Here is a 54,339-nt window from a genome sequence, read left to right as displayed (position 1 = left end):
GCTGAGCTGGGGTTCCGGCCCGCCCTCGGCGGCGGCCTGGTACTACACACCGATACCCAGCGGCCAGCCCAGAGCAGGTGACTCCTGCAGGACAGGCCAAGCCAACGGTTACGGTGCGCTACTGACCCACGGTGTCGCAAGCACCGTCAGAACTCTGTCGCTCAACACACCTCGCCTCCGGACCACTCCCCGCCCGGGCTTTGGCCGCGGGCATTCAACAGTTGGGCCTCCCGAGCCGTCTATCCCCTGACGGAACGAGGAAAGGCAGAGGTCTTTGGAGGACGAGCCCCGCTTCGAGGAATTCGTGGCGGAACGCGCCGACGCCCTGCTGCGCTACGGCTACCTGCTCAGCGGCAACCCGCACGACGCGGCCGACCTCACGCAGGAGGCGCTGGTCCGGCTGCACATCAGCACGTGGCGGTTACGCAGGCGCGAGCGGCCGGACTGGGCGCTGCACGAGACGGCTCGGTTCGACACGCCGCCCTCCGACAGCGACGAGGGCCTGTGGCAAGCGCTCGCCACGCTGCCACGCAAGCAGCGGGCCGTACTGGTGCTGCGCTACTACGAGGACCTGTCCGACACGGACATCGCCGACGTGCTCGGCATCTCCCGGGGGACCGTGCGCAGCCACGCCTCTCTCGGCCTGGCCAAGCTCCGTTCCGTTCTGCCCAGCACCTCAGAGATCAACGGGAGCCCCGCATGATGGACCCATTGGAATCCCGTCTGCGCGCGAAACTGGGGCACGCCGCCACGCGCGCGCCACAGGCCCCGCAGGGCTTCCCCGCCGAGGTGGTGTCCCGGTCGCGGCGGCGCAGGATGCGCAGGAACGCGCTGGTGGCAGGCGTCTGCGTCGTCGCGGTCGCCGCGCCGATCACGATGATGATCACGCGCGGCACCGACGATCGCGGCGATGCCGCCACCGTCGCCACCGTCGCCACCGTCGCCCCGGACCCCTCGCTCGGGAACCCGGTCTGGGACACGCCCCCCATCGGCAAGCGCCTGACGATCGACAACCCCTCAGAGAAGCGCCCCATCTCGTTCTGGTACGCCAGGACGAAGAGCGGCACCACCGTCTTCTGCCAGGAATACAAGTCCAGGTCCGGGGGGCGGACGAAATCCTGCAGCGACAGGCCGATCGACGGCGAGCAGGCCACGGACCAGGGCTCCACCCAGTCGTTCCCGCTCCCCGCCACGGGGAAGGTGCTGCACTACGGCACCGCCAACGCCGAGGTCGCTCAGGTCGCGGCCGTACTCAAGGAAGGCGGGCGGGTCACCGGCACGCTCCAGACACCGCAGGGCGCTCCTCGGGCCGTCTGGACCGTGACCGTTCCTGCGGACAAGACGGTGACGGCGCTCGAGTTCGCGGGCAGCGATGGCGAGACGATCAAGCGGGTCGAGTCGCGGCCCATGGTGGTGCCCGAGGCAGACATGAAGCCGGTCGGCCGCACCGTGGAGATGCCCGGCAAGCTCGACGCGGGTCTCTACGTGACGCCCGACAAGAATCTGATCTGGAAACTGGCTGGGCAGGCCGTGGGAGTGAACGGCCTCTCACCCGGCCTGGCGGTGATCGAGAGAGGCGGCCCCGACCGGGCGCTGATCGACATGGACGGCAAACCCATGAAGGTGGAGCTGCTAGAACATCAGAAGCACTGGTTCGGCATCACCAGCACCAAGACCAGGCGCGTCGCACTGATCTTCAGGGACGGCACGTCAGTGAGCGCCGACACCAGGCCCGACCCGTGGAAGATCGGCGGCTTCCGGATGTTCGCCGGGACGCAGCAGCGTACCGACGACCTGTACGCCGAAGGCTTCAAGATCGTCGGCTACGGCGAGGACGGCATGGAACTCTGGCATGAGGATCATGAACCGACCCGTTAGGAACGGGGCTGACGCTGGGAGGAGGTCTCGGGCGAAGAATGATCGCGTGCCCGTCCCCGGTGCTGCGGCTGACTTCCTGCGGATGGTTCACCCAGAGGTCGCCCGGTGGGTCTCACGGTCTTTCGTCGCACATGCCGATGAGCACGTGCGAAGTCTGACGACGGCTGTGCCGCGTCCCCGGGGTCAACGCCAGGGCATGTGCTGGAGGCACCAGGTATTGCCGTCGGGGTCGGCGAAGTACGCGTAGAACACTCCGCCGAGGTCCTCGACCTCGCTGACCTCGACGCCGCGTTCGACGAGTTGAGCGCGGGACGCCTTGATGTCGGCGACCACCAGGTGCAGACCGCGCAGTGTTCCCGGAGGCATGTCGAGGGTGGGGAGACCTTCGGCGAGGGTGATCGAGCATGCCGAACCGGGTGGGGTGAGTTGGACGATGCGGATGCCGGGCTTCGGGTTGACGTCGACGTCGAGGCGGAACCCGAGCCGGTCCTGGTAGAAGGCTTTGGCCCGGTCGACATCGGTGACCGGTACCGGCACCAGCTCCAGCAACAGCATGCCGGGCGGCACGGGTGGGTTGCCGGAATCCTTGGGGATCTCGTTGGCGGGGGTGGGCGTGCCGGTCATGGATGGCGCCTTTCGTGGATGAGGCTGGCGAGCAGGGCGGCAAGACGGTCGTATCCTTCGCCGGCGCCGCGTTCCATCGGGCTGCGCACGACAGCGTCGCGGATCTCGGACGAGGAATATCGCGCGGTGACGGTCATGGCGGTGCGTCCGTCTGTCTCGTCCAGAACGGTGATGACCAGTGCCTCACCGTCGGGCCAGTCACGGTGGATCTCGGTCTGTACGAGACGCACCGGCGGCACGACCTCGCGGAACAGCCCATAGAGTGCCATCTCGGCATCGGCCGGGCCGGTGGAGACGAACCGCCAGGCACCGCCGGGACGCAGGTCGACCTCACAGACGGTGAGCCGCCAGCCGCGCGCGCCGTGCCAGCGGCGGAGCAGTTCCGGTTGGGTGAGCGCGGCGAAGACCAGCGGCGCGGGAGCGGCGAATGTGCGCGTGAGGACGAGGTCGGTGGTTCCGGACGCGACGACCCGCAGCCCGAGGCCGGGGTGTGGAGATGTCACGTTTCGCCGTCCTGCAGGTCCTCCAGCAGGGCATCCAGTCGCTGGTAGCTCGCTTCCCAGTAGTCGCGGTAGTCGGCAAGCCAGTCCATGGCCGTCCTGAGCGGTTCGGCCACCAGCCGGCGCGGCCGGCGTTGCGCGTCGCGGCCGCGACTGACCAGGCCGGCTCGTTCGAGCACCCGCAGGTGTTTGGAGACGGCTGGCTGGCTCATCGCGAACGGCGCGGCCAGCTCGGTGACCGTGGCTTCACCGGTCGCGAGCCGGGCCAGGATGGCCCGCCGGGTGGGGTCGGCCAGTGCCGCGAAGGTCGCGTCCAGCGTGTCGCTTGCAACCATGTCGATAACCCTCCGGTTCGATAACCTGTTGGTTTTATATGTGCTACAGTCCGGCTTTGTCAAGATCGCGAACGCTCTGGAGGCACCATGGGAAAGGTCTTCACGCAGGCGTCGGTCTCGCTGGACGGGTACATCTCCGGGCCTGGCCAGACAGGGTTCGACCGGCTGTTCGCATGGTGCACGGCCGGCACCGTCGCTACCCCCACGGCCGATCCGGATCGGCTGACCTACCTCACCTCCGAGGCGACCGCCCGGTACCTGCGTGAACTCCAGGAGCGGATCGGGGCCTGTGTCGTCGGCCGCAACCTGTTCGACCTCACCGCGGGTTGGAATGGGCGGCACCCGAGCGGCGTGCCGGTGTTCGTCGTCACCCACCGTCCACCGCCGGTCGGCTGGGAGGCCACTGCGACGCCGTTCACGTTCGTCAGTGACGGCGTGGAGAACGCGATCGCGCGGGCCCGTGAGGTGGCAGGGGATCGCGACGTCGGTGTCGGCCCCGGTGGCACCGTGGCCGACGCGCTGAGCGCCGGCCTGCTCGACGAGCTGCGGATGGACATCGTGCCGGTGGTTCTCGGCGCCGGTACACCCATGCTGACCGGGCTTGGCGACACAGCGCCGATCGACTTCGACCTGGCGGAGATCATCGAGGGGATCGGCGTGACGCACCTGATCTATCGCCGCCCGACGCAGAACCTGACCGGTAGCTCGGCCTGATGAACGGACCTCAGCCGCATCGCACGTTGACACGGGATCGGTGAGTTCGGCCTCCAGGTCGGCGACGCGGCGGTGGAAGCGCAGGTCCGAGCGGGCGGTCGCGAGACGACGTGTTCATGCGCAGGCTTCTCCGGAGCCCTCGACGGTGGTGCCGTCCTCGTTGCCCGCCGCGTCGACGGCCCGGCGGTGGGCTCGAACGGGGCGCCCCCGGCGCCGGCGGAGAGGGTCCGCATGGGATTCCCGCCGGGGACCGTCACGCACGAAGACCCCGGCTCCACGGCTCGTCCCAAGCCGTGACCATCGCGTGCGTGGCCTTGTCCACCGTGGCGATTAGGGCCGGGCTCCTAGATGCCTCTGCCGGAACCGTCTCAAGGTAGGAAGAAACCGGCTATCCGCGCCAGCAAGCTGGAATCATGATCACGACACGCGCACGGAATCTGATCAAGCGCCACGGCGGCGTACGTGGTGGGAGCAGGTGGCCGGTCCTCGCCGTAGCCGCAGCGATGCTGATCGGGATGGCCCCGGCGGCGTCCGCTGCCCGGATTGACGGACCGCTGAGATGGCAGGAATGCGACAGCGAGGGCGCGCCCGCGGGCATGCAGTGCGCCGCGATCGAGGTCCCCGCGGACTGGGCGAAGCCGCAGGGGCAGAAGATCACGCTGGAGCTGGCACGGCTGCCGGCCACCGAGCCGCCACGCCGGCTCGGCAGCGTCCTGGGCATCTCCAGCGGTTACGGGATCCAGGGCTTGACCCGCTCCGCGGCGGACCTCTCCGAGCTGCGGCGCAGGTTCGATCTGGTCGGCTACGACACGCGTACCACCACGTGGATCGCCCGCATGCCCCAGGCGTGCACCCAGCCAGGGGCATCCCTGCACGACCCGCGCGGCACGAAGGAGTTCGCGATGCTGGCCGCGGCGATGAACGACGCGTTCAAGGAGTGTCAGAAGGCGGACACCACGGGGCTGTTCGCGCACCTGGACGCTCTGTCGATCGCCAGGGACACCGAGGCGATCCGCCAGGCTCTGGGTGAAGATCGGATGAGCTTCATGGCGAGCGGCGTCGGCGGGGCGGCGGCCGCCGCGTACGCCCGGCTGTTCCCGCAGCGCATCCGGGCCATGTACCTCGACGGAGTGAACAACCAGACCCGGGGCTGGCCCTCGCAGCGGCTGCTGGCCCTGCCTGTTCTGCAGCGGATGTTCACCAGGTTCGCCGAGTGGTGCGCGAAGGCTTCCGCCTGCGCGCTGCACGGTGAGGACGCCGAGAGGGTATGGCGCAGGCTCCTCCGGGATGCCGATCGCCATCCGATTCCAGTCACCTCGTCGCAGTATGGCGACGGGAAGCTGACCGGATGGCTGCTGACCTCCACCCTCCCCCTCGATCCAGGGCCGCAGAACGCCAACTGGCTGACCTTCGCGGACGCGGTGGACAAGGCGCGGCGCGGGGACGGGTCGGGCTTCGCCGATCAGGCGCTCTTCAACGCGCGGTACGCGGCAACGCCCGGAGCGCAGGTGATGAGCTGCGGGGACGACCGCGGATACGCCGGCTATGCCCAGCTTGAGGACTTCCGCAGGAAGGCGCGGAAGATCGCACCTGAGTACGCGGGAGCGGCGATCGACGCGCTGGGGTGCACGGGCTGGCCGCTCCCGGTGGCCAATCCGTCCCGGCCGCTGCCAACGCACGGTCTGCCGCCCTTTCTGGGGGTCGGCACCACGTGGTTCGACCATACGTCGACCAGCAGCTTCACCAGCATGATCCCGGGATCGGTAACCGTCGCCTACGACGGGCCCGGTCACGTCATGTACCTGTCAGGCAAGAAGTGCCCGATCCGGCACGCCACCAGGTACCTGATCAACCTGACCCTCCCGGAGCCGGGCACGGTCTGCCACGCGGAATGATCACCGCTCGGAGCCGGGTCAGGGTGACGTCGGTGTCCTCGGCTCATGACGCCAGTGGTTCAGCGCTGGGGTTTGTAGCCCCTGTGCAGGGCGACGATGCCCAGGTCGAGGTTCCGCCACGCGACCCGCTCCCAGCCGGCCCTCTGGATGATCCTGGCCAGGGCCGGCTGGTCGTGCCAGTCTCTGATGGACTCGGCGAGATACGCGTAGGAGTCGTCGTTGGAGCCGAAGAGCTTGCCCACCTTGGGCAGCATCTTCATCAGATACTCGCGGTAGACCAGGTCGAACGACTTGATCGTCACGTGGGAGGATTCGAAGATCACCAGCCTGCCGCCCGGCTTGGTGACGCGCAGCATCTCGCGCAGGGCCTGCTCGGTGTCGTGCACGTTGCGCAGCGCCGCGGAGATCGTGACGGCGTCGAAGGCGTCGTCGGCGAACGGCAGGTTCAGCGCGTCACCCGCGATGAACGGCAGGCCGGCGCCGGTGAGCGCGTTGCGCCCCCTGCGCCTGACTCCCGTGCTCAACATGCCGATGGAGAAGTCGGAGGCGATCGCGCGAGCACCCAGCCGTGTGAAGGCGTCGGTGGAGGTGCCCGTGCCCGCCCCCAGGTCGAGGACGATCTCGCCGGGGCCCGCGTCGACGGCGTCGGCGACGGCCTTGCGCCACAGCCGCATCTGACCGAGCGAGATGAGGTCGTTCACGAAGTCGTATCGCCGTGCCGTGCGGTCGAACATCGCGGCGACCTCGTGCGGCTGCTTGTCCAACTGCGCGCGGGTCATGGCCGCAGCCTAGCCCGCGACCTCCGCGGCGAATCCAGCGGCTCCGACCGCCGGGTACGGGGCGAAGCGGGTGATGGACGAAGGCCACGGGCGCGGGCCGCGATCCGCTGTGCCGTCACCGGTTCGGCCGGCGACCGGCCCGATCGATGGCCGTGCGCAACAACTCGGCCATCGATCGGCCGGCCACCCGCAGCGGCTCCGGATCTCGGGCGGCCCGGGAGAGTACGAACGCGCCCTCCAGGATCATGATCATCGAATAGGCGAGTGACCGCGCCGCGTCCTGGTCGGACACCCAGCGAGCGAACCACTGCTCACCGGCGCCGACCCACCCGGCGAAGACCTCGGCCGTCGCGACCCGTAGGACTTCATCGGTGCCGGCGACCTCCAGTGCCACCGTCGCGATCGGGCACGCGTCGGCATAGTCGGTCGCGGTGAGGTGGTCCGCGGCCGCCTGGAAGGCATGCACGACGGACTCGACCGGGTCCGGAACGCTGTCCAGCAACGCCAGCACCATCTGGCCGTACTCGGCTCCGGACGTGCGGATCACCTCCTCGGCCAGCTGCTGCTTGCCGCCGGGGAAGAAGTGGTAGATCGAGCCGAAGGGCGCCTCGGCTTCCGTCGCGATCCGCTTCAGGCCGGTGCCCGAGTAGCCGTTGCGGCGGAACAACACCGTGGCCGCACCCTGGATCTTGAGCCGCGTATCCGGCCGTGCCTGTCCCATCTCTTTCGCCCTTCCGTCCGGGGTCCTGGTGGGCCGGCCGGACTTCACCCAGGCTACAGTAGAACGATCTATCAAATGGAGGCGCGATGCCGGAGATCGAGCTGTCGTCCGGACCGATCGACTATCAGGACACCGGCGGTAGCGGGCCGGCGCTGGTGCTCGTCCACGGCCCGCCCATGAACGAGACGCTGTGGCGCAAGGTGGTACCGCTGCTGGACGGGTATCGCTGCATCCTGCCCACCCTGCCCTTGGGCGGCCATCGCCGACCGATGAAGCGGGACGCCGACCTGTCCCAGCGCGGTGTCGCACGACTGCTGGGTGAGTTCGTCGAACGCCTGGGCCTGGACGAGGTGACCCTCGTGCTCAACGACTGGGGCGGTGGCCAGTTCCTGGTCCTGGAGGAGCAGGGCCGGCGGATCGCGCGGCTGGTGCTGGTGGCCTGCGAGGCGTTCGACAACTTTCCCCCGGGACCGGCGGCCAAGGCGGCGGCCACCGTGTGCAGGATCCCCGGCGGCGTCTGGCTTTTTACGCGGCTGATGCGCGTCCCCGTGATCCGGAACAATCCCAACGGATACGGCGGAATGAGCCTGCGCGGGATCCCGGACGAGATCATGGACGACTGGTTCGCTCCCGCGACCCGGAGCCGTGCCATTCGCCGGGACTTCGCCAAGTTCGCCACCTCGGCGCCCAAGCGCGAGATCTTGCTGGCCTGGAGCGAGCGACTGGGTGCCTTCGACCGCCCTGTCCTAATCGTGTGGGCGGCCGAAGATCGATTGATGCCGCGCGAGCACGGTCCTCGACTCGCCGAGCTGTATCCGAAGGGCCGGCTGGTCGAGATCGCGGACTCGTCCACCCTCGTCCCCGAGGATCAGCCCGAACGACTCGCCGAAGTGCTCACCGATTTCCTGGTCGGGACGGGGGCGAAGCCGTCCCGGCGCACCGGCTGAGCTCGTTCCCGGGGGCCGTTCAATCCTGCGTTCGAGTCGTCCCGTCCTTCCCCGGCATGGCCGTACGCGGTCGTCCACCGGGGTGGCCGGTGGCGCCCTGCGCGAAAACCCGTTGGACCGCTGGAGCCGTCCACTGTCACCATGGCCGGTGATGGACCGAGCGTAGAGACCTTTCGATCACACCAGGCGATGGAGCACCATCGCCCATTTCAGTACGCCCAGTGATCGAAGAGGACCTCTCATGAAACTTCACGAATACGCCAGGTACGACGCCCTCGGCCTCACAGAGCTGATCACGTCCGGCGAGGTCACCGCCGCCGAGATCGAGGCCACCGCCCGCCACGCATTGACCGTGGCGAACGCCCAGGTCAACGGCCTGGCCTTACCCCCGTTCCAGCCGGCTCTCCACCACGCCGGGCAGGGCCCGTTCACCGGGGTCCCGTTCCTGATCAAGGATCACGGGCCGGTGGCCGAAGGGGTGCCGTTCTTCCTCGGCAGCCGCAGCCTGCCCGGTGTCGTCCCGCGGCACGACACCGACCTGATGGCCCGCTTCCGGGCCGCCGGGCTGGTCACGCTCGGCCTGACCACCGTGCCGGAGCTGTGCCTCAGCTTCTCCACCGAACCGGTCCGGTACGGCCCCGTCCGCAATCCCTGGAACCCGGACCTCGGCGCGGGCGGTTCCAGCGGCGGCGCCGCCGCCCTGGTCGCCGCCGGGGCCGTGCCCGTGGCCCACGCCAGCGACGGAGCCGGCTCCATCCGGGTCCCGGCCGCCTGCTGCGGCCTGGTCGGTCTCAAGCCGACCCGCGGCCGCGTACCGTGCGGGCCGGACACGGGCGAGCCGATGCTCGGCATGTCGTACGATTTCGCGCTCACCCGCACCGTCCGCGACGCCGCCCACCTGCTGGACGCCGTCCAGGGTCCCGGGATCGGCGACAAGTACACCGCCCCGCCGCCGCGCCGCCCCTACGCCGCCGAACTCGGCGCCGACCCCGGCCGGCTCCGCGTCGCGGTGACCACCGAGTCCTGGCCCGGCACGGCGGTGGACACCCAGGTGGCCGCGGCCGCGATCCGTACCGGCGGCCAGTTGGAACGGATGGGACACACCGTCGACGCGGCCGGTCCCCAAGTGGACTGGGAAGCCGTCATGCGGGCGTGGGTCCTGGAAGGCGTCGCGATCTCCGCCACCCTGCTCCTGGCCCCTCGCCGGCCCGACCCGGCCATGATGGAAGCCGTCTCCAGGCGCTTCCTCGATCTGGCCGCGAGCTACAGCGCGCTGGACGTGCTCACCGCACTCGACGCCCAGAACCGGGTGACGAGATCGGTGAGCGCCTTCTTCGCCTCGTACGACCTGCTCGTCACCCCCACCATGGGCCGCCTCCCGGCGCCGCACGGCACCCTGCGATACGACGACCCCGGCCACACGGTGACCGGCTGGCTGGAGTCGCTGGCGGCGTACGCGCCGTTCACCGTCGTCTTCAACGTCACCGGCCATCCCGCGATGAGCCTGCCCCTGGGAGTGAGCGACGACGGGCTGCCGATCGGCGTGCAGCTCGTCGCCGCCCACGGACGCGAGGACCTGTTGTTCCGGATCGCCGCCCACCTGGAACAGGCCATGCCGTGGAAGGGGCGGATCCCTCCCGTGTTCGCCGGCTGACCCCTGCCCGGGCGGAGTGCCCGTCGCGGGTGCGGCTTCGGGTCGGCACCCTGTACGCCGCCCTCGACCGGCTCCAGGCGGAAGGGCTGGTGGCGGCCGACCAGGAGGAGATCGTGGACGGGCGGGCGCGACGCTACTACCGGCTGACGCCGGAGGGCGAGCTTCGGCTGGCAGCGGAGGCCGAGCAACTGCGGCACAACGCGGACACGGCGACGGCCCGGCTGCACGCCCGGGGCGTCCGGCAGGGGCTCGGCGGCCTGCCGACGGTATTCGGCGAGCTGGGGAGGGCGCAGTGACGGTCCTGGAACGGCGCTACCGGCGACTGCTCGCCCGGTGGTATCCGGCGGAGCACCGGGCCCTGCACGAGGAGGAGATGATCGCGGTGCTGCTCGCGGGCGCGGAGCCCGGCCGGGATCGGCCCGGGATGCGCGACACGTTCGACCTGGTGCGTGGCGGGCTGGCCATCCGCGTGCGGCGCGGAGCCGGTTCGCACTGGCGAGAGGCGGTCAACGTGGCCGCGCTCGTCGCACCCGTCGCGCTCCTGCTGGCGGCGCTCGCCCGGGCCGTCTTGTACGGGGCGCTGGCGTCGCAGGGGTCGTTCGTGGAGGAGGAGCTCCGGCAGCTCCTGGAGCTGGTCTCGTACGCCCTGCCGTACGCGCTCGTCGTGTGGTTGTCCTGGCGCGGGAGACGCGGCGCGGCTGCTGCTTGCGCGTGGGCGTACGCATTGGTGATCGCATGGACGGTCGTGCAGCGCGAGCTGACCTGGTCGTCCACGTACTACGTGGTCAATGACGGAATAGTGCTGATCGGAGGCGTGCCCGTCGATTTCGGCGGGCTGGCGATGTCGGTGCTGTCCCCGATCTTGTGCGGGACGATGTCGTTCCTCGCGCCATCTCCCGGACCCGGTTCGCTGGGGAGCCGGCGGCTGCTGGGCTGGATGGGGGTGGTGTTCGGCGCTTCGCTGGTCGGTGCGCTGATCTCGCCCCGGTGGGCTTATCCGTCCATGTGGGCGCTGGCGATGGTGGCCGCCGTGCCGGCGCTGCGGTCGCCGGTCGGCCGCCGTGCTCTGGTGGTGCTGGGGGTGACGACCTGGCTGGTCCGCAACGCGGGCAAGGGCACGGGCGGCGCTCCGGCAAGCCCCGTCGGCGGCTGACCGATCCGCCTGGCCGAGCCGGCCCGCGCCCGGCGCGCCATGGCCTTCCACGATCTTGTGGTGGCGGGACCGCCGGTTTTCCCACATCAGCGGCGGTTTCTCGGGTATGGCCGATGCGAAGGGCACTGAAGCCATCCGGGGGGACATGGTGACGGAGCAGAGGCCGGCGAGCCGGCTCAAGGGTGTGCCGCCACGCGTGTGGCTGGCGCTCGTTCTGCTGGTGCTGGCGATCGTGTTCATCCTGCAGAATCGGCAGGACGCGGCGATCCAGTTGTTCATGATCGTGGTGACGGCGCCGTTGTGGATCACGCTGGTGGTGTGCGTCGCCATCGGGATGCTGATCGGCTCGCTGATGAGCCGCAGAGGCCGACGGGCACGATGACACGCGCAATCCGCATCGTCGCCCCGCGGCCTGATGAGACCATCGCATGCTGAGCGGACTTCGCGAGCGCGTACTGCCCGAGGTGCAGCGTCGCCCACTGGGGGACCTGGTCGAGAGCCTGGATCTGTCCTCGGGCGACGTCCGTTCGAAGCAGTCGGCGTTCTGGACGATGCTGACGCTGTCGGCGGTGATCGCCTCGGCGGGGGTGCTCACCGATTCGACGGCCACCGTGATCGGGGCGATGATCATCGCGCCGCTGGGCACGCCGATCATGGGCATCGCGCTGGCGTCGGTGCGGCGTCGCGGCCAGGGAGCGATCGGGTTCGTGTGCTTCGGCGGCCTGCTGGTCGTCGCGATCGGGCTGGTGTTCTCGGCGTTGCTGCCGGCCTCGTACGAGCTGCTGGCCAACAGTCAGATCGCGGGGCGTACCTCGCCCAAGCTGATGGACCTGGTGGCCGCGCTCGCCACGGGGCTGGCCGGTGCGGTGGCGTATGCCCGCCGCGACGTCTCCGCGGTGCTGCCGGGCGTGGCCATCGCGATCTCGCTGGTGCCGCCGCTGGCCGTGGTGGGGGTGTGTCTCGGCCGGGGTGCGGGCTGGCTGGCGCTGGGCGCGCTGGTGCTGTTCCTGTCCAATCTGCTGGCTCTCGTGCTCGGCGGCATGGTGGTGTTCACGGCGACGGGGTACGGGGCCGAGGCGGTCGCCGTGTCCGGCCGGAGTCACCGCCGTGCCCGGCTCGTTCTGGCGCTGCTGCTGGTCGTGGTGGTCATCCCGTTGTCGGCCAACACCGTGGTGAGCTGGCTGCTGACCGTCTGGAGCGCGCGGGCCAAGGCGGCGGCCGCCGAATGGATCTCCGGTGTGCCGGACTCGTCGATCGCCGGCGTCGACGTCGTCTCCCGGGAGTTGCACATCCGCGTTCAGACGCCGGGTGATCTGCCGCCGGTTTCCGGTCTGCTCGACGCTCTGCGCGGGCGCGTTCCGGACGGGGTGCCGATCGTGATCGAGACCACGCAGGGCAGCACGATCCAGGCCGGGCGGATCGGTGCGACCTCGTGAGGGTCGCCCGTTCTCGCTGCCCGCTGACGCTGGAGCCGCGGATCAGCGCGCGGCCGGGCTACCCGCGCCGGGCGGGAGCCGGTGCAAGAGATGTTCACGAGCGGGTGAAGATACCGGCTGCGGCCGGGCGGCCGGACTACCGGAGGGAAGGTCGATTTCATGGCAGACCTTCCCTTTCAGGACCGGGCGGACTTCGACGCCGCCGACCGCGGATTCCTGGCCGCGCTCGATCCCGCAGTGATCAGGACCGCCGACGGCCGGGTCGTGTGGGACAACGACGCATACAGCTTCCTTGAGCGAGACTGCCCGGACACCGCGCACCCCAGCCTGTGGCGGCAGGGGCAGTTGTGCGTGAAGCAGGGTCTGTACGAGGTGACGGCGGGCATCTACCAGGTGCGCGGCCTCGACCTGTCGAACATGACGCTGATCGAGGGCGAGCGCGGCGTCATCGTGGTCGACCCGCTGCTGTCCGTCGAGTGCGCCGCCGCGGGGCTGAAGCTCTACCGTGACCAGCGGGGGAACCGCCCGGTCACCGCGGTCATCTACACCCACTCCCACGCCGACCACTTCGGCGGAGTACGCGGCGTCACCGACGGCGGCGTGCCGATCCTGGCGCCGGCCGGGTTCATGGAGCACGCGGTGTCGGAGAACGTCTATGCCGGCGCCGCGATGAATCGCCGCGCCGTCTACATGTACGGCCCGGACCTGCCTCGCTCACCGGAAGGCCAGATCGGCACCGGTCTGGGCATGACCACCTCGACCGGCACCATCTCCCTGATCCCGCCCACCAAGGACGTCACGCGCACCGGGCAGGAGGAGACCCTGGACGGGGTACGGATCGTCTTCCAGCTCACCCCCGGCACCGAGGCCCCGGCCGAGATGAACTTCCTCCTCCCCGACCACCGGGCCCTGTGCATGGCCGAGAACGCCACCCACAACCAGCACAACATCCTCACGCTGCGCGGCGCCGTGGTCCGTGACACCCGCGTGTGGGCGCGCTACCTGAACGAGGCGATCGCCCTGTTCGCCGACCAGGCCGACGTGGTCTTCGCCTCGCATCACTGGCCGACCTGGGGCAGGGAGAACCTCGTCACCTTCCTGTCGCGGCAGCGCGACATGTACGCGTACCTGCATGACCAGACGCTGCGGATGATGAACGAGGGCATGACGGGCACCGAGATCGCCGAGGCGATGCGGATGCCGCCCGCTCTGGAGCAGGCGTGGCACACCCACGGCTACTACGGCTCGGTCAGCCACAACGTCAAGGCCATCTACCAGCGCTACCTGGGCTGGTTCGACGGCAACCCCGCCCACCTGTGGGAGCACCCGCCGGTCGAGCAGGCGCGACGCTACGTCGAGTGCATGGGCGGGCGTGAGGGCGTCCTCTCCTACGCCCGCCGCTACCTCGACGAGGGCGACCTGCGTTTCGCCGCCTCGCTGCTCAACCACGCCGTTTTCGCCGACGAGAGCGACCGCCGGGCGCGCGCGATGCTCGCCGAGGTCTACACCCGGCTCGGCCACGGCGCGGAGAACGGCACCTGGCGCAACTTCTACCTGGTGGCCGCCCAGGAGCTGGTCGGTGGCATCGTTCCGCCCGACCTCGACACGGCCTCGCCGGAGATGCTCAGCGCCCTTTCGATGGAGCAGATCTTCGACTCCATCGCCATCCGCGTCGACGGGCCCAAGGCGTGGGACGAGAGCCTGGCCATCGACTGGCACCTGACGGACCTCGACCAGCGCTACCGCACCACGCTGTCCAACGGCGCGCTCATCCAGCAGGCCGATCCGCGCCCGCAGCAGGTGGACCTGACGCTCACGCTCACCAAGCAGGACCTGCTCGGCCTGCTCACGGGCCAACCGGCGGACGGCATCCGGCACGAGGGCGACATGAACGTCCTGAACCGCCTGACCGCCGTACTGGGCAGCCCGGTTCCCGCGTTCGCGATCGTGACCCCGTAGGGACCTGGTCGCCCGACCCGCCGTCCGTGGCGCTCAGGACGGCGGTGACCGGGTCGTTGACCGCCACCGGCATGGCCCGGAGAGCGGTGTCGGCCGGCAGCCGGAACCCGGACGCGGTGTCCTGCGCGAAGGCGCGTTCGGCTCCGGTGCGAAAGTGCCGGAGCAGCAGCCGTTCCGGCTCCCCCGACCCCGCCGACAGGCCGATCGCGCCGGCCGGCCAGATGAAGATCGCGGCCGCCACCACGCTCGGCACCGCCACCCTGCCAGCCCTGGCCATCCGGCTCCGGGGCTCGGGCCGTTGTGGGGTTGCGGCTCCCTGATAGGTTGGGGCTGGTGAGCCGGGAAGTCTGGTCGGCATGTCCTATTCCTGTTGCTTGAGAAGGATGTGCGCGTGCGCGCCCGAGACTTGCTCACCGATTTTCCGACCCTTGGTCTCGACGCGCCTGTGGTCGACGCGGCCCGGCTGCTGGCCCTGCAGGATCTGCCGGGCGTCATCGTGCTCGGCGACGAGGGCGAGCCGTTCACCATCCTGCCCGGCGCCGAGGTGCTGCGCCTGGCCGTGCCCGCCTACTGTCAGGACGATCCGGCCCTGGCCAGGGTGATCGACGAGGCGCATGCGGATGAGTTCCTGCGGGCGCTGGACCGGCGTACCGTGCGTGAGGCCCTGCCGAGCAGGCCGCGTGAGTTGCCGGTGACCGATCCCGGCGCCACCGTGCTGGAGGTGGCCGCGCTGATGGCACGTACCCGCAGCCCGCTGGTCGCCATCGTGGAGGACGGCAGGCTGCTGGGCGCGGTCACGCTGAAGGCGCTGCTGGAGCGGGTGCTGCCGGCATGACCGTGGTCGCCTGGGTGAGCGTGGTGGTGTTCCTGGCCGCCTACACGCTGATCGCCACCGAGAAGGTGCACCGGGTCGCCGCCGCGCTCGGCGCCGCGGGGATCATGCTGCTTCTGCATGCCACCGACGCCGAGGCCGCGTTCTTCTCCGAGCATTCGGGTATCGACTGGAACGTCATCTTCCTGCTGCTGGGGATGATGGTCATCGTCGGGGTGCTCAAGCAGACCGGCGTGTTCGAGTATCTGGCCATCTGGGCCGCCAAACGGGCCAAGGGGCGGCCGTTCCGGCTGATGGTGCTGCTGGTGGTGATCACGGCCCTGGCCTCGGCGCTGCTGGACAACGTCACCACGGTGCTGCTGATCGCGCCCGTGACGTTCCTGGTGTGCGAGCGGCTGGCCGTCTCGGCGGTGCCGTTCCTGATCGCCGAGGCGATGGCGTCCAACATCGGCGGCGCCGCCACCCTGGTCGGAGACCCGCCGAACATCATCATCGCCAGTCGCGGGGGCTTGAGCTTCAACGACTTCCTCATCCACATGGCGCCCATGGTGATCGTGCTGATGATCGTCTTCGTGGGGTTGTGCTGGCTGATGTTCGGCCGGCACATGCGCCAGGATCCGGAGCGGGCGGCGGCGATCATGGCGCTGGACGAGAAGGAGGCGATCGCCGACCGGCGGCTGCTGTGGCAGAGCCTGGCGGTGCTGGCCCTGGTGATGGCCGCGTTCGTGCTGCATCCGGTGCTGCACTACGAACCGTCGGTGGTCGCGCTGCTGGGTGCGGGCATCCTGGTCGCGGCCACCAAGGTGACCACCGAGGAGGCCATCTCCGAGGTGGAGTGGCCCACGCTGGTGTTCTTCGCCGGGCTGTTCGTGATGGTCGGCGGACTGGTCGAGACCGGCGTCATCGGCAACCTGTCCGAGGCCGCCGTCGAGGCGACCGCCGGGCAGCTGGAGCTGACGACGATGGGGCTGCTTGGCGCCTCGGCCGCGCTGTCGGCGATCGTGGACAACATCCCCTACGTCGCCACCATGAGCCCGATCGTCGCGGACCTGGTCAACGCGGGCGGCGGTGACGGGTCGACGCAGGTGCTGTGGTGGGCGCTGGCCTTCGGCGCCGACCTGGGCGGCAACGCCACGGCGGTGGGGGCGGCGGCCAACGTGGTCGTGCTCGGCATCGCGGCGCGCAACCACACGCCGATCAGCTTCTGGCAGTTCACCAAGTACGGCCTGATCGTCACGGTGGTCACCGTCACGCTCGTCGCGCCGTACTTGTGGCTGCGCTACCTGTGACACGAGGGAGGCCGGTGGGCGGCTGAACGGGGGAAGCCCGGCCCGCCTCCCGTGATCACCAGGCCCAGGCGGGGTCGCCGGTGGCGGTCTGGGAGAGCGACCACAGCCGTTCGCGGGCGGCCCTGTCATAGGCGGAGGCCGGGGCGCGGACCGGGCGAAGGTTCTCGTCCACGTACGGCCCGGGCAGGCTGCCGGCCCGGGTGGCGAGGCGGGCGTACGTCTCGCCGAGGCGTTCGGCGGGGACTGCCATGCGGTTCTTGGGCGCGTACAGGGTGCGCAGCAACCGTGGCATGGCCGCCACCCGGTCGGGGTCGAGCCGCACGGCGGGGACGCGGACGCAGGTGGTCTCCAGGTGTCCTTCGGCCTTCTCGGCCAGAGAGAGGGTGGTCATGACCTGGGCGAGTTTGGCGTGATAGTAGGCGCGGGTCGGGGTGTACCAGCTCGGGTCGTCGAGTTGATCGAACCGGATCCGGATGCGGGGCATCGAGAGCAGTCCCTTGCTGGCGACGTTGATCACGCGAGGCCGGTCCGCGGCGGCGAGCAGAGGGCTGAGGTGTGCGGTGAGCAGGAAGGGGCCCAGATGGTTGGTGGCCCAGAACAGCTCATGGCCGTCCGCCGTGAAGCGGGGCTCCCGGACTGTCTGGTCGAAGACGGCGGCGTTGTTGATGAGCACGTCGAGGTGGCCGACGGTGTGCGTGATCTGGTCGGCGGCGGCCTTGATCGAGTCGGGTATCGACAGGTCGGCTTCGATCAGGCCGGCCGGGTGTGTGGCGTGGGCGTTGATGTCGGCCAGGGCGGCGCGGCCTCGATCGGGGTCCCGGCACAGCGCCAGCACGTGGTGGCCTGCGGTGGCGAGGGCTTGGGCGGCGCGCAGGCCGATCCCGGAGTTGGCGCCGGTGATGGCGATGGACAGCATGCCGAGAGTCTAGTTTGTTCGGAACGATCCGAACAACTTAGAATCTGTTGGGTGGCCGGTATTGAGGAGTTCGTGGAGAGTGCGGGGCTGTACTTCGAGCGGCTGGGGCTCAGTCGTACAGCGGGGCGGGTCGTCGGCGTGCTACTGGTCGATCCGGACGAGTCCGCCGACGCGCCGGGGTTGTGCGAGCGACTCGGCGTGGCCAAGAGCAGCATGAGCGTGGCTCTGGGGCAGCTCGAACGAGGCGGGCTCGTCGAGCGTTTCCGCCCACCACGGGGGCGGCGCGACCACTATCGGCTGACCGAGGACGTCTTCGGGCGTGCGTTCCGGGCGAAGATGGCGGAGTTCTCCGCATTCGCGCAGCTCGCGGAGCAGGGGCTGGCCGTGGTCGGCGACAGTCCCAAGAGCCGGGCCAGGCTTGAGCTGATGCGGGACATGTACGGCTTCATGGGCCAAGAGTTTCCCAAGCTCCTCGACGAGTGGGATCGGCAGCGCCCCGGAGCTCAAGGTTCATGACTGGGTCTGCTCCTGTCGCAGGACCCGGTCCAGCCATGGGCCGAGGCGTGCCGCGGCGTGCCGTCCGCGCCAGGCCAGGTGGGCGTCCGGGCGGATCAGCCAGACGTCCCGTTGCGTGCCGGAGTCGCGGGTCAGCGCCGTGACCGTGTCGCCGAGCCGTTCGCGTGCTTCGTCCGCGTACGCGTATGTGTCCCCGCCGGGAGAGAGCAGCACCCAGCGGCGGCCGAGTTCGGCGTGCAGGCGGGTGGCGCCGCCGTCGGGACGGAGGCAGGCCAGGTCCGGGACCCGGTCGCCGGGCCGTGGCCGCCGCCGGGACCCGGCCCCGCCGCCCAGTGGTCCGCGCCGGTACGTCACCCACAGCTGGGAGGCGAGCTGCCCGGCCCGGCGTTGCACAGCCGGCAGGTTGGCGACAGGAACGAGCACGCGGTTGCGCAGGAAACGCATGAAAGGGCTGTCGCCGACCTGCAACCTGGTCGCGGCGCTGGTCTGCCGCAGCACCTCGGTCGCCAGCGGACGCCGTTCGGCCTCGTAGGTGTCGAGCAGCGCGTCAGCCGCCCGCCCGTGAGCCACCAGGGCGAGCTTCCACGCGAGGTTCTCCGCGTCGCCCATCCCGGTGACCATGCCCTGGCCGCCGAGCGGGCTGTGGATGTGCGCGGCGTCGCCCGCCAGGAAGATCCGGCCCCGGCGGTAGGTGTCGGCCAGCCTGCGGTGGACGCGGAAGGCCGACGTCCACACCGCGTCCTTGATGCGGATGTCGGCTCGTCCGGTCCGCTCGGGCACGAGCCGGCGGAAGCGTTCGACGATCTCCTGATCCCCCGGTACGCCGTCCGCACCGGTGGGGTCGTAGGCCATCAACCGCCACAGGTCGTCCGCGCCGCCCGCCTCCCGCATCGGCAGGGCGAAGAACGGGCCGTCCCGGTGCGGCCAGCCGTGGCCGCCGGCCCGGTCCACCGGCCAGTCGGCGTGCACGTCGGCCAGCAGGAACCCCTCGGTGAGCCGGACCCCCGAGAAGCCGATCCCGGCCAGCTTGCGCACGGTGCTGTGCGAGCCGTCGCAGCCTGCCAGCCATCGGCAGCGCAGCGGGACCCGCTCGTCGCCGAGCAGGGCGGTGACACCGTCGGCGTCCTGGGTGAGCTCGACCAGCGGCGTGTTCCAGCGGACGCCGGCCCCCAGCTCGGCCAGTCGGCGCCGCAGTTCCGCCTCGATGTCCGCCTGTGAGATGTACAGAGCCGGCCGCGCCGCGCCCAGCCCCACGTCACCGAAGCGGATGGTGATGGCCGGCCGCCCGTCCAGGTACTGCGTGATGGTGACCGCCGAGAGCGCGCGATCCGGCAGGTCGCCGAGCGCGCCGAGCCGGTCGAGCACCTCGACGCCCCGCGCGTGCAGGATGTTCGCTCGCGACGTGGACGCCGGCCCGGACGCCGAATCCACCACTTGGGCGGCGATGCCGTGCAGGCGCAGCGCACAGGCCAGCGCCAGACCGGCCGGCCCCGCGCCGACCACCAGCACCTCGGTGTCATCCACCATTCGCTCCCGATCCCGAACGTCGGAACGGATCCGTTCCGTCTCATCGCCGAGCCTAAGCGGGCGAGCCGTCGGAACGCAACCGTTCCGTTCCGTAGTAAGGTGTCGCCATGGCCGCGACCCACGGGCGTCGAGTGGCGGGAGCGGCGCTCCTGCGCGAACACGTCACCGACGTGATCACCACGGCAGTCCTCGACGAGCTCGCCGACACCGGCTACGCCCGGATGTCCATGGAAGCGGTCGCCCGGCGGGCCGGCGTCGGCAAGGCCGCCCTCTATCGGCGCTGGGCATCCAAGGAGGTCATGGTCCAGCAGATCGTCGGCAACCTGGCATGGCACGCCGTCCCCGTTCCCGACACCGGCAACCTGCGCGACGACGTCAGCAGTTACGTCGGGGACGCCGCCGCGCTCAGGAGCGACCTGCGCACCACCCGCATCATCGCCGACCTCGGCGCCGAAGCCATCCGCAACCCACAGCTCGCCCAGACCTTCTACGCCGCCCTCCGCGAGCCCCGCCGCGCCGCCGGCACCGCCATGCTGCACCGCGCGATCCAGCGCGGCGAACTGCCCGCCGACCTGGACACCGATCTGGCCCTTGACTGCCTGGTCGGACTCACATACGCGCGCCCGCAAACCCTCACGGCCGACGGTGACTTCGCCGACCCGTACGCCCACGACCGGCTGGTCGAGGTCATCCTCGTCGCCTTGGCGGCCTGCCGCCGATAGGCGCACGTCAGCGCCGGCCTCCGCACCGGTGCGCACCCATCCGGCGGGCACCGCCCGATCCGCCATAGGGCGACGGGCGTGTGCGTCAGGGGGCAGCTCCGGCCGGGTCGTCGATGGTGACGGTCCCCGCGGCGCCGTCGATCGTGATCAGCTGACCGGTCTTGATCTCGTGGGTGGCGTTGCGGACGCAGATGACGGCCGGGATGCCGTACTCGCGGGCGACGGTGGGGCCGTGCGCCATCGGCGAGCCCGTCTCTGTGACCAGGCCCGCCGTCGTCATGAACAGCGGGGTCCAGCCGGGGTCGGTGGTCGGCGCCACGAGGATCTCGCCCGGTTCGATGTACGCGCCGGCCGGGTCGCGGATCACCCGCGCCCTGCCGCTGGCCCGTCCGGCGGCTCCCGCCATCCCGACCAGTACGCCGTCCTCCACCGGGCCCTGAGGGGCGAGTGCTTCCACGTCGGTCCCGTCCGACAGCAAGGCGCCCGGCACGCTGGGCCGTCGCAGCTCCCGCTCGTACTCGGCGCGGCGCGTCGCGATCAGCTCCCGATGGTCGGCTCCGTCGCGCACGGCGTCCCCGGCCTCGAACAGGTCGAGGAACATGATGTCGTCCGCCCGCTCCAGCAGCCCGCGCGCGACCAGATCGTCCCCGATCAGCAGGAGCTGCCGGCGCCCTGCCTGGATCGCGGGTAGCCAGGCGAACTTCGCGATCTCCCGCAGTCCGGTGAGCTTACGGGATCGCCGCATCAGGAAGGCCGCGATCCGGCCGCGTACCGGCCTGGCCCGCCGCGCCCGCCGCGACAGCGTCGCGATCATCTTCTCCGCCCTCTCGGCGGCCTGCGCGAACCGCCGGTCGGGCGCCTGCTCGGGGTCGTCCACGCGCAGGTAGTTGGCGACCGTGGCGAACAGGGGAGCCGGGTCCTCCTCCCAGCGCGGCATGCCGGCGTCGATCTCGGCGGCGGCGCGCATGCCGTACCTGCCGAGGAAGCCGGACATTCCGATGTCCGGCAGCTCGCCCGCGCGATAGCGCTCGGCGAGCTCCTGCGGCGGGGTGCCGAGGAACAGCTCACGGTGTACGCGCGCCCGCTCCGCGACCTGCCAGAGCGCGAGGTCCATCTCCGTGGTCACGTTGTGCGGCATCCCGCCCAGGACGATGTCCAGCTCCTCCGGCGTGGCGATGCCCTCCAGCAGCCCGGACGGCACGATCCCGGCGAGTATCCCGGCCATCAGCGGCCCCATCAGCGTCGTCATGGCGGGGCCCGTGGCCGTCCGGTGGGAGTCCTCGATCACCCAGCGGAGCCGCTCCGCCGCCGTCGCCTGCTCGGCCGGAGGTATGGTCCGGCGCCTGATCTCGTGCACCGCGCGAAAGGCCCTGGCCCGGGCCAGATCCGGCCTCGCCAGGCTGCCCACGAGGCCGGCGAGCGCGCCGGGCGCCAATCGCGCCGTCATCCTCGCCGCGGTGCCGAGGCGGAACGGCAGGCCGGGCCGCGGCGCGAACCGTGGATCGTCCAGCATCCGCTCGACGGCGCTCTGCACCCGCGGCCCGTACACCTTCAGGGACGCTCCGAGCCGCCCGCGCATGGCCTCGTTGCGCACGAAATCGGTCAGGTCGAAGTAGAGCCGCCCGCCGATGGGCACCAGCCGGGGCAACGGATCGCGCGGGTCGACGCGTGCGCCGGCGGCCGCGAACCACGTCCCCGACCCCACCTTCAGCAAGGACACCCCCATCGGCGTGGCCGGCCTGAGCATCCCCTGGATGTGACCGAACTCCAGGTAGAGGCGCATGTCACCGGTGTCCGGCGGGGCCGGGAACAGGGTCGTGACGGGCCGCGACTGCAGCAGCCACAGCGTGCCGTCCGCGTCGATCGCCCACTCGACATCCTGGGGCGAGCCGAAGTGCGCCTGCAGCCGCAGCCCGGCCTTCCGCAGCTCCTCGAGTTGCTCGCGGCCGAGACACTCGCCGCCGTCCCGCACGGGCGTGCGGTGGCCGAGAACGTGGTGGTCGGGGACGACGGTCCCGTCGACGACGGCGGTGCCCAGGCCGCGAGCGGCGTCGACGACCATCTCCGTGCGGCAGCCGGTGATCGGGTTCGCGGTGAACAGGACGCCCGCGACGGCGGGGTCGACCATGCGCTGGATCACCACCGCCATGGCGGCGTCGGTGATGCCCGCGGCGGCGCGGTAGGCCACGGCCCGTTCGGAGTGCAGGGAGTCCCAGCACCTGCGCACCGCGTCGAGGAGCGGGCCGGCGCCTTCCACGTTGAGGTAGGTGTCCTGCTGGCCGGCGAAGCTGGCGTCCGGCAGGTCCTCGGCCGTCGCGCTGGAACGGACGGCCACCCGCCCCCCGCCGAGCCGCTCGTAGGCGTCGATCAGTTCCTTCTCGGGCAGATGCCGGGAGGCGTAGGACTCGGCGGTCAGGCAGAAGCCGGACGGGACGCGTTCACCCGCTCCGATCATTTCGCCGAGCCCGGCGGCCTTGCCGCCCACCAGCCCGATCATGCCCGCGCGCGCCCGGCCGAGGTCAACGATCGTCATGCCGCATCCTTTCGGCGGCCTTGGCCAGCAGCTCCATGGCCTGGAGCACGACGGGCCGCTCATCCGGTTCGAGGTGGTCCCACAACCTCAGCTGCGTCTCGACCCGCATCTGATCCATCCGCCGCAGCGACGCCGCGCCGCGGCCGGTGACCCGCACCCGCCGCACCCGCCGGTCGGCCGCGTCCTCGTAGCGTTCGGCGAGGCCGCGGCGCACCAGCTGATCAACCAGCCGGCTGGTCTGCGACACCGACCGCCTGACGACGACGGCGAGCTCCTTGATCGTCGGTTCGTCGCCGCGGGCGAGCACCTGCAGCATCACCGCGTGCAGGAGCTGAAGCTCGCCGTCCTCGTCCCGCACCGCGGCGAGGGCCGGCAGACCCGAACGCAGCGACCTGAACGCATCGAGCAGCCGCTTGCGCTCCGCTTCGTCCTCCATATGCATGCACGCTCACAATGTTTGCGTTTCCGCAAACATATTCGCCCGAGGCGGGCCTGTCCAGACACGTCACAGGGCCAGATCCCGGCGGCGGAGCGCGCACAGGCCGGCGGCCACGAGCGTGACCCCGGCCCCTGGGGCGCGGCGCGCGGGACTCAGCCGTTCGGTACGAGCCGGCCCAGCCATGCCGGCCCCGGGGCCGCCCAGGTCGCTGAAGCCGCGAATCAGGGTGGTGCCTGAGCGCTTCCGGGTCGGGAGGAACTCGCGGATCGTGGCCACCGTCGTCGCCACGAACAAGGTGAGCGACAGGATCCACAGCGGCTGCCAGGCGCGGTCGTATAGATGTTGCCCGCGATGGCGATGGCGATGGGGCGGCCGGCTGGTCACCGATCTGCTGGTTCCATCGCCTGGGCCGGACACCGCCGTGAGCGCCAGGACGACTCAAGCGACGCTCACGACAAGCCCTCCAGTGTCATGACCGCCTTGTGAACGCCGTTCTCGGTGCGGATACGCTCGCCGGTCTCGGCGGCGGCACGGCCGATGGCCGGATCGGTGACCGCCCGGCGGATGGCTTCGGCCAGCCGGTGGGCGGTGATGCGGCGTTGCGGCTGCGGTTCGGGGGCGACGCCGGCGGCGTGCGCGCGGGCGGCCCAGAACGGCTGGTCGGCCACGAACGGGCAGACGACCTGTGGTTTGCCGGCGGCCAGCGCGGCGCCGGTGGTGCCGCTGCCTCCATGGTGGACGACCGCGGCCATGCGCGGGAACAGCCAGTCGTGCGGAGCCTGCTCCAGCAGGAACACGTTCTCGGGCAGGGCGCCGGTCTGCATCCCGCCCCAGCCGGTTGCCAGCACGGCCCGCACTCCGGCCAGCCGTACCGCCTCGGCGACCAGTTGGCCGACCCGTGCCGGATCGGTGCCCGCCATGCTGCCGAATCCCACGTACACAGGGGGATCTCCGGCGTCCAGGAACGCGGCCAGCTCCGGGGGCGGCGACCAGCCGGGGGCGGCGGGCAGATACCAGAAGCCGGTGGTGTGCACCCACGCCGGATAGTCCAGCCCGGCGGGCAGCAGGTGAGCGCTGAACGCCTGCAGCACCGTGGCCGGCCCGCCGTCCGGTCGGCGCAGGATGTCGTGCCGCCCGCGCCGGCGTGGCAGGTCGAGTCGTCCGGCGCGCAGCTTGTCGGCGATGCCGCCGAAGGAGCGGAGCATCAGTTTGATCGGCAGGTAGGACGCCCGGTTCAGGGCCTTGGGCAGCGGCAGCGGGAGCATCGGGTTGCGGAAGGCGCCGGTCGGCACCCACACCGGCTGCAACGCCGCCGGCACCGCCGGCACGCCGAGCCGTTCGGCGAAGTGCTGGCCCGGCATGCCGGGCGCGTGCACCACCAGGTCGGCGCCGCCTTCCGCCGCGCTCGCCAGGTCGTCGAACACCCGGGCCATGAGCGGCTTGGTCCGTCGCACGACCCGCAGCGCGACCCGCTTGCCGCGCAGGCCCCGGTAGTTCGTCTCGATGGCTTCGCGGATCTCGGGGTCGTCGACGAGCGTGTTCGGCCCGTCGTGCAGCGGCGCGAACGTCAGCCCGTACGGTTCGGCCAGCGAGGCCATCGCCGCCGGAGCGGCCAGCACCGGCTGGTGCCCGGCCTGGCGCAGGGCCAGGGCGAGGGCGGCGTACGGCTGGACGTCGCCGCGCGTGCCGTGGGTCAGGACGAGCACCTTCACCGTGAGCCTCGCTCCTTGCGGACCGCGTCCCACGCGTGCAGGACGCGGTCGTCGGCGAACAGGCCGCGGGTGAAGATCTCGATACCGGCCCGGGAGGAGCGCAGGGTCCGGTCGGTCTCGGGCAGGTCGCCCGCCGGCAGCACCCGCGCCAGGTGCTCGCCGAACGTCAGCGGCGCCAGCAGCCACGTCACGTAGACGGCGGCGCGGGCGCGCGGGTCGTCGCTCGGGTGCACCCAGCCCGCCCGCACGCCGTCCTCCAGCCAGCGCTCGGTCGCCTCGACGATGTCGTCGAACAGCGCCGCCGCCTCCGGGGTGCCGTCCAGGAAGGCGCGCCCCAGATACAGCCGCACCGCCGAGCCCGCCTCCAGCATCGCGGCCAGCCCGCTGACGTCGTCCAGATCAGCCTCGGGGCCGCCGCGCACCTGCTCGACCACGTACGCGTCACACGCCTTGCGCAGGCCCTCCTTGGACCCGAAATGGTGCAGCACCAGCGCGGCCGACACGCCCGCGCGGGCCGCGATGGCGCGCACACTCACCCGGTTGACCCCCTCGGCGCCGAACAACTCCAGCGCCGCGTTCCGGATCCGGGCCCGCCCGGTCACATCACTTTCTGAACGCATGAACAGCATGCTAAACATCTGTTCAGCATGCGGGCAAGCGCGCTGCGGGCGTCCTTGATAGGTTCCTTGCAGGTGTGCCGGGAAGCCTGGTCGGCAAGTGATGTCGTCGACCAGTGAATGAGGCCCCGTCATGCGCACTGCTCCTACCATTGCCCGCGATCATCCGGGGAAGCCCTGTGCCGGAGGCCGACCTGGCTTGCGCGTGCCGCACCCGCGGCGGCGGTGCCTGACGTGAACATCCGGAGGAGACGGGATGACCGACGACGCATTCACCCTGAGTACAGCCGAAGAGCACGGCGTCATCGTCGTCCGGCCCGTGGGGGAACTGGCCTGGAAGAGCGTCGCCGCATGGCGATCATGGCTCGAAGCACACCTGGCGGCCGATACGCCGTTGCCCGTACTGGTCGATCTGGCGAAGCTGGCCTTCATCGATTCCTCCGGAATCTCCGCTCTCGTCGGAGCCTTCCAACAGGCGCAGCGGCAAGGCACGGCGATGGCCTTCGCAGCGCCCAGCCCGGTGGTCGCACGATGGCTGCTGATTACCGGGCTGCACGCTTATCTACCGATTTTCGACACCGTGGAAGCGGCGCTGCCCGCCGTCCTCCCACCGCCTGCGCACAGCTGAGCCGCGGCCTCGCCTCGGGCGGCTGGAAGCGGTCAGCAGTACGGACCACCCCCCGGAAGAGGACACGATGATCACCCTGCTCACCGCTTTCGCGGGCCTGCTGCTGCTCGCGGTGCTGTTGTCGAGCCTGGCGCACCGGACGATCCTGTCGACGGCCGCGTTGTTCCTGGTGGCCGGGTTCGTCCTGGGTGATGGCGTGCTGGGCGTGCTCTCGCTGCGCCCGGACGACGAGCTGGTCGGGACGCTGGCGGAGCTGGCGCTGTTCGCGGTGCTGTTCACCGACGGCATGCGGGTGGGCTGGGCCGAGCTGCGCAGCGCGTGGCGGCTGCCGGGCCGGGCGCTGGGCTGGGGGCTGCCGCTCACTCTGGTGATCACGGCACTCGGCGCGCACTACCTGATCGGCCTGGGCTGGATCGAGTCGCTGCTGGTCGGCGCGATCCTGGCGCCGACAGACCCGGTGTTCGCCGCCGCGCTGGTCGGCAACGAGAAGGTGCCGCCCCGGCTGCGGCAGTTGCTGAACGTGGAATCCGGCGTCAACGACGGGCTCGCACTGCCCTTCGTCATGGTCTTCCTCGCCATCGCCGCCGGATCGAGCGACCTGCATCTCGGCGAGCTGGGGCTGGAGCTCGGCCTGGGCATCGTGATCGGGGTGGCGGTGCCGTGGCTGGCCATCAAGCTGGAACAGACACGCTGGTTCTCCGCCTCCACCCAGTACGAACCGCTCAACGCGCTGGCGATCGGACTGCTGGTGCTGGCCCTGGGGAAGGCCACCCACGGCAACCTGTTCCTGGCCGCGTTCGCCGCCGGCATCACGGTGGCCACCTTCGGCGAGCGGCAGCGCGCCTCGTTCGAGCACTTCGGCGAGCTCATCGCCGAGCTGTTCAAGCTGGGTGCGCTGCTGGTGTTCGGCGTCCTGATCACCCCGGCGCTGCTCGGCTCGGTCGGCTGGCAGGGCTGGGTGTTCGCGATCCTGGCGCTGGTGCTGGCCCGCCCGGCGGCCATCTGGCTGTCCTTCCTCGGATCGGGGCTGTCGGTGCGCGAGCAGGCCGCGGTCGCCTGGTTCGGGCCCAAGGGCTTCGCCTCCGTGGTGTACGCGCTCATCGTGCTCAGCTCCGGCATCGCCGCCTCCCAGCAGGTCTTCCAGCTGGTCGCCGTCACCATCGTGGCCTCGATCCTGCTGCACTCCTCCACCGACATCGTGGTCGCGCGGGGCTTCGACGACGAGCGCGACGTCCCGGCCTGGTTCGGCAGGGTGCGCCGGGCCCGTAGGTCACCGCAGGCGACCAGCGGGGACTGAAGCGGTGGTGCGCTCAGAGGAGGCGAGACAGCGCCAGATCCCACGCCGACGGTGTGACGGTGGACAGGCCGGGCGAAGGAGCACGGCCGGTCATCACGCCGTACCCGCCTCCCTCTCCTCGAGCTCACCTGTCCGATGGCGGATCTCGGGGAACTGCCGGTCTCGGTGGTCCTGAATGCGTTCGGAGTGGCTGAACCATCGCCGGGTAGACGGCATCATCAGCAGCGTCAGTACGATGATCGGTACGGAAATCCCGCCCATGGCGGTCCCATCATTCTCGAGCAGGGCGACTGTCACGGTTGGTGCGACGCTGACAGTTTCGAAGGCTACCGTGCTACGCCATATCCATTTTCTTCGTGTCGGCCATTTGATCGCAAGATAGATGGCGGACGCCCCCACCGCGAATCCCGTGAGTGAAATCACAATAATGAGCCAGCGAGCCCACTCGACTGCTTCGGGCCCTGGAGTCACGATGAGGCCGGCGAACCCCAGGAGGAGGCCGCCAGCGATGGCCAGCCCGCCCTGGGCGTGCAGCAGGATTTGTATTGTTCGAGCAGGGGCAGGCGCGGGCATGTTTCCTATTATGTTGCCCCTGCGGATGAGGTCGCAGCTCCTGATCGAAAGGCTGAGGGGCCGCAGGGCGAGAGCGTAACTTCGACGGGCAATCCCGGAAATAGATGGCTCCCGGGTGATCTGCAGTCGATGGGTGGCGCAAATGAGGTAACCGTTGGTATAGGTGTACCGGGGGCGCTTCGCGGGACGACCATCGACGTGGCCACGAGTTTCGCGCGCGACCGCCTAATGGGCCAGCCAGCGCAGCTTTCCTTCGGTGGTCAGGAGGGCCAGCTCACCGTCCGCGGTATAGGCGGCCGAGGCGGTGCCCGAGTGTCTGGCCACCGTACGGCCGGCCGGGTCGATCACCTCGGCCGCACCGCCGTACGTGATCACGAAGGTTGTGCCGGACGGATGGGCACGGATCTGCGCCTCGTCGGCTATCTCGCGTGACCACGTCTGCTTGCCGAGGGAGTCGACGCCGCTGATGCCGGTGAACCGCCTGCCGCCTTCGTCGCGCCAGTGGGCGTACACGACGAGGCCCTGCGTCCCGGCGGCGCATCCAGCGACGACCGGGAGGCTCGTGATGATCGGTACCGGCTTGCCCGAGCCGGTCAGCACATAGGCGCGCTCGCCCTTGACCACCGAGATGGCGCCCGATGCGCAGAGCGACCTGACCGGTTCGTCGAACGTGTTGCCGGCCACCTTGCGCCAACCCCGCCGGTCGTGCCGGAACCACAGCGCCTGCTTGCCTGAGGTCGCGACCGCGGTGGTCCTGGACGCGTCCTCCGCCCAGGAAAAGGCGCCGTTCAGTGGGATGCGCACGTCCTTGCCCGAGGGCCGGATCAGGCGCAGGCTGCCCGTTTCCGAGCCGTCGCTCTCGACGATCACGGCGTCCGAGGCATCGCGTGCTGTCAGCACTCGCCTGATCCGGGCGTCAGATCGCGCGAACACGCCCGATAGGGAACGCGGCTCGGGGTCCGGTGCCTCCGCTGAGCCGGAGAACACCGGGTTGGGACAGCGTGCCTGGCAGATCACGTCGGCGCCCCCGGCGTACGCGGCGGGGTCTCGCCAGAGCTCCCTGCCCGACCGGTCCAGACCGTAGAACGCCTCGGCCCGGTTGTCGGCCACCACGACACCCTCCGCGGACACGGCCACGATCGCCGGCGGCCGCGCGTCGGGCTCCGGCTGAGCGGTCGCGGCGCTGCAGCCGGTCACGAACACCAGCAGGGCGAGCACGGCTCGGGACATCACAGATTCCGCTCCTGGGAGAGTGTGCCGCGCCGCCCGCGGCACACCCGTCACGTGGCGTCAGGCCTTACCGGTGGTGGCGGTGCACTTCGGGTCGACGCCGCCGACATCGAAGACGAACTTGGCGTCGACGTGCCACCTCTTCTTGTAATCCACCTGCCGCCAGGTCTTCTGCTTGTGCCAGCCCGGCTTGACGTTGTCTCCGGAATTCCACTCCCACAGCGTCTTGTCGGGCCGATCGGCCAGGGACTCGCGGATCCTCAGCCTCACGTTGCTCTTCTTGCCAAGGGCCCTGTTGTTCTCGGTGCCCAGCCAGTACTTGATCTCGTCGACGACGTCGGCGTAGCCGTTCGGCGTGTAGAAGACCCTGACCTGCCCCTTGTAGTCGTCCCACTCCACGCAGCTGTCATTGAGCTCCCGCTGCCCCGAGGCGGAGGTCGCCGAGGCCGAGGCGCCGGCCGTGGGCATGATCGACAAAGCCACCCCCAGAGCTCCGAAGATCGCGGTCTTCCGAAGTATGCCTGTCACTCGCATGACGCCCTTTCGTCTGGGGTGATTCGGTACGGACGAACGGCCACTTTAGGGATGGGCGGTATGTCGGTGGTATGTCCGCCATGCGTGACCCGGCACCCTCGCCGCATACCGGCACTGCCTGCCCCTGGCACGTAAGAAGCATCGAGAACATCCGCGCCAAGTGTTCGCGAGAGCTGTAACACTGGCCGGGGCACGCGGCCGGCGTTGCAGCGCTCCGCCGGTCCAAGGGGCAGCAGGGACATGTCGCCATCAGCGAGTCTGTGATCACCGTCGCGTCAGAGACGCCGGCCTCCGCTAGTTCATGCGCGACGCGGCGGCGTCCGGTCTCGGCGTAGGCGTCGAGTTGCGGCATCTCTGCTGCGCCCCTGCCCGGACTTCGTGCGCGAGGGGTCGCACACCCACGTCCGCCGCGTGTTCGCTAAGTCCAGCAGCCCTGGGTGATCCCGGCATTCGCACTATCGGTACGTGTCTGTCACATTTTCGTCGCCCCATCCGGTCGTTGGTATGGAGTGCAACCGAGCATGGTGCGGGGTGACGATGAAGGTCGGCTCACTGGCCAGGGCGCTGGGCGATGGTGTCGGCGGTCTCACGAACAGGGCCACGCGCATGGCCTTCGCTGGCCACTGGACGTTTCTCCTGGGGAAGATCGCCCAGTGCGCAGACATGTCCGAACAGCCGTTGGACGGAGCCGTCGCCCTCACCGGCGCCAGCAGCGGTATCGCCCCGAGGGACGCCGCCCGCCTGGCAGATCGCCGGGATTGAAGCGCTGCGGCCGGCGGACATCACGGACGCGATCGGCTACATCGTCACACGGGAGCGACGGGCCGCCGTCGACGAGATGCTGACCCGTGCCGGCGACCCAACATGGTAGCCGCGCATACCCGAGCGCGATCTCGAAGGCCGATGCCGGCGCGGCCATGAACACCCGGCAGCGGCGCACGCCCCCTATCGAAACGAGCAGGAGACAAACAGATGAGCAGCGACTACGACGTCATCGTGATCGGTGGCGGATCGCCTGGAGAGCATTGTGTCGGCGCCCTGGCCGACGGAGGGTTGCGCGTCGCGCTCGTGGAACGGGAACTGGTCGGCGGGGAATGCTCCTACTGGGCCTGCATCCCGTCCAAGACGCTGTTGCGTCCGGGCGAGGCGGTCCACGGAGCGCGGGAGGCGGCCGCCACCGCCGAGGTCGACGCCGAGCGAGCCCTGGCCTGGCGGGACTTCATGGTGTCCGACTACTCCGACGCGGGCCAGCAGCGGTGGCTGGCCGCCAAGGGCATCGATCTGCTGCGTGGCACCGGCCGGCTCGCCGGGCCGGGTGTCGTGGAGGTGAACGGTGCTCGCCACACCGCCGAGCACATCGTCATCGCCACCGGCGCGTCACCGATCATTCCACCCGTCCCGGGCCTGCGGGAACTGCCGGGCGTCTGGACCAGTCGTGAGGCGACCGGCATGAAGGCGGTGCCGCAGCGGCTTCTCGTACTTGGCGGCGGTGCCGTAGGTGTGGAGATGGCCCAGGCGGTACGGCGTCTGGGCGGCGAGGTGGTCCTGACCGCGCGGAGCCGGCATGTCCTGCCGCGCGAGCCCGCATCACTGGGCGAGGCGCTCGGCGAGGTCCTCCGCCGCGACGGGGTCGAGATCGTGCTCGGCCCGCAGGTCACCGGTGCCCGGCACGACGGCGAGGACTACGTCCTCACGCTCGACGACGGTCAAGAGTTGCGCGGCGACAAGCTGCTCGTCGCCGCCGGGCGGCGCCCACGCGTGCACGACATCGGCCTGGAGACGGTCGGCGTAAGCGCCGACGGCCATGGCATCCCGGTCGATCGGCGGCTGCGCGCCGCCGAGAAGCTTTGGGTCGTCGGCGACGCCACCGGCATTTGGATGCTGACCCACGTCGGCAAATACCAGGGCGAGGTCGTCGCGGACAACATTCTCGGCACACACCGCGAGGCGGACTACACGGCTGTGCCCCGCGTCGTCTACACCGACCCGCAGGCCGCATCGGTCGGCGACGTCGAGGCACGGTTCAGCGCCACCGTTCCTCTCTCCGAGGTGGCGAAGACCGCCACGTACACCCGAGCCTTCGAGGAATCCAACGGATTCCTCGCGCTGTTCAGCGACGGCCGTGTGCTCACCGGTGCCTACGCTCTTGGCCCCGAGGCGGGCGAGTGGCTACAGCAGGCGACCGTTGCGATCCGCGCCCGGATCCCGCTGGAAGTGCTGCGCGACACCATCCAACCGTTCCCCACCTTCTCGGAAATCTACGTTGCCGCGCTCAAGGGCCTGCACGACAAGATCGCAGAGGCCGGGCTACCAGCCCGGCAGCGGCATCGTTCACCGGTCACAGCTGTGAACCTGAGGGTGTGGCGTTCTTCGCCTTCCCACAGCATCGCCGACAGGGCCACGGTGGTGACGATGTCGCTCAGGCGGTCGGCCGGGGCGGGGTGGGGTCACCGCTGAACGGCCGGGTGGAGGTGGCAGGGCCTGAGCAGATACGCCGCCCGTTCGGCCGGCTCTCCTCGAGCGATCCGGCCGATGAGAGCAGCTTCCTGCACGAGGCCACCGCCTGAGCCCTTGCTCGTATCTCTTGTCACAGAACGGAGCGCTGTCCTGTCTTGCTAGCGAGACAGATTCACGGAGCGACAGGAGGGCGACCTTGCCACCAGCTAACACCGCCATCCGCATCAGGGTCAGGATGAGCGCTCGCCCCGTTGACGAGCCGCACCGCGCTGCGAGCCAGCTGGAGCTCCTGTTCGACCTCACGTTCGTGGTCGCGGTCGCCGCCGTCACCGCGCGGTTCGCGCACGACCTCGCGGACGGTCATGGCCTGGCCGGGCTGCTCCCGTTCCTGCAGGTGTTCTTCGCGATCTGGTGGGCGTGGATGAACTTCACCTGGTTCGCCTCGTCCTACGACACCGACGACGTCGCCTATCGGCTGCTGACCATGCTGCAGATGGCCGGGGTGCTGGTGCTGGCCGCCGGCGTGCCCGCCGCGGCCGGCGAGGCTGATTTCGGCATCGTCACGCTGGGCTACCTCATCATGAGGGCGGGGCTCGTCGTCCAATGGCTGCGGGCCGCAGTCGAGGATCGGGCGAGCCGGCGCACCGCGCTGCGCTACGCCGGCGGCATCGCGGTCCTGCAACTGGCGTGGATCCTCCGGTTCTTCCTGGTGGAGAAGGGCGGGCTGCCCGCTTCGTCAGGGCTGCCGATCTTCGTCTGCTTGGTTGTCCTGGAGCTCGCCGTGCCGCGGTGGGCGGAACGGGTGCGGCCCACCACGTGGCACCCGCACCACATCGCCGAGCGCTATGGCCTGTTCACGATCATCTTGCTCGGTGAAAGCGTGCTGGCGGCGAGCAGGGGAGTGGAAGGGGCGCTCGGAGCCGGCGGGATCAGCGGCACCCTCGTCGTCATCGCCGGCTCCGGCCTCGTTCTGCTGTTCGCGCTGTGGTGGCTGTACTTCCTGGTGCAGGCGGGTGAGGGGCTCAGCGATCGCCGCCATCGGTCGTACCTGTGGGGATACGGCCACTACGGCGTCTTCGCCGCCCTGGCCGCCCTCGGCGCCGGACTCGAAGTGGCGGTGGAACAGAGCGGGCAGGAGGTCGTGGCATCGCCCGTGGCGCTCGGCTACGCGGTCGCCATCCCGGTCTGCGCATATCTCGTCCTGCTGCAGGTGACGCACGCGCTGGTCCTCGCGAGGCCCGTCATCCCGCCCAGGGCGGTTGTGGGCTGCGTCGTCGTCCTGGCGCTGCCGCTCGCGACGCCCTGGATCGGTGTGGCCGGCGTGGTCGCGGTGATCTCGGCGAGCTGCGTTCTGCTGGTCGCCGTCGCGATCTGGCCGACGGCCATCGCGGCCAGGACGGCGGCACGCCATGCCGGTCCTGGGTGACCGAGGACACCGGGCGTGTCACACCTCGCCGTGCCGTTCTGTCTTGTTCATGAGGGCCTTCTTCGAACGGGTCAAGGAGCGCCATGCATTCCACGGAGCATCGGATTGCCACGTCCGTCCTGGTCATCGGCACGGGAGGAGCCGGCCTGCGAGCCGCCATCGAGTTCGACACCGTGTACATCACGCGCATCCTCACCCGGGACAACGCGGTCTTCGGCGCGTACGGGTTCGACCTGACCGATGGCAGCCGCTACGTCATCCATGCCGACGCGGTGATCCTCGCCGCCGGAGGCCACACCCGGATCTGGCGGCGTACCTCCTCCCGGAGAGACGAGAACACCGAAGACTCCTTTCCGTCTCGCCGTACTCGCTGGTTGCCGCATCCGGGACCCCGAACTGGTGCAGTTTCCCCCCTCCGGCCTGATCGCACCCGAGAACGCGGCCGGCACCCTGTACACGGAGATCAAACAGGGCCGGGGAACCGCCAACGGCGGCGTCTGGCTGGACGTGTCGCACCTGCCGCACGTCTACCAGACGCTTCTGGAACTGCAGATGCTCGACATCACCAAGGAGCCGATCGAGATCGCGCCGACCGCCCACTACTCGATGGGCGGGGTCTGGGTGCGGCCCGAGGACCACGGCACGGGCGTCGATGGCCTGTACGCGATCGGGGAGGCGGCCAGCGGCCTGCACGGCGCCAACCGCCTGGGCGGCAACTCCCTCATCGAACTGCTCGTTCTCGGCCGGATCGTGGGACAGGCAGCGGCCGGCTACTCCGCGGGGCTGGATGCGCAGCGCCGCTCGGCCGAGGCGGTCGGCGACGCACGTTCGGAGGTGGACGGACTTCTCGCCGCCGACGGCCCGGAGAACGTGCGGGCGCTACAGCGAGCCTCCGCGACCTCATGACGGAACACGCCGGAGTGGTGCGTGACGAGGACGGCCGCGCGACGATCGAGGCCGCGCTCGAACGCCGCGAGACCCGTGGCTGCCACAACCGCTCCGACTATCCGGAGCCCGACCCCGAGCTGCAGGTCAACCTTGTGTGGTCCGGTCCCGGATCGGTACGGCGGGAGACCCTCCCTCCGATTCCGGCCGAGATCGCCGCGCTCATGCGCGAGGTCTCGGCCACGGGAAAGCTCGTCGAATAACCGGCGGCAAACGAGATAGGAACATCGATGAGCGCTGTAGTCGTAGGTGTGGACGACTCCGAGAACGGCCTGCGGGCCGTGGAGTGGGCCGCCGCCGAGGCAGAACGCCGGAGTCGGCCGCTGGAGATCCTCCATGCCTTCGTCTGGCCGCTGCTCGGGGTGCCTCTCGGCCCTGCGCCGGGAGGCCCGCCTGAGGGCGGTCTCCGGCACGACGCCGAACGCATCCTGAACACGGCCGTGACGCGTGCGCGTGTGGTCGCGCCCGGTATCGAGGTGACCACCGGTCTGCCTGAGGCCGTGCCGGTCAACGCGCTGCTGAGCCGGTCCCGTCAGGCGGGGCTGCTCGTTGTGGGCAGTCACGGCCTCGGCGAGGTCGGAAGCCTGCTGCTGAGCTCGGTCGGTGCCAGGCTCAGGGCTGAGGCCGCCTGCCCGGTCGTGGTCGTGCGCGGGCATGTCACGCCGAAGGGGCCCGTCGTGGTGGGTGTCGCCGACCATGACGAGAGCGAGGCGCTGCTCGCGTTCGCCTTCGCTCATGCCTCGCGGACCACGAATGCCCTGACGCTGGCGCATGCCGGCGGCGGGCCGGCCGTGCCCGAACACGACCTGGGGACGTGGCGTGAGCGCTTCCCGTCGGTCACGGTCGGCCAGGAGAGGCTGACCGGCCGCCCGGGCAAGGCGCTGGCGCGCCCCGCTTCCGGGGCGTCCCTGCTCGTGGTCGGCTCGCACCAGCGTCATGGGCTCCGCGCACTTCTGCAGGGTTCGGTCAGCCAGGCGGTCCTGAGCCACGCCACCTGCCCTGTGGCGGTCATCCGGGTCTTTTGAAGGAAACACCGGTGAACAGCAAACAGCACGAGGCGTTCAAGCCGCTCTACACCACGCGCGTCGCCGTGGCCGGTGGCGGCTTCGCTCACGGCCGGGCCTCCGGCCAAGCTCGCTCCACCGACGGCATGCTCTCCTTGGAACTGCGGCTTCCCGAAGAGATGGGCGGTGACAACCCGGGTCCGAACCCGGAGCAGCTCTTCGCCGCCGGATACGCCGCCTGCTTCCACGGTGCCCTCAGCATGCCGGCCCGGCGGCACCTCCTCGACCCCGAACACATCACGGTGGAGGCGACCGTCGCCTTCGGCCGTGATCCCGCTGACGGCGGTCATGAACTGCACGCCGATCTCGTCGTGTCCTGGCCCGGAGTCGAGAGCGAGCAGGCAGCCCCGCTGCTCGCTCAGGCGACGGCGCTGTGCCCGTACGCGAAGATGACCAAACAGGGCATCCCCGCCACCATCAGCCTTGCCTCTTAGGGCACCCCCGGCACGACAATGTGGCGCCGTCCGGAAACGGACGGCGCCACATGCAGGAGGTCAGCCGGTCTTCTTGAGCCGCCTGGAGCGCATGCGGCGACGCTCGTCCGGTGTGGTGCCGCCCCACATGCCTTCCGGCTCACCGGTCTCGACAGCCCAGGTCAGGCAGGGTACGCGCACCGGGCAGCTCATGCAGATCCGCCGGGCCATGGCGGTGTGCGGGGCGGGCCTGCCGTCCCAGGTGAGCGGGAAGAACAGGTCGGGATCGCTGTTCCGGCAGGCCCCGCGGTCGGCCCAGCGGAGTGTCAGCCTCGGTTCGATGTCCATGGTCGCCACCTGTGTGCTCGACGCCGGAGGGCCGCCGCGCCCGTGACGACGGGCGGGCCGGCCCTCTCCGGCTGTTAACGGGTACGGCGGTCGGCTTCGACGATGACGTCGGTGATGGCGGACGGGTGGCTCAGCGACATGGCGTGCGAGGACTTCACCTCGATGGTGCGAGCCTTGGCCCGCGCGGCCATCCACCGCTGACCTGCGGGCGCGATGGCCTTGTCCTCGCCGCTGACGATGACCCAGCTGGGGATCTTCTTCCAGGCCGGGGCGCCCGAGACGCCGGTGTAGGCGCCCACGCCGAAGGGACGCTGGGCCACTGCCATCCGTCGGGCCGTGTCGGCGGGCAGGTCGGCGGCGAACACCTCGGGGAAGCTGGCCTGCTTGATGTACAGGTCGACGCCTTCGCCCGCCGCGTCGGTGTACGGGCGCTGGTCGAGCGTGGCCGGGCCGAGCAGGCTGCCGGGAAACTTCTCGGGGTCCAGCACGGTCTCTGTGCTCTCGCCCTTGTCCGGCAGGAACGCCGCGACGTACACCAGGGCCTTCACATTGCCGGCGTCGCGGGCGGCGTTGGTGATCACGACGCCGCCGTAGGAGTGGCCGACCAGGATCACCTTGCCGGGAATGCTCTTGAGGATGCTCGCGATGTAGGCGGCGTCCCCTGACAGGGTGCGCAGCGGGTTGGGGGCCGCTACGACCGGGTAGCCGCGCCGCTGCAGTTGGGCGGTGACCCTGTCCCAGCTGCTTGCGTCGGCGAAGGCGCCGTGGACCAGCACCACCGTGGGCCGGGTGCCCTCGGCGGTGCCGGCCATGGCGGGAGCGGTGGACAGCGTGACGGCGGCCAGGCCGAGAGCGGCGGCGGCGCTCTGCCAGACGGACGGTCGATGACGCATGACGAGACCTTTCGTTAAGGGATGAATCACGGCCGGTGAGGGTGCCGGGTGCGCCGGCGACCTCCTCTGTCGGTGCGTGCTCCACGGTTTCAGCGCGGTGGCCGGCACACATCGCACGAAGACTTGAGATCGCACCGCCCCTCGCGGCGCGCGGCCGGCATCGTCGCCTGGCGTTCCGCCCGGATGTCAAGCATCCGTGCGATGTCGTCCGGCCTCGTCGGGCGTTTGCTGGGCTCCGACTGATGCAGGCCCTCAGCTGGAGAGACGAATGATCCCCATCGGCCCTTTCACGGAGAACGTCAACCGCGAAGCTGCGTTCATCACCACACGACCGCGGCTCTTCGCGATCGCCTACCGCTATCTCGGGGACGCGGGTGAGGCCGAGGACGTGGTGCAGGAGACATGGCTGCGGTGGGAACGCGCCGACCGCTCGGCCATCGTCAACGCGCCCGCGTTCCTCGCGAAGACCACCGTCAGGCTCTCTCTCAACGTCGTCCAGTCCGCGCGCATGCGTCGTGAGACGTTCCCCGGCCCCTGGCTGGCCGAAAGGAACGACGACAGCGCCGGTCCTGATTCGGCGGCCGAGCAGCATGAGGCCGTAGACCTCGCGGTCCGGGTGCTGCTGGAGAAGCTGTCGCCCGCCGAGCGGGCCGCCTACCTCCTGCGCAAGGCTTTCGACTACCCCTACCGGCGCATCTCCGAGGTCCTTCACCTGGACGCGGCGTATGCGCGGCAGCTCGTACGGCGAGCCCGCGAACGCATCGAGACCGGGCGACGCAGGCCGGTGGACATCACCGAGTATCAGCGCCTCGTGCAGGTGTTTCTCGATGCGACGCGGACCGGCGACCTGGCTGAGCTGGAAGTGTTTCTCGCCGCCGACATCACCATGAGAAGGAGTGCGTGATGAGCGACACGTTGGAGGGGAGAGTCGTCCTCATCACCGGCGCGTCGTCGGGCATAGGCGAGGCCACTGCTCTGGCCCTTGCGGCCGAGGGAGCCAAGGTGGTCGTCGGAGCCCGCCGCGTCGCCCGGCTGGACACGCTGTGGACATGGCGGCCAGCGAGATGCCGGCGCTGGGGCTGGACGTGACCGACCAAGCATCGGCGCGGGCCGCGGTCGCGAAGACCGTCGAGCACTTCGGCGCCCTGGACATCCTGGTGAACAACGCGGGAGTCATGCTCGCCGGTCCGATCGAGGGCGCGGACACTGCGGAGTGGGTACGCATGGTCGAGACCAACCTGCTCGGGTCGATGTTCGTGGTCCATGCGGCGCTGCCTTACCTGCTGGAACGCAGGGGCACGGTCGTGCAGGTCTCCTCGACCTCGGGCCGGATGGCGTCGGCGGGCGACGCGGTCTACTCCGCGACGAAGTTCGGTGTCACCGCCTTCGCCGAGCCGCTGCGGCAGGAGCCGGAACACGTCGCGATCAACAAGATCCTCGTCCGGCCGACCGACCAGACTCGGTAAGCGCCCGCCGCGTCAGCTGCCGGCAAGGAACTGGAGCAGCGTGCGGTTGAAGCGCAGGGGGTGCGTGGCCTGGCAGCCGTGCGGCGCGTCCTGGATCACCTCCACGTCAGCGGAGCCGATCCGCGCGCCGGTGGCCGCGAACGGGGTGATCTCGTCGTGCTCGCCGTGGATGATCAGCGTCGGCACCGGAAGGGCGAGTTCGGCGCGCAGATCGCTGCGCGCCAGCGTTGCCAGCCCGGCGTCGAGCGCCTGCGGGGACGCGACGGCTCCCTGGTCGCGGTAGTGGCCGCGGTGGAGGTCGCTCAGCAGTACGCGGTCGCCGGCCCGGAACATCCGGGTCACGTAGTAGTCGAGCATGGTGAACCTGTCGGTGCCCAGCCGCGCCCTGAGATGGTCGAAATGCTCGTGGGTCCAGGGGCCCTGTGGGTTGCCGTAGGAGCGATACAGGTACGGCAGCGCGGCCCCCACCAGGACGGTCCCCGCGATCCCCGCCGGGCCGTACCGGGTGAGATAGCGTGCGATTTCCGCTGCGCCCATCCCCGCTCCCACCAGCGTCGCGTCGCTCAGCTCCAACCTCTCAAGCACCGCACGGAGATCGCCGGCCAGGGTGTCGTAGTCGTAGCCGCCCCAGGGACGGGTGGAGTCGCCGAATCCCCGGCGGTCGTAGGTGATCACGCGATACCCGGCCTCCACCAGCGCGGCCAGTTGTGCCGCCCACATATGTCTGGACAGCGGCCAGTCATGGAGCAGGACCACGGGACGACCGTCACCGTAGTCCTCGAAGCAGAGCTCGACCGGGGTATGGCCGTGGTCGACGCCGACAGGCAGGTAGGCCATGAAGTTGCCGCTTCCTTTCCGTTGAGGTACCGGGTCAGCCGTCGTGTTCCATGACCAGCCGGGTCAATTCCACGCGCGAATTGACGTCCAGCTTGGTGTAGGCATGACGGAGGTGGGTGTTGACGGTGTGCGGCGACAGGAACAGCCGCTCTGCGACCTGCCGGTTCGTGGCGCCCTGGGCCACGTGCCTGACCACCTGCAATTCGGCGGCGGTCAGCCCGTCCCAGCCGCGCGCGGCGCCGGACTTGCGGCCGCGCCGGCGTATCCCGGCCTCGCGCAGCCGCCGCCGCACCCGGGCCGCGTCCCGCAACGCTCCGGCTTGCTCGTACAGCTCCGACGCCGTTTTCAGGCGGGCGACGGCGGCCCGCCGGTCCGTGGCCGCCAGGGTACGGCCGGCGTCTTCCAGCGCCGACGCGCGGACGATCGGCCGGGGGAAGCCGGCGAACCGTTCCGCGGCACGTGAGAGCAGGGCCGCGTCGTCGTCGAGCAGTCCGCGGGCGTGTTCCGCGACAGCGGTCAGGAACGGGAATTCGGGGTTGCGCCCGGCCCGGTCCTCGGCCTCGCGCACCATGCGCGCGGCCGCCTCGCGGTCACCGGCGCGCAGGGCCATGCGGACGAACACCACGTCGTCGGCCGCGTCCAGCGGTGTCGCCCCGGTCGCGCCGTCCGGGCCCAGCGCGACCGCCGCCGCGGCGTGGGCCATGGCGCGTGCCGGGTCCTCGTCGCAATCGGCCACCAGAGCGAGCATCCAGGAGCCTGCCCTGGTGATGAAGGGAGCCTCGTCACCTGTCATGCGCAGGCCGTCGGCGGCCAGCTGGGCGATGCCGAGACGATCACCCGCGTACAGGGCCGAACGGCCCAGGGCGTAGCGGGCTGTCACGTCGGCGGTGTTCCCCGGCGCGCCCTCCTCGGTCAGGGCGGCTTCCGCCTCGGCACAGGCGCCGGCCAGCCGGCCGGCGTCGAGCAGCATACGGACGCGGTACAGCGACCACATGCGCGCTGCGGCGACCTGTCCGTGCGCCCGCGCTCTTCCCAGGGCGAGGTCGATCTCCTCGAGTCCGCGCAGGGGCTCGCCCGCCGAGCTCCACAGGAAGCTCTGCCAGGACGGCCCGGGGATCCAGGGCGAGTGCAGGATGCCCGCGTCGGTCGCCAGTCGTACCGCCTCGTCCTGCCGGTCGAAGGCATGCCGCCAGTCCGTGCGGTGGAACGAGAGCGTGGCCTCCACCGCCATCGCGGTGGCCTCGATGGCGCGATTGCCGCAGAAGCAGCCGGCGAGCAGCGCCGCCTCGGCGGCGCGACCGGTCTCCTCCAGGTCGCCGGCCACGATGAGAGCGAGGGCCTGCAGGGTGAGCAGGTGCGCCAGGGTCGTCTCCGACAGCCCGGGCAGGGCCAGCGCAACACGGCACTGCCTGACTGCCTCGGCGAACGAGCGCTGGCTCGACAGCCTGGCCAGGCTGAGCCGTACCTGCGCCTCGCCTTCTGGTTCCAGCAGCCCGGCCAGGGCGTCGGCAGCCATCGCGCGGGCTTCGTCGTCGTGGCCGGTCAGCCACAGCAGGACGGCGGTCTCGGCGATCAGTGCCGGGCGGTCCGGGTGGTCGGCGGGGGCCAGTTCCAGGGCGCGGCCGCTCAGGGCGGCCGCGGCGGCAGGGGAGGTGGGCGCGAGGTCGGTGGCGGCCCGGCGTAGCAGCGAGACGGCCTCGTGGTCGCCCGGCTGGGCGACCTCCGCCAGGTCGGCCGCCACCTCCATGGCGGCTGCGCCGCGCCGCAGCCGCACATCGACGGCCTGTCGGCGGACGAGGTCCTTGAACGCGGCGGGCACGCTGTTCCGTACGGCCTCGCGGACCAGGTCGTTGCGCAGGGCGAGCCGGCCGTCGAGGTCGGTCAGCAGGTCGGCGCGCAGAGCCTCCTGCAGCGGGCCCATCAGGTCGACGGGCGAGCACCGCAGGAGTTCGGCCAGAACCTCGACGTCGGCGTCGCGGCCCAGCATGGCCACGAAGCGGACGCTGTCGCGGGCCAGCGGCGAGAGCCGTTCGAGGCGCTGCCGGATCGAGGAGCGGAAGCGCATGGGGATGCCCCCGGCCGCCGTGAGATGCGCCATCCCGTTCTGGATGGTGATGGCGCCTTCCTCGCGCATCCCGTTCAGCAACTCGACAAGAAGCAGCGGCCGGCCGTCGGCTTTCCTGGCGAGTTCGAGCAGCACGGGCTCGGCGACGGCCTGCAGGATGTCCTGGGCCAGCAGCGCCACAGCCTCCGTCGACAGCGGTCGCAGCACGATCCGCTCCGCAGGCCAGGCACGAGCCGTACCGGCCTGATGTTGTTCGCGGATGGCCAGCACCCACAGGATGGGCCGGCCGGACAGGCGTGCGGGCAGCGTGCGAAGGGCGCTGCGGGTGGCCGCGTCACACCACTGCAGATCGTCCATGAGTATCACCAGCGGAGCAGCCGACGCGGCTCTCTCCAGTTCGTGCTGCAGCTCCCGCAGCAGCCAGAAGCGCTGTTCCTCCGCCTCGCTGAGCGCCAGCAACCTTTCGCGCGCCACGAGCGGCGCCGGGCCGGCCAGCAGCGCGTCCAGCAGGGGAGCGAAAGGTACGGCATGGCCGTCCTGCGCGCCGGCGCCTGCCCTGACGCGCAGATTGCCGGCCGCGGCCAGATCGGCGACCTCCGCGAGCAGGCGTGACTTGCCCGCCCCCGGCGCTCCCTCGATCAGAACGGCCCCGCCGTGCCCTCGCCGCAGGTCGCGCAGCCGGTCACGCAGCACCGACAGCTCGGGCTCCCGGCCGCGCAGCGGCATCGTGGGGAAGGTGTCTGCGGCAGGGCGACGCTCAGAAGGGACCGAGAAGCCCGCTGCAGCCGCGTTGTTGAGGCTCATGTGCTCGTTCCGTTTCCGTGGAGTGGCGCTCGGCCAGAGGTGCCGTTTTCAGGCGGAGATCGTGTAGGACAATGGAATCAAACAGGGCGTTTGTGGGACGAGGCAGAACGACAGGCAGAAGTAGCCGATTCCGCCTTCTGCCGGGGAAAGGGAGCAGAGGTGAGCGACTCTTTCGGAGCGCTGCTGAGAGCCCACAGACTGGCCGCGGAGCTGACGATCGAGGGGCTCTCACACGCCTCGGGGGTGAGCGTGCGGGCCATCGGCGACATGGAACGCGGCGTCAGCCGAGGGCCTCAGGGCCGTACCGTCGCCGCGCTCGCCGAGGCGCTGCGACTGTCGCAGGCGGGTCGCGACGCGCTCCTCGCAGCCGCCCGCGTCGGTCGGCCGCGCGCCGCTCCCTCCACCGCCGGGATCTGCGAGCTGCCCCGCGGCGTTGGTGACTTCACCGGCCGTGAGCGCGAGCTGGGCGTGCTGCGCGACTTGGCCACCCGGCGCTCCCGCGCGGACGACGCCGCCGCGATCGCCACTATCTCGGGTACGGCGGGCATGGGCAAGACCGCGCTGGCCGTCCACGCCGCCGGGCAGTTGGCGGACCTGTTTCCCGACGGCCGGTTCTTCCTCGACCTGCGAGGTATGGACGCCGCCCCGCTGACCAGCTCGAACGGCCTGTCGCGGCTGCTCAGGGCGCTGGGAGTAGCCGAGCGCAGCATCCCGGCCGACGAGCAGGAACGCGCCGGCCACTACCGGGCGCTGCTGCGCGAGCGGCGCTGTCTCATCGTGCTGGACAACGCGGAGAGCGAGAGCCACGTACGGCCGCTGCTGCCGGGCGACGGGCCGAGCATGATTCTCATCACCAGCCGCCGTCCGCTGGCCGGGCTGGAGGGGGTGCACCAGATTCCGCTGGCCCAGCTCGCCGAGCCGGAGGCGGCCGCGCTGCTGCGTGCCATCGTCGGCGAGGCCCGCTCGGAGGCCGAGCCCGACGCCGTCGGCGAGCTCGCCCGGTTGTGCGGCCACCTGCCCTTGGCCATGCGCATCGCGGGCAACCGGCTGCAGAGCCGTCCGGGCTGGACGATCAGGCAGCTCACCGGTCGGCTCGGCGACGAGGACCACCGCCTGGACGCGCTGACCGCCGGGGACCTGCATGTCGCCGCCGCGTTCGCGCTGTCCTACGAGCAGCTGACCCCCATTGCCCGGTAGACCTTCCGGCGGCTCGCGCTGGCCGCCGGGTCCGATTTCGGCATCCCGATGACCGCCGTCCTGACCCAGCTCGACGACGCGGAGGACGCGCTGGAGGAATTGGTCGACCTGGGACTGCTCAGCTCGCCGTACGCCGGCCGCTACCGCTTCCACGACCTGGTCCGGCTGTATGCCCGTGCCCGGCTGGAGCAGGAGGAGCCGGCCGAGGAGCGGGAGGCGTCGCGCTCGCGGATGGAGCACTGGCTGCTGGAGGTGGCGGTGGTCGCCGCGCGCTGGTTCGAGCCCGAGTACGGCACGCCGCCGCCGGAGTGGCGTTCCCACGTCCCACTCGACAGCAGGACGCAGGCGCGCGTCTGGCTGCAGGCGGAAGGCGCGGCCTGGATGGAGGCGCTGCGCTCGGCGGCACGACGCGGTGAGCACGCGACAGTGATCGAGGTGGCCGGATCCATGAACCGGTTCCCGGACATGTGGCCCAAGTGGGGGCACTGGGTCGAGGTGTTCACGCTGTCCACCGCTGCGGCGCAGGCCATCGGCGACCGGCGGGAGGAGGCGGCGCAGATCAACCAGCTGTCCTGGGCGATGTACGTGTGTGAAGGCCGGATGAAGGACGCGGAGACCTGCGCCTCGCAGGCGCTGGAACTGGCCCGCGAGGTCGGCGACCTCGCCCAGCAGGGAGCGGCTCTGATCCACCTTGCCTGGGCTCTGCGCAGCGATCCGGCGAGACTGGAGCAGGAGCTCGACTACGCCCGCCGGGGTGCCGGCCTTGCCTTGCGGGGCGGCGATCTGGAGTACTACCCCCAGGCCGTGCTCACCGAGGTCCACGCCCTGCGGCGGGCCGGCCGCCCGGAGGCCGCCCTGGAGCGCAACCTCGCGCTGGTGGCCGAACTCCGTGACCCCGCCTTCGGCGGGTTCCCGATCATCACCACCTACATGCTCGGGGCCGCTCTGGGCCATCTCGGCACCACCTACCTGACGCTCCAGCGCTGGGAAGAGGCGGTCGAGGCCTACCGGCAGGCACTGCCGCAGCTGAGCGTCCACCCGCTGCCCTTCTCGGTGGCGCTCACCCAGCACAGGCTCGGCACCGCGCTGCGGTGCGCGGGCCGGCTCGTGGAGGCCCGCGAGGCGCTGGCGGAGGCGGCGCGGCTGTACGAGGAGGAGGGCGACGGCGACAAGGCCGCCGAGGTGCTCAAGGAGCTCGAAGCAGCCGAATGAAACATCGCATGTTCGTGCGATGTATCCCACCACCCAGGACTGACACCGTGGTCCACACCGCTTCCCGCCCGGGGAGGCGCCGACCTCGGGTGGACACGTATGGCCGTCTGGTTCGTCACGGGAGCCGCGCGCGGCATGGGGCAGCGCGTCGTCCGCGAAGCGCTCCGGAGAGGGCACCGGGTGGCCGCCGCTTCTGACCTGGCAGCGGACTTCGCCGGCGAACTCCTCCCTCTGGAACTGGATCCGTCGCGGCCGGAGGCGGCCGTCGCGCAGGCGATGAGCCGCTTCGGCCGTATCGACGTGCTCGTCCACGACCTGGCCACGATCCAACGCGCCCCGCTGAGGGAGACGGCGGACGCGCAGGTGCGGGCCGTGTTCGACGTCAACGTCTTCGGGATGCTCGCCGTGACCCGCGCCGTGCTGCCGGTGCTGACTTCGCAGCAGACCGGGCGGATCATCGTGGTCGGCTCGGCCGCCGGGTTCTCGGCCCAGGCCGGTTCGGGCCTGCACGGGGCCTCGATGGCAGCCGTCGAGGCGCTGTGCGAGGCGCTCCGCGCCGAACTGGCGGAGGACGGCGTCCGCGTGACCGTCGCCGAACTCGGCCGGTTCAACACCGTGCCTGCCGTCTTCGATCGTGAACCGCACCGGCCGGGGGATCCGCGCAAGGCGGCCTCCGCCATCGTCGATCTCCTGACCGTCGACGACCCGCCGCTTCGGCTGCAACTCGGCGCCGACGCCGTCGCCCACGTCGAGGCCAAGCTCGAACAGGTGGCCCAGGAGCTCGACCGCTGGCGGCCGGTCTCGCTCAGCACGGACATTGATCATGACGATCTGTCCGGGCAGAACGGGCACCGGTCATCGCCGGACACCTGACCGAGCGCGGCATCCGTCATTGACGTCACCGAACGGAGGGCAACGTGAACGCGCGTGATTCGAAGATCGGCGCCTCGGCCGAGTACGGACGGCACCGGCTGCGCGGACGGCAGTCCGAAGTCGCCGCCCTGCGTACCCACCTTGCCGCACTGACCAGCGGCCGGGGCACGACGACGCTCATCCAGGGCAGCCCCGGCATCGGCAAGACTCGCATGCTCACCGAGGCGCGGCAGATGGCCGAGGAGGCGGGGCTGCGCGTCATCCACGGCGGCGGCGACCCGGATGGGCAGACCATCCCTTTCGGCGCCCTGCTCGGGGCGCTGCACTCCGGCCCCGACCAGATCATCCCGGCCGGCACGGTCCAGGCGGCTCCGGGGACGTACTGGTTGCTGCAGGAACTTCACGAGCACCTGGAGCGCGCCGCGCTGGCCGAGCCGCTGGTGATCGCCATCGACGACCTGCAGTGGTGCGACGAGGGCACCCTGCTGGCCCTGCGCACCCTGCCGCACCGGCTGTCCTTGCACCCCATCGCCTGGATCCTCGCCGCGCGGACCGGGCCGCTCAGCCCCGACGTCCGCGCCACGATCTCCGCGCTGGCCCGGCCCGGAGGGCAGCACCTCACGCTCGCCCCCCTGGCGGGCAAGGCGGTCGCCGCGATGACCGGCGACTTGCTCGCGGCCACTCCCGACGGCGCCATCCTGCAGCTCGCACAGCGGGCCCAGGGCCGCCCGTTGCTGCTCACCGAGCTGATCAACGGCATGCTCGACGAGGGAGGGATCACCGTCGCCGACGGTGTCGCCCGGCTGACCCGGCAGCGCGTGCCCCTGCGGTTCCACGCCTCCGTCCAGCACCGCCTGGAGCAGGTCTCCCCACTGGCCAGGAAGGCCGCGCAGATCGCCTCGGTTCTGGGCAGAACGGTCTCCATCGACCAGCTCGCCGAGCTGATCGGAGAATCCGCCGTCACGCTGCTGGAACCGTTGGAGGAGCTCCTTTCGGCCGATCTCCTGGTCGAGCGCGACAGCACGCTGGTCTTCAGCCACGACCTGATCCGCGAGTCGATCCAGGCGGCCCTGCCCGCAACCCTGCGCAAGGCGCTCCGCCGCCAGGCCGTCGACCTGCGGCTCGCTCAGGGCGTCCCGGTCGCGCGGATCGCCGCTGACCTGGCTGAGACCGCCGAGCCCGGCGACCGCACCGCCATCACGCTGCTCCGCCAGGCCGTCCGTGACCTGGCGGTTGTCGCACCGTCGGCCGCCGTACAGATGAGCCGCCGCGCGATCGAGCTGTCCGCCCTGGACCCGCTCGGGCAGGCGGGCCTCATCGCCGAGGCCCTGCCGCTGTTCTCCCAGACGGGCCACGCGAGCGAAGCCGTCGCACTGGCCGAGAGCGCGCTGCTCCGGCCGCTGCCCGTCGAGGTCGAGGCGGGCATCAGGCTCGGCCTGGCGCTCGAGGCAAACCGGCGTTCCTTCAGCGAGGCCGTAGGGCACAGCCGGGCCGGAGTGGCCCTGCCGGGGCTCCCGCCCCGCACCCGTGCCCAGTTGATGGCCATGCTGGCCTTCAACCTCGCCTTCATGGACGCCGATGAGACTGCCGAGGCGGAAGACCTGATCCCAGCCGCGCTGGCCACCGCGAACCAGGCGGCCGATCAGGCGTCACGGGCCACGCTGCTGGGCGTGAGCTCGATCATCGCCAACCGCCGGCTCGACGCCCGCGGTGCTGTCGACCTCATCGACCAAGCGGTCGCCGCGGCTCGCGACGTCGACTCCGGAGGGCTGTGGCTGCCTGGCGTGTGGCGAGCCCTGCTGCTCACCACGCTGGGGCGGGTGGAAGAAGCGCTTGGCCAGGCGGACGACGGCGTACGCCGGGCACGGCATCACGGACAGGCCGGCATGCTGAGGATGCTCGGGATGGCGCGCTGCCGGATCTACCTGGACGCGGGGCGGCTCAGCGACGCGCGCGCCGAGGCCGAAGCGGTCCTGGCCATGTCCGACGAAGTCGGTCCTGGCAACTTCGACGACGTCTCGACCCGATACGTGCTCGGCCGCGTCGCCCTGCACACCGGCGACCCGCAGGACCTGGCGCGCGGCCGGGAGTTCGCCGCGTCCATCATGGGGGCCGAGGCCGGGCAGGTACGGCGGGCGGGAGCGTGGCTGGCCGCGCAGATCGCCGCCGCCGAGGGTGACCTCGCCCTGGCGATGGAGCTGACCGGCCACGCCGCGGCTTCCTACTATCGCCCGACCTCGCCGCTGGCCTCCCCGCCCGACCCGGCCGACGAGCCCGTCCTCGTCAGAATGGCGCTGAGGGCGGGGGACGATGCCCGCGCAGCCCTGGTCACCGAGTTCGCCGAGACTCGTCACCGCGAGAACCCCGGCATCCCGATCTACGCGGCCACGGCCCTGCACGCCCGCGCCCTTGTGGACGGCGACGTCGCTCTGCTGGCCGACGCCATAGAGCTGTACCAGGACATCCCCCGGCCGCTCGTGCTGGCGGGAGCTCTGGAGGACACGGGCACGATCGTCCATCTGGACACGGCCTTGCGGCTCTACGAGCAGGCGGACGCGGAGGGTGACGCCTCCCGCGTGCGCGATCGCCTCAGGAGCCTGGGGGAGCGACGATCACGCGAGGCCCCCAGCAGGCCCACCGCGGGCTGGGACAGCCTCACCGTCTCCGAACTGCAGATCGTCAAGCTGGTCGCGGGCAGCGCCACCAACAAGCAGGTCGCCGAGCGGCTCTTCCTGTCGCCGCACACCGTCAGCACCCACCTGTGGCACGCCTTCACCAAACTCGGGATCAGCTCACGGGTCGAACTCACCCGGATGGTCCTCGAACACGACTCCGTTACGCGGTGATCCGGCGGCCCCGCCGTACGGACCTGAGGTAGCGCCGGTCGGCGTAGCACCAGCCCCACCGGTCGCCGGGCTCCAGCGAGGCGGTCGCCGGGTGGGCGGTCGCGGCCCAGTGCGCGGCGGCGTGCCGGCCGGGAGAGGTGTCACAGCAGCCGACGTAGCCGCAGGTCAGGCACTCGCGCAGTTCCACCCATCGACCGCCCGACTGCCGGCAGTCCTCGCAGCCGTCGACGTAACCGGCGGGGACGGGCGGCTGCGTTCCGCGCACATGAAGGCAAGGGGCATCGAGGTACGTGATGTTCATGCCGTCGAATGTCCTCTCGCCGCAGCGCCGTACACATCGCACGAAGGCGTGAGTCTCTGAACGCCATCGGAAGGTGCGGGGGAACTTTCCGGTGGTTGTCACAACCCCCGAAGGCTGTTTTGTCCTAGCTGGCGATCGGGTGGCAGACGGGTCGCCCGGCAGTCAGAAAGGGGGTTCGTGGTGACGGGCAACGAACCGAGGCCGCAGTCGACCGCGTTGCGGGAGGCGCACCCGCCGTTCAACCCGGGGCCGCCGCCGCACCGCCACTCCGGCCCTGCCTTCGGCGCCGGCGAGGCGTTCCGGGAGATCGTGCCCGGCGAGCAGATGCTCACCCTGGCGGACGAGGAAGAGCTGCTCCAGCGCGCGAGCCGCCGCGCCCCCCGCAGGAGCACCGGGGCATGACGCCGATGACGCACGAGAACCCGCAGGAAACGACGCCGCGGATCGGCACGCTCGAGAGCCTGCGCGAGCACCTTCAGTGGGCGATCGAGCTGGAGCACGTGACGCTGCCGCCGTACCTGACCGCGCTCTACTCGCTGGATCCCGAGCGCAACCCTGAGGCGGTCCAGGTGGTGGGCAGCGTCTTCGTCGAGGAGATGCTGCACCTGGCGTTGGCCGCGAACCTGCTCAACGCCGTCGGCGGACGACCGCTGCTGGACACGCCGGGGATGCTCACGCCTTACCCGCGAAGGCTGCCGCACGGTGACCCTTCCTTCGAGGTGTCGCTGGTCGCGTTCGGGGCCGAAGCGCTGGAGATGTTCCTGCGTCTCGAACGGCCCGCTCCGCCGGGCGCTCCGCCGGAGGACGACCGCTACGAGACGATCGGGCAGTTCTACGCCGCGATCGAGCAGGGACTCAGGTACCTGTGCGATCAGCTCGGTGAGGAGGCCGTCTTCAGCGGGGATCCGGCCCGCCAGATCAGCGGCGCCCACTTCCGGCACACCGGCGGATCACTGTTCGCGGTCGAGGATCTCGAGTCCGCCCTGGGCGCGCTGAAGGAGATCGTCGAGCAGGGCGAAGGTACGGCCTGCGGCTCTGTCTGGGACGGCGAGCAGGACGTCTTCCACCCGGAGCGCGATGAGGTCGCCCACTACTACCGCTTCCAGGAGCTGAAACTCGGTCGCCGCTACCGGCGAGGCGACACCGCAGCGTCAGGGCCCACCGGGGAGAGAATCTCCGTGGACCTGGCGGGGGTGCGCCCGATGAGCCGCAACCCGCGACCCGCCGCGCCGGGAAGTACGACCCGAATCGCGCAGGAGGAGGTCAACCGCACCTATTGCGATCTCCTGCAACTGCTGGAGCAGGCATTCAACGGGAGCCCGAAGCAACTCGCGGACGCCACCCGCACCATGTTCACGCTCAAGAGGCAGGCGCAGGCACTGATGGAGATGCCCGACGGGGCCGGACCCACTTTCGAATACACCGACAACAGGGGCACACCATGAGCAGGCTCGTCCTCAACGCCGTGTGCATCGCGCATCTGCCAGGGGAGTCCCGGTGGACGACCCGCTGAGGATCGGCGCCGGGGTCGTCGACTACGCGCTGATCCTCGTCTACTTCGCCGTGGTCCTGCTGATCGGAGTGGCGGCCCGCCGGAGAGTCTCCAGCAGTCTCGACTTCCTCCTGTCCGGGCGGTCGCTGCCCGCCTGGATCACCGGGCTGGCGTTCATCTCAGCCAACCTCGGCGCTGTCGAAATCATCGGCATGTCGGCCAACGGGGCTGAATACGGCATGCCGACCATGCACTACTACTGGATCGGCGCCATCCCGGCAATGCTCTTCCTGGGCGTCGTGATGATGCCCTTCTACTACGGGTCCAAGGTGCGCAGCGTTCCCGAGTTCATGCGCCGCCGCTTCGGGCCTGGCGCGCACCTGGTGAACGCGATCAGCTTCGCCCTGGCCCAGATCCTCATCGCGGGGATCAACCTGTTCCTCCTGGCCACCGTCGTGAATGGCCTGCTCGGCTGGCCGCTGTGGGTAGCCCTGCTCCTCGCCGCCGCGATCGTCCTCAGCTACATCACCCTCGGCGGCCTGTCCGCGGCCATCTACAACGAGGTCCTGCAGTTCTTCGTCATCGTCGCCGCGCTGCTGCCGCTCACCCTCATCGGGCTGCACCGCGTCGGAGGCGTGGACGGGCTGATCGACAAGGTACGGACATCCGTTGGCGGCGGCGCGGGGCAGCTCGACTCGTGGCCGGGCAACGAACTGGCCGGGTTCGGCAGCTCGGTCCTGTCTGTCATCGGCATCGTCTTCGGCCTCGGCTTCGTGCTCTCCTTCGGCTACTGGACGACCAACTTCGTCGAGGTCCAGCGCGCGATGGCGACCAAATCGATGTCCGCGGCACGCAGCACGCCGATCATCGCCTCGTTCCCGAAGATGTTCATCCCGTTCATCGTGGTGATCCCGGGGATGATCGCCGGAGTCCTGGTGCCCGAGGTGATGCGGCTCAAGGCGGGCGACCAGGCCGCCGGGATCACCTACAACGACTCGATCCTGCTGCTCATCCGCGACGTGCTCCCCACGGGGCTGCTCGGCATCGCCCTGACGGGCCTGCTCGCCGCGTTCATGGCCGGCATGGCGGCCAACATCTCCGCCTTCAACACCGTCTTCAGCTACGACCTGTGGCAGCAATACGTGAAGAAGGGCCGCTCCGACGGCTACTACCTGAAAGTCGGCCGGTGGGCCACGGTCGGCGCGACCGGCCTGGCCATCGGCACCGCCTTCATCGCCGCCGGATACGGCAACCTGATGACCTACCTCCAGACCCTGTTCGGCTTCTTCAACGCTCCGCTGTTCGCCACCTTCATCCTGGGCATCTTCTGGAAGCGGATGACCGCGACCGCCGGCTGGGTGGGGCTGGTGTCCGGGACGCTGGGCGCGGTGGCCGTGTGGTTGCTCAACGAGGTGGGCGTTTTCTCCCTGCCCGGTCAGGGGGCGGCGTTCGTGGCCGCGGGCGCGGCCTTCGTCGTCGACATCACCGTCAGCGTCCTGGTCAGCCTGATGACCTCGCCCAAGCCGGCGAGCGAACTCGGAGGGCTCGTCCTCTCGGAGACGCCCAAGCAGCAGCGCACCGATCCGGCGGCGAGCCGGTTGCCCTGGTACCGCGCGCCGGTGAAGCTCGCAGGCATCTCCCTCGTGCTCGTCACCGCGCTCAACGTGATCTTCAGATGACCGTTCTGGGAAGGAACCGACACATGACAGACGAACGGGCCGCCACCGGCGGCGAACGTGCTGGACCGCGCAGGGTCGGCGCCTTCGACGTGCGCGTGTTCATCGCGGGTTTGATCGGGTTCTACGGCATCGTGCTGATCATCATGGGTCTCGTCGTGGACTCGGCCTCGGATCGGGCCAAGACCGGTGACGTGAACGCCAATCTGTGGGCCGGCATTGGCATGGCGGTCATCGCCGTGGCCTTCGCGGTGTCGGTGCGCCTGCGACCTGTGATCATCGAAGGACCCGCAGGCTCTGCCCGCTGAGCCCCTGACATGATGCGGACCCCGTACCGGGACCGCGTCGTGGACCGGCACATCGCCGGACTTTCTTCAGCGGCATGTCAAGAACACTCGACCGGCACCGACCAGTCAGCGAACGACGCAGAACTGAGGAGACCATGTTCGCTGCCAGCCAGTCCACGAACAAGCGGACCGTCGAGCGGTACATCGACGGATTCAACAAGTCCGACCACGAGCAGATCCTGTCCTGCCTGACCGACGACATCGTGTGGACAGTCTTCGGCCACTACCGGATCACCGGTAAGGACGCCTACGACGCCAACATCGAAGGACCGGACCCGGTCGGGGTCCCTCCGAAGGTGACGATCACCCGGATGGTCGAGGAGAACGGTGTCGTCATGGCCGAGATGACCCTCGAAGCGCGCCAGAAGGACGGTGCGGTGATGCGCGCCGCGATGGGCGAGGTGTTCGTGATGCGTGACGGGCTGATCTGCGAGCGCCGGGCGTACGTCGTGCCTCTGGCCGAGAACGACTACAAATGACGGACCACCGCGCAGGCCCCGAGCACGACCGCTGAATAGGTCATCGGGGCTGTCGCCAGCAGGCCGCCCCGCTCGTACGGGCCTCGACCAGCTTCGCCCGCTGCTCATCCCCCGGAGGCGGCGCGGAAGCAGGTTGGGTGATAGGGGTGGGGCCGTCCAGAGGCAGGCGGGCGGGCGGAGAGTACGGCAGCGCCCGCCCGCAGGACTGCGGCTCGGCGGCGAGCAGCGGCTCCGCGGTGTGCTTAGTGCCGCTGAGCAGGAGTACGACGTCGACGCCGGTGAGGTCCGGGCGCACGACGCGCTGCTCCCGGGCACGAACCGTGACCTGGGGCGGGGGCGAGCTCTGGACCGTCCTTCCGTCAGCGATCAGAACTTTTCGCGGTGTTTGTCACGACTGCAGGGGGCTGTCCGGTCTTAGCTGCGACCGGGACGGACAGCGCCCCGGCGGACAGAGAGGGCAACACCATGAAGGTGGTCGTCATCGGCGGAACCGGCCTGATCGGGTCGAAGGTCGTCACCAAGCTGGGCGAGCACGGCCACGAAGCGGTGGCTGCGGCCCCGAACACCGGCGTCAACACGCTGACCGGCGAAGGGCTGCCCCAGGCGTTGGCGGGCGCGGACGTGGTGGTGGACGTGTCGAACTCCCCCTCCTTCGAACGCGCCGCCGTACTCGACTTCTTCGAGACCTCGACCCGCAACCTGCTGGCCGCCGAAGCCGCGGCGGGCGTGGGGCACCATGTCGCGCTCTCGGTGGTCGGAACCGAACGGCTGCCGGAGAACGCCTATTTCGCCGCGAAGATCGCTCAAGAGCAGTTGATCGAGAAGTCGGGCATCCCCTATTCCCTCGTCCACGCCACGCAGTTCTACGAGTTCATCCGCAGCATCGCCGACACCTCCACCGTCGACGGCGAGGTGCACATCGCGCCCGTGCGCTTCCAGCCCATCGCCGGCGAGGAGGTCGCCCAAGCCGTCGGCCGTACGGCAGTCGGCGCCCCGCTGAACGGCAGGACCGAGGTCGCCGGGCCCAAGCAGTACCGGATGGACGAGTTCTTCCGCGATGCCCTCTCCGCGTGGGGTGACGCCCGCCCGGTCGTCTCCGACCCCCAGGCCCGCTACTTCGGCAGTGTGCCCGGCGAACGCACCCTGGTGCCCGCCGACGGCGCCACGTTCGGCCAGATCAGCTACCGCGCCTGGCTGGACGGAAGCACGAAGTAGCTTTCCTCGCCGGACGGCGTCGG

At 70.4% G+C, this 54,339-nt stretch carries 60 protein-coding genes (1 of these 60 cut by a window edge); 38 read left to right on the top strand and 22 right to left on the bottom strand.

Annotated elements, in window-relative coordinates; genetic code table 11:
* The 3 genes from ADY59_RS05960 to ADY59_RS05950 all read left to right on the top strand — a co-directional run.
* Positions 1-81, top strand: partial view of a hypothetical protein gene (locus tag ADY59_RS05960; RefSeq protein ID WP_231618565.1) — the end only. The gene continues 582 nt to the left of window position 1, outside the view; 81 of the gene's 663 nt are visible here — the last part of the coding sequence; the start codon falls outside the window, past its left edge; its stop codon occupies positions 79-81.
* A gap of 193 nt (positions 82-274) precedes the next feature.
* Positions 275-703, top strand: a complete 429-nt coding sequence (locus tag ADY59_RS05955; protein WP_049558667.1) for a SigE family RNA polymerase sigma factor — start codon at positions 275-277, stop codon at positions 701-703.
* Positions 700-1,878: a hypothetical protein gene (locus ADY59_RS05950; protein WP_156325323.1), complete on the top strand. Its 1,179-nt coding sequence runs from the start codon at positions 700-702 to the stop codon at positions 1,876-1,878. The genes ADY59_RS05955 and ADY59_RS05950 overlap by 4 nt, the downstream gene beginning before the upstream one ends.
* Before the next feature lie 183 nt (positions 1,879-2,061).
* On the opposite strand, the gene ADY59_RS05945 is transcribed toward ADY59_RS05950, so the two are convergent.
* Genes ADY59_RS05945 through ADY59_RS05935 form a run of 3 tightly spaced genes read right to left on the bottom strand, consistent with a single transcriptional unit; the run spans position 2,062 to position 3,337 of the window.
* Positions 2,062-2,502, bottom strand: coding sequence for a VOC family protein (locus tag ADY59_RS05945; RefSeq protein WP_049558662.1), 441 nt, complete (start codon positions 2,500-2,502; stop codon positions 2,062-2,064).
* The gene (locus ADY59_RS05940; protein WP_082309893.1) at positions 2,499-3,005 is read right to left on the bottom strand and encodes an SRPBCC family protein; all 507 of its coding nucleotides are present in this window, start codon (positions 3,003-3,005) and stop codon (positions 2,499-2,501) included. The genes ADY59_RS05945 and ADY59_RS05940 overlap by 4 nt, the downstream gene beginning before the upstream one ends.
* A complete protein-coding gene (locus tag ADY59_RS05935; protein WP_049558659.1) occupies positions 3,002-3,337 on the bottom strand; it encodes an ArsR/SmtB family transcription factor in 336 nt (111 codons plus the stop codon). The genes ADY59_RS05940 and ADY59_RS05935 overlap by 4 nt, the downstream gene beginning before the upstream one ends.
* Before the next feature lie 87 nt (positions 3,338-3,424).
* Here ADY59_RS05935 and ADY59_RS05930 point away from each other — a divergent pair, with 87 nt between their 5' ends.
* Positions 3,425-4,051 carry a dihydrofolate reductase family protein gene (locus tag ADY59_RS05930; protein ID WP_049558658.1) on the top strand — a complete coding sequence of 209 codons (627 nt, stop codon included), beginning with the start codon at positions 3,425-3,427 and terminating at the stop codon, positions 4,049-4,051.
* 413 nt (positions 4,052-4,464) lie between these two features.
* A complete protein-coding gene (locus tag ADY59_RS05925) occupies positions 4,465-5,946 on the top strand; it encodes an alpha/beta fold hydrolase (protein ID WP_082309892.1) in 1,482 nt (493 codons plus the stop codon).
* Positions 5,947-6,005: 59 nt separating this feature from the next.
* On the opposite strand, the gene ADY59_RS05920 is transcribed toward ADY59_RS05925, so the two are convergent.
* Complete coding sequence (locus tag ADY59_RS05920; RefSeq protein ID WP_049558654.1) at positions 6,006-6,725, bottom strand: demethylmenaquinone methyltransferase; 720 nt, start codon at positions 6,723-6,725, stop codon at positions 6,006-6,008.
* A gap of 115 nt (positions 6,726-6,840) precedes the next feature.
* The gene (locus ADY59_RS05915) at positions 6,841-7,494 is read right to left on the bottom strand and encodes a TetR/AcrR family transcriptional regulator (protein WP_231618564.1); all 654 of its coding nucleotides are present in this window, start codon (positions 7,492-7,494) and stop codon (positions 6,841-6,843) included.
* 38 nt (positions 7,495-7,532) lie between these two features.
* Here ADY59_RS05915 and ADY59_RS05910 point away from each other — a divergent pair, with 38 nt between their 5' ends.
* From ADY59_RS05910 to ADY59_RS05880, 7 genes are all read left to right on the top strand, one after another.
* Positions 7,533-8,393 carry an alpha/beta fold hydrolase gene (locus tag ADY59_RS05910; RefSeq protein WP_049558649.1) on the top strand — a complete coding sequence of 287 codons (861 nt, stop codon included), beginning with the start codon at positions 7,533-7,535 and terminating at the stop codon, positions 8,391-8,393.
* 241 nt (positions 8,394-8,634) lie between these two features.
* Positions 8,635-10,047, top strand: coding sequence for an amidase (locus ADY59_RS05905; protein WP_049558646.1), 1,413 nt, complete (start codon positions 8,635-8,637; stop codon positions 10,045-10,047).
* 29 nt (positions 10,048-10,076) lie between these two features.
* On the top strand, positions 10,077-10,343 hold the full coding sequence (locus ADY59_RS48440; protein WP_231618563.1) for a PadR family transcriptional regulator: 267 nt from the start codon (positions 10,077-10,079) through the stop codon (positions 10,341-10,343).
* On the top strand, positions 10,340-11,200 hold the full coding sequence (locus ADY59_RS49660; protein WP_049558644.1) for a hypothetical protein: 861 nt from the start codon (positions 10,340-10,342) through the stop codon (positions 11,198-11,200). The genes ADY59_RS48440 and ADY59_RS49660 overlap by 4 nt, the downstream gene beginning before the upstream one ends.
* Positions 11,201-11,306: 106 nt before the next feature.
* Positions 11,307-11,582 (top strand): lipopolysaccharide assembly protein LapA domain-containing protein, encoded by a 276-nt coding sequence (locus ADY59_RS05890; RefSeq protein ID WP_231618562.1) that lies wholly within the window; start codon positions 11,307-11,309, stop codon positions 11,580-11,582.
* A gap of 46 nt (positions 11,583-11,628) precedes the next feature.
* Complete coding sequence (locus ADY59_RS05885) at positions 11,629-12,636, top strand: DUF389 domain-containing protein (protein WP_049558642.1); 1,008 nt, start codon at positions 11,629-11,631, stop codon at positions 12,634-12,636.
* Positions 12,637-12,795: 159 nt separating this feature from the next.
* The gene (locus ADY59_RS05880; RefSeq protein WP_049558639.1) at positions 12,796-14,595 is read left to right on the top strand and encodes an alkyl/aryl-sulfatase; all 1,800 of its coding nucleotides are present in this window, start codon (positions 12,796-12,798) and stop codon (positions 14,593-14,595) included.
* On the opposite strand, the gene ADY59_RS53895 is transcribed toward ADY59_RS05880, so the two are convergent.
* On the bottom strand, positions 14,483-14,872 hold the full coding sequence (locus ADY59_RS53895) for a DUF2254 family protein (protein ID WP_197093458.1): 390 nt from the start codon (positions 14,870-14,872) through the stop codon (positions 14,483-14,485). The two genes, ADY59_RS05880 and ADY59_RS53895, sit on opposite strands and share 113 nt — an antisense overlap.
* Positions 14,873-14,986: 114 nt before the next feature.
* Here ADY59_RS53895 and ADY59_RS05870 point away from each other — a divergent pair, with 114 nt between their 5' ends.
* Positions 14,987-15,430, top strand: a complete 444-nt coding sequence (locus ADY59_RS05870) for a CBS domain-containing protein (protein ID WP_049558637.1) — start codon at positions 14,987-14,989, stop codon at positions 15,428-15,430.
* A complete protein-coding gene (locus ADY59_RS05865) occupies positions 15,427-16,716 on the top strand; it encodes an ArsB/NhaD family transporter (protein WP_049558634.1) in 1,290 nt (429 codons plus the stop codon). The genes ADY59_RS05870 and ADY59_RS05865 overlap by 4 nt, the downstream gene beginning before the upstream one ends.
* Before the next feature lie 55 nt (positions 16,717-16,771).
* On the opposite strand, the gene ADY59_RS05860 is transcribed toward ADY59_RS05865, so the two are convergent.
* Positions 16,772-17,632 carry an SDR family NAD(P)-dependent oxidoreductase gene (locus ADY59_RS05860; protein ID WP_049558632.1) on the bottom strand — a complete coding sequence of 287 codons (861 nt, stop codon included), beginning with the start codon at positions 17,630-17,632 and terminating at the stop codon, positions 16,772-16,774.
* Positions 17,633-17,683: 51 nt separating this feature from the next.
* Between ADY59_RS05860 and ADY59_RS05855 the strand changes: the two genes are divergently transcribed.
* Positions 17,684-18,148, top strand: a complete 465-nt coding sequence (locus ADY59_RS05855) for a GbsR/MarR family transcriptional regulator (protein ID WP_049558631.1) — start codon at positions 17,684-17,686, stop codon at positions 18,146-18,148.
* On the opposite strand, the gene ADY59_RS05850 is transcribed toward ADY59_RS05855, so the two are convergent.
* Positions 18,143-19,672, bottom strand: a complete 1,530-nt coding sequence (locus ADY59_RS05850) for an FAD-dependent monooxygenase (RefSeq protein ID WP_231618561.1) — start codon at positions 19,670-19,672, stop codon at positions 18,143-18,145. The genes ADY59_RS05855 and ADY59_RS05850 overlap by 6 nt on opposite strands.
* Before the next feature lie 110 nt (positions 19,673-19,782).
* On the opposite strand from ADY59_RS05850, the gene ADY59_RS05845 reads away from it, so the two are divergent.
* Positions 19,783-20,397: a TetR/AcrR family transcriptional regulator gene (locus tag ADY59_RS05845; protein ID WP_063780569.1), complete on the top strand. Its 615-nt coding sequence runs from the start codon at positions 19,783-19,785 to the stop codon at positions 20,395-20,397.
* Between the two features lie 85 nt (positions 20,398-20,482).
* Here the strand turns inward: ADY59_RS05845 and ADY59_RS05840 are convergent, their stop codons facing one another.
* From ADY59_RS05840 to ADY59_RS05820, 5 genes are all read right to left on the bottom strand, one after another.
* Positions 20,483-22,930, bottom strand: coding sequence for a PEP/pyruvate-binding domain-containing protein (locus ADY59_RS05840; RefSeq protein ID WP_049558627.1), 2,448 nt, complete (start codon positions 22,928-22,930; stop codon positions 20,483-20,485).
* Positions 22,917-23,366, bottom strand: a complete 450-nt coding sequence (locus ADY59_RS05835) for a MarR family winged helix-turn-helix transcriptional regulator (RefSeq protein WP_049558625.1) — start codon at positions 23,364-23,366, stop codon at positions 22,917-22,919. The genes ADY59_RS05840 and ADY59_RS05835 overlap by 14 nt, the downstream gene beginning before the upstream one ends.
* Before the next feature lie 69 nt (positions 23,367-23,435).
* Entirely contained in the window at positions 23,436-23,753 is a 318-nt protein-coding gene (locus ADY59_RS05830; RefSeq protein WP_049558622.1) for a hypothetical protein, read from the bottom strand.
* Positions 23,754-23,818: 65 nt separating this feature from the next.
* Positions 23,819-25,081 (bottom strand): glycosyltransferase, encoded by a 1,263-nt coding sequence (locus ADY59_RS05825; protein ID WP_082309888.1) that lies wholly within the window; start codon positions 25,079-25,081, stop codon positions 23,819-23,821.
* Entirely contained in the window at positions 25,078-25,701 is a 624-nt protein-coding gene (locus ADY59_RS05820; RefSeq protein WP_049558718.1) for a TetR/AcrR family transcriptional regulator, read from the bottom strand. The genes ADY59_RS05825 and ADY59_RS05820 overlap by 4 nt, the downstream gene beginning before the upstream one ends.
* A gap of 253 nt (positions 25,702-25,954) precedes the next feature.
* Between ADY59_RS05820 and ADY59_RS05815 the strand changes: the two genes are divergently transcribed.
* Positions 25,955-26,326: an anti-sigma factor antagonist gene (locus tag ADY59_RS05815; RefSeq protein WP_049558619.1), complete on the top strand. Its 372-nt coding sequence runs from the start codon at positions 25,955-25,957 to the stop codon at positions 26,324-26,326.
* 67 nt (positions 26,327-26,393) lie between these two features.
* Positions 26,394-27,623 (top strand): cation:proton antiporter, encoded by a 1,230-nt coding sequence (locus ADY59_RS05810; protein WP_082309887.1) that lies wholly within the window; start codon positions 26,394-26,396, stop codon positions 27,621-27,623.
* Between the two features lie 93 nt (positions 27,624-27,716).
* On the opposite strand, the gene ADY59_RS49650 is transcribed toward ADY59_RS05810, so the two are convergent.
* The 3 genes from ADY59_RS49650 to ADY59_RS05800 form a co-directional block, all read right to left on the bottom strand.
* Positions 27,717-28,196 (bottom strand): hypothetical protein, encoded by a 480-nt coding sequence (locus ADY59_RS49650; RefSeq protein WP_156325320.1) that lies wholly within the window; start codon positions 28,194-28,196, stop codon positions 27,717-27,719.
* A 225-nt stretch (positions 28,197-28,421) separates the two neighbouring features.
* Positions 28,422-29,414 (bottom strand): hypothetical protein, encoded by a 993-nt coding sequence (locus tag ADY59_RS05805; protein ID WP_156325319.1) that lies wholly within the window; start codon positions 29,412-29,414, stop codon positions 28,422-28,424.
* A gap of 72 nt (positions 29,415-29,486) precedes the next feature.
* Entirely contained in the window at positions 29,487-29,909 is a 423-nt protein-coding gene (locus tag ADY59_RS05800) for a hypothetical protein (RefSeq protein WP_156325318.1), read from the bottom strand.
* 582 nt (positions 29,910-30,491) lie between these two features.
* Here ADY59_RS05800 and ADY59_RS05795 point away from each other — a divergent pair.
* The 7 genes from ADY59_RS05795 to ADY59_RS05770 all read left to right on the top strand — a co-directional run bounded on the left by ADY59_RS05795 (position 30,492) and on the right by ADY59_RS05770 (position 36,286).
* Positions 30,492-30,722 carry a hypothetical protein gene (locus tag ADY59_RS05795; protein WP_049558614.1) on the top strand — a complete coding sequence of 77 codons (231 nt, stop codon included), beginning with the start codon at positions 30,492-30,494 and terminating at the stop codon, positions 30,720-30,722.
* Positions 30,723-30,932: 210 nt separating this feature from the next.
* Complete coding sequence (locus ADY59_RS05790; protein WP_082309886.1) at positions 30,933-32,417, top strand: dihydrolipoyl dehydrogenase family protein; 1,485 nt, start codon at positions 30,933-30,935, stop codon at positions 32,415-32,417.
* A 235-nt stretch (positions 32,418-32,652) separates the two neighbouring features.
* Positions 32,653-33,843 carry a low temperature requirement protein A gene (locus tag ADY59_RS05785; protein WP_049558611.1) on the top strand — a complete coding sequence of 397 codons (1,191 nt, stop codon included), beginning with the start codon at positions 32,653-32,655 and terminating at the stop codon, positions 33,841-33,843.
* Between the two features lie 399 nt (positions 33,844-34,242).
* Positions 34,243-34,749: an FAD-binding protein gene (locus ADY59_RS51090; protein ID WP_053174471.1), complete on the top strand. Its 507-nt coding sequence runs from the start codon at positions 34,243-34,245 to the stop codon at positions 34,747-34,749.
* Positions 34,746-34,991: a hypothetical protein gene (locus ADY59_RS51085; RefSeq protein ID WP_197093456.1), complete on the top strand. Its 246-nt coding sequence runs from the start codon at positions 34,746-34,748 to the stop codon at positions 34,989-34,991. Before ADY59_RS51090 ends, ADY59_RS51085 begins: the two co-directional genes overlap by 4 nt.
* A 27-nt stretch (positions 34,992-35,018) precedes the next feature.
* Positions 35,019-35,813 carry a universal stress protein gene (locus ADY59_RS05775; RefSeq protein WP_049558609.1) on the top strand — a complete coding sequence of 265 codons (795 nt, stop codon included), beginning with the start codon at positions 35,019-35,021 and terminating at the stop codon, positions 35,811-35,813.
* Positions 35,814-35,824: 11 nt separating this feature from the next.
* A complete protein-coding gene (locus ADY59_RS05770; RefSeq protein WP_197093455.1) occupies positions 35,825-36,286 on the top strand; it encodes an Ohr family peroxiredoxin in 462 nt (153 codons plus the stop codon).
* A 60-nt stretch (positions 36,287-36,346) separates the two neighbouring features.
* On the opposite strand, the gene ADY59_RS05765 is transcribed toward ADY59_RS05770, so the two are convergent.
* Both ADY59_RS05765 and ADY59_RS05760 read right to left on the bottom strand, forming a co-directional pair.
* Positions 36,347-36,613 carry a WhiB family transcriptional regulator gene (locus ADY59_RS05765; RefSeq protein WP_049558712.1) on the bottom strand — a complete coding sequence of 89 codons (267 nt, stop codon included), beginning with the start codon at positions 36,611-36,613 and terminating at the stop codon, positions 36,347-36,349.
* 74 nt (positions 36,614-36,687) lie between these two features.
* Positions 36,688-37,506, bottom strand: coding sequence for an alpha/beta fold hydrolase (locus tag ADY59_RS05760; protein ID WP_049558605.1), 819 nt, complete (start codon positions 37,504-37,506; stop codon positions 36,688-36,690).
* 268 nt (positions 37,507-37,774) lie between these two features.
* Here ADY59_RS05760 and ADY59_RS05755 point away from each other — a divergent pair, with 268 nt between their 5' ends.
* The 3 genes from ADY59_RS05755 to ADY59_RS05750 are packed head-to-tail and all read left to right on the top strand — an operon-like array spanning position 37,775 to position 38,972.
* Positions 37,775-38,410, top strand: coding sequence for a sigma-70 family RNA polymerase sigma factor (locus ADY59_RS05755; RefSeq protein WP_053174468.1), 636 nt, complete (start codon positions 37,775-37,777; stop codon positions 38,408-38,410).
* The gene (locus ADY59_RS53250; protein WP_197093454.1) at positions 38,410-38,595 is read left to right on the top strand and encodes an SDR family NAD(P)-dependent oxidoreductase; all 186 of its coding nucleotides are present in this window, start codon (positions 38,410-38,412) and stop codon (positions 38,593-38,595) included. Before ADY59_RS05755 ends, ADY59_RS53250 begins: the two co-directional genes overlap by 1 nt.
* Positions 38,556-38,972 (top strand): SDR family NAD(P)-dependent oxidoreductase, encoded by a 417-nt coding sequence (locus ADY59_RS05750; protein WP_197093453.1) that lies wholly within the window; start codon positions 38,556-38,558, stop codon positions 38,970-38,972. Before ADY59_RS53250 ends, ADY59_RS05750 begins: the two co-directional genes overlap by 40 nt.
* Positions 38,973-38,984: 12 nt before the next feature.
* Here the strand turns inward: ADY59_RS05750 and ADY59_RS05745 are convergent, their stop codons facing one another.
* Together ADY59_RS05745 and ADY59_RS05740 are read right to left on the bottom strand one after the other, a co-directional pair.
* Complete coding sequence (locus tag ADY59_RS05745; RefSeq protein ID WP_049558602.1) at positions 38,985-39,809, bottom strand: alpha/beta fold hydrolase; 825 nt, start codon at positions 39,807-39,809, stop codon at positions 38,985-38,987.
* Between the two features lie 34 nt (positions 39,810-39,843).
* Positions 39,844-42,600, bottom strand: coding sequence for a helix-turn-helix transcriptional regulator (locus ADY59_RS05740; RefSeq protein WP_049558599.1), 2,757 nt, complete (start codon positions 42,598-42,600; stop codon positions 39,844-39,846).
* A gap of 237 nt (positions 42,601-42,837) precedes the next feature.
* Between ADY59_RS05740 and ADY59_RS48420 the strand changes: the two genes are divergently transcribed.
* The 4 genes from ADY59_RS48420 to ADY59_RS05720 all read left to right on the top strand — a co-directional run bounded on the left by ADY59_RS48420 (position 42,838) and on the right by ADY59_RS05720 (position 48,806).
* Complete coding sequence (locus tag ADY59_RS48420) at positions 42,838-43,875, top strand: XRE family transcriptional regulator (protein ID WP_049558597.1); 1,038 nt, start codon at positions 42,838-42,840, stop codon at positions 43,873-43,875.
* Positions 43,876-43,923: 48 nt separating this feature from the next.
* The gene (locus ADY59_RS48415; protein ID WP_049558595.1) at positions 43,924-45,087 is read left to right on the top strand and encodes a tetratricopeptide repeat protein; all 1,164 of its coding nucleotides are present in this window, start codon (positions 43,924-43,926) and stop codon (positions 45,085-45,087) included.
* A 99-nt stretch (positions 45,088-45,186) separates the two neighbouring features.
* Complete coding sequence (locus tag ADY59_RS05725) at positions 45,187-45,960, top strand: SDR family NAD(P)-dependent oxidoreductase (protein ID WP_049558594.1); 774 nt, start codon at positions 45,187-45,189, stop codon at positions 45,958-45,960.
* 44 nt (positions 45,961-46,004) lie between these two features.
* Complete coding sequence (locus tag ADY59_RS05720) at positions 46,005-48,806, top strand: helix-turn-helix transcriptional regulator (RefSeq protein WP_049558593.1); 2,802 nt, start codon at positions 46,005-46,007, stop codon at positions 48,804-48,806.
* On the opposite strand, the gene ADY59_RS05715 is transcribed toward ADY59_RS05720, so the two are convergent.
* Positions 48,796-49,107 carry a UBP-type zinc finger domain-containing protein gene (locus ADY59_RS05715; protein WP_049558591.1) on the bottom strand — a complete coding sequence of 104 codons (312 nt, stop codon included), beginning with the start codon at positions 49,105-49,107 and terminating at the stop codon, positions 48,796-48,798. The genes ADY59_RS05720 and ADY59_RS05715 overlap by 11 nt on opposite strands.
* Before the next feature lie 180 nt (positions 49,108-49,287).
* Here ADY59_RS05715 and ADY59_RS05710 point away from each other — a divergent pair, with 180 nt between their 5' ends.
* The 5 genes from ADY59_RS05710 (at position 49,288) to ADY59_RS05690 (ending at position 53,101) form a co-directional block, all read left to right on the top strand.
* Positions 49,288-49,509, top strand: a complete 222-nt coding sequence (locus ADY59_RS05710) for a hypothetical protein (protein ID WP_197093452.1) — start codon at positions 49,288-49,290, stop codon at positions 49,507-49,509.
* A complete protein-coding gene (locus ADY59_RS05705; RefSeq protein WP_049558583.1) occupies positions 49,506-50,552 on the top strand; it encodes a ferritin-like domain-containing protein in 1,047 nt (348 codons plus the stop codon). The genes ADY59_RS05710 and ADY59_RS05705 overlap by 4 nt, the downstream gene beginning before the upstream one ends.
* 52 nt (positions 50,553-50,604) lie before the next feature.
* Complete coding sequence (locus tag ADY59_RS05700; protein WP_049558582.1) at positions 50,605-52,278, top strand: sodium:solute symporter family protein; 1,674 nt, start codon at positions 50,605-50,607, stop codon at positions 52,276-52,278.
* Positions 52,275-52,583 carry a hypothetical protein gene (locus tag ADY59_RS05695; RefSeq protein WP_197093451.1) on the top strand — a complete coding sequence of 103 codons (309 nt, stop codon included), beginning with the start codon at positions 52,275-52,277 and terminating at the stop codon, positions 52,581-52,583. The genes ADY59_RS05700 and ADY59_RS05695 overlap by 4 nt, the downstream gene beginning before the upstream one ends.
* A 134-nt stretch (positions 52,584-52,717) precedes the next feature.
* Positions 52,718-53,101: a nuclear transport factor 2 family protein gene (locus ADY59_RS05690; RefSeq protein WP_049558573.1), complete on the top strand. Its 384-nt coding sequence runs from the start codon at positions 52,718-52,720 to the stop codon at positions 53,099-53,101.
* A 40-nt stretch (positions 53,102-53,141) separates the two neighbouring features.
* Here the strand turns inward: ADY59_RS05690 and ADY59_RS05685 are convergent, their stop codons facing one another.
* Positions 53,142-53,396 carry a hypothetical protein gene (locus ADY59_RS05685; RefSeq protein WP_049558570.1) on the bottom strand — a complete coding sequence of 85 codons (255 nt, stop codon included), beginning with the start codon at positions 53,394-53,396 and terminating at the stop codon, positions 53,142-53,144.
* A 170-nt stretch (positions 53,397-53,566) separates the two neighbouring features.
* Here ADY59_RS05685 and ADY59_RS05680 point away from each other — a divergent pair, with 170 nt between their 5' ends.
* Entirely contained in the window at positions 53,567-54,316 is a 750-nt protein-coding gene (locus ADY59_RS05680) for an SDR family oxidoreductase (protein ID WP_049558568.1), read from the top strand.
* Positions 54,317-54,339 lie beyond the last annotated feature (23 nt).

It is taken from the genome of Nonomuraea sp. SBT364, from assembly GCF_001083785.1.
Classification (GTDB): Bacteria; Actinomycetota; Actinomycetes; order Streptosporangiales; family Streptosporangiaceae; genus Nonomuraea.
This window is presented reverse-complemented; position numbering and strand designations above follow the sequence as displayed.

Bases quoted from the DNA above. Each gene is read 5' to 3' on its own strand.
- ADY59_RS05950 (WP_156325323.1), top strand. From the start codon at position 700: ATGATGGACCCATTGGAATCCCGTCTGCGCGCGAAACTGGGGCACGCC.
- ADY59_RS05945 (WP_049558662.1), bottom strand. From the start codon at position 2,502: ATGACCGGCACGCCCACCCCCGCCAACGAGATCCCCAAGGATTCCGGC.
- ADY59_RS05935 (WP_049558659.1), bottom strand. From the start codon at position 3,337: ATGGTTGCAAGCGACACGCTGGACGCGACCTTCGCGGCACTGGCCGAC.
- ADY59_RS05930 (WP_049558658.1), top strand. From the start codon at position 3,425: ATGGGAAAGGTCTTCACGCAGGCGTCGGTCTCGCTGGACGGGTACATC.
- ADY59_RS05925 (WP_082309892.1), top strand. From the start codon at position 4,465: ATGATCACGACACGCGCACGGAATCTGATCAAGCGCCACGGCGGCGTA.
- ADY59_RS05920 (WP_049558654.1), bottom strand. From the start codon at position 6,725: ATGACCCGCGCGCAGTTGGACAAGCAGCCGCACGAGGTCGCCGCGATG.
- ADY59_RS05910 (WP_049558649.1), top strand. From the start codon at position 7,533: ATGCCGGAGATCGAGCTGTCGTCCGGACCGATCGACTATCAGGACACC.
- ADY59_RS05905 (WP_049558646.1), top strand. From the start codon at position 8,635: ATGAAACTTCACGAATACGCCAGGTACGACGCCCTCGGCCTCACAGAG.
- ADY59_RS05890 (WP_231618562.1), top strand. From the start codon at position 11,307: ATGGCCGATGCGAAGGGCACTGAAGCCATCCGGGGGGACATGGTGACG.
- ADY59_RS05885 (WP_049558642.1), top strand. From the start codon at position 11,629: ATGCTGAGCGGACTTCGCGAGCGCGTACTGCCCGAGGTGCAGCGTCGC.
- ADY59_RS05880 (WP_049558639.1), top strand. From the start codon at position 12,796: ATGGCAGACCTTCCCTTTCAGGACCGGGCGGACTTCGACGCCGCCGAC.
- ADY59_RS53895 (WP_197093458.1), bottom strand. From the start codon at position 14,872: ATGGCCAGGGCTGGCAGGGTGGCGGTGCCGAGCGTGGTGGCGGCCGCG.
- ADY59_RS05865 (WP_049558634.1), top strand. From the start codon at position 15,427: ATGACCGTGGTCGCCTGGGTGAGCGTGGTGGTGTTCCTGGCCGCCTAC.
- ADY59_RS05860 (WP_049558632.1), bottom strand. From the start codon at position 17,632: ATGCTGTCCATCGCCATCACCGGCGCCAACTCCGGGATCGGCCTGCGC.
- ADY59_RS05845 (WP_063780569.1), top strand. From the start codon at position 19,783: ATGGCCGCGACCCACGGGCGTCGAGTGGCGGGAGCGGCGCTCCTGCGC.
- ADY59_RS05840 (WP_049558627.1), bottom strand. From the start codon at position 22,930: ATGACGATCGTTGACCTCGGCCGGGCGCGCGCGGGCATGATCGGGCTG.
- ADY59_RS05835 (WP_049558625.1), bottom strand. From the start codon at position 23,366: ATGGAGGACGAAGCGGAGCGCAAGCGGCTGCTCGATGCGTTCAGGTCG.
- ADY59_RS05820 (WP_049558718.1), bottom strand. From the start codon at position 25,701: ATGCGTTCAGAAAGTGATGTGACCGGGCGGGCCCGGATCCGGAACGCG.
- ADY59_RS05815 (WP_049558619.1), top strand. From the start codon at position 25,955: ATGACCGACGACGCATTCACCCTGAGTACAGCCGAAGAGCACGGCGTC.
- ADY59_RS05810 (WP_082309887.1), top strand. From the start codon at position 26,394: ATGATCACCCTGCTCACCGCTTTCGCGGGCCTGCTGCTGCTCGCGGTG.
- ADY59_RS49650 (WP_156325320.1), bottom strand. From the start codon at position 28,196: ATGCCCGCGCCTGCCCCTGCTCGAACAATACAAATCCTGCTGCACGCC.
- ADY59_RS05790 (WP_082309886.1), top strand. From the start codon at position 30,933: ATGAGCAGCGACTACGACGTCATCGTGATCGGTGGCGGATCGCCTGGA.
- ADY59_RS05785 (WP_049558611.1), top strand. From the start codon at position 32,653: ATGAGCGCTCGCCCCGTTGACGAGCCGCACCGCGCTGCGAGCCAGCTG.
- ADY59_RS51085 (WP_197093456.1), top strand. From the start codon at position 34,746: ATGACGGAACACGCCGGAGTGGTGCGTGACGAGGACGGCCGCGCGACG.
- ADY59_RS05775 (WP_049558609.1), top strand. From the start codon at position 35,019: ATGAGCGCTGTAGTCGTAGGTGTGGACGACTCCGAGAACGGCCTGCGG.
- ADY59_RS05765 (WP_049558712.1), bottom strand. From the start codon at position 36,613: ATGGACATCGAACCGAGGCTGACACTCCGCTGGGCCGACCGCGGGGCC.
- ADY59_RS05760 (WP_049558605.1), bottom strand. From the start codon at position 37,506: ATGCGTCATCGACCGTCCGTCTGGCAGAGCGCCGCCGCCGCTCTCGGC.
- ADY59_RS05755 (WP_053174468.1), top strand. From the start codon at position 37,775: ATGATCCCCATCGGCCCTTTCACGGAGAACGTCAACCGCGAAGCTGCG.
- ADY59_RS53250 (WP_197093454.1), top strand. From the start codon at position 38,410: ATGAGCGACACGTTGGAGGGGAGAGTCGTCCTCATCACCGGCGCGTCG.
- ADY59_RS05750 (WP_197093453.1), top strand. From the start codon at position 38,556: ATGGCGGCCAGCGAGATGCCGGCGCTGGGGCTGGACGTGACCGACCAA.
- ADY59_RS05745 (WP_049558602.1), bottom strand. From the start codon at position 39,809: ATGGCCTACCTGCCTGTCGGCGTCGACCACGGCCATACCCCGGTCGAG.
- ADY59_RS05740 (WP_049558599.1), bottom strand. From the start codon at position 42,600: ATGCCGCTGCGCGGCCGGGAGCCCGAGCTGTCGGTGCTGCGTGACCGG.
- ADY59_RS48415 (WP_049558595.1), top strand. From the start codon at position 43,924: ATGACCGCCGTCCTGACCCAGCTCGACGACGCGGAGGACGCGCTGGAG.
- ADY59_RS05725 (WP_049558594.1), top strand. From the start codon at position 45,187: ATGGCCGTCTGGTTCGTCACGGGAGCCGCGCGCGGCATGGGGCAGCGC.
- ADY59_RS05715 (WP_049558591.1), bottom strand. From the start codon at position 49,107: ATGAACATCACGTACCTCGATGCCCCTTGCCTTCATGTGCGCGGAACG.
- ADY59_RS05705 (WP_049558583.1), top strand. From the start codon at position 49,506: ATGACGCCGATGACGCACGAGAACCCGCAGGAAACGACGCCGCGGATC.
- ADY59_RS05695 (WP_197093451.1), top strand. From the start codon at position 52,275: ATGACCGTTCTGGGAAGGAACCGACACATGACAGACGAACGGGCCGCC.
- ADY59_RS05690 (WP_049558573.1), top strand. From the start codon at position 52,718: ATGTTCGCTGCCAGCCAGTCCACGAACAAGCGGACCGTCGAGCGGTAC.
- ADY59_RS05680 (WP_049558568.1), top strand. From the start codon at position 53,567: ATGAAGGTGGTCGTCATCGGCGGAACCGGCCTGATCGGGTCGAAGGTC.